This window comes from Tropicibacter sp. S64, assembly GCF_049803835.1.
Classification (GTDB): domain Bacteria; phylum Pseudomonadota; class Alphaproteobacteria; order Rhodobacterales; family Rhodobacteraceae; genus Pacificoceanicola.
Window position 1 is genome coordinate 1 of sequence record NZ_JBNAGK010000016.1, and the last position, 55402, is coordinate 55402.

The 55402-nt window shown below is 65.9% G+C and carries 56 protein-coding genes (1 of these 56 cut by a window edge); 28 read left to right on the forward strand and 28 right to left on the reverse strand.

Features of this window, described 5'->3' with window-relative positions; translation table 11 throughout:
• The first annotated feature begins 81 nt into the window (after positions 1–81).
• From ACP159_RS21485 to ACP159_RS21515, 7 genes are all read left to right on the forward strand, one after another.
• A protein-coding gene (locus tag ACP159_RS21485; RefSeq protein ID WP_425098180.1) for an IS3 family transposase occupies positions 82–1262 on the forward strand; the annotation gives its coding sequence in 2 pieces (ribosomal slippage) (positions 82–379 and positions 379–1262; 1182 coding nt in all).
• Positions 1263–1286: 24 nt separating this feature from the next.
• The gene (locus tag ACP159_RS21490; RefSeq protein ID WP_425101779.1) at positions 1287–1622 is read left to right on the forward strand and encodes a 2-oxoadipate dioxygenase/decarboxylase family protein; all 336 of its coding nucleotides are present in this window, start codon (positions 1287–1289) and stop codon (positions 1620–1622) included.
• Complete coding sequence (locus ACP159_RS21495; RefSeq protein WP_425101899.1) at positions 1541–1876, forward strand: 2-oxoadipate dioxygenase/decarboxylase family protein; 336 nt, start codon at positions 1541–1543, stop codon at positions 1874–1876. The genes ACP159_RS21490 and ACP159_RS21495 overlap by 82 nt, the downstream gene beginning before the upstream one ends.
• Positions 1877–1890: 14 nt before the next feature.
• The gene (locus tag ACP159_RS21500; RefSeq protein WP_425101780.1) at positions 1891–2664 is read left to right on the forward strand and encodes an FAD-binding oxidoreductase; all 774 of its coding nucleotides are present in this window, start codon (positions 1891–1893) and stop codon (positions 2662–2664) included.
• On the forward strand, positions 2661–3170 hold the full coding sequence (locus tag ACP159_RS21505) for an FAD-linked oxidase C-terminal domain-containing protein (protein ID WP_425101781.1): 510 nt from the start codon (positions 2661–2663) through the stop codon (positions 3168–3170). Before ACP159_RS21500 ends, ACP159_RS21505 begins: the two co-directional genes overlap by 4 nt.
• 497 nt (positions 3171–3667) lie before the next feature.
• Positions 3668–4789, forward strand: coding sequence for a copper-containing nitrite reductase (gene nirK / locus ACP159_RS21510; RefSeq protein ID WP_425101782.1), 1122 nt, complete (start codon positions 3668–3670; stop codon positions 4787–4789).
• A gap of 118 nt (positions 4790–4907) precedes the next feature.
• A complete protein-coding gene (locus tag ACP159_RS21515; RefSeq protein ID WP_425101783.1) occupies positions 4908–5651 on the forward strand; it encodes a formylglycine-generating enzyme family protein in 744 nt (247 codons plus the stop codon).
• A 16-nt stretch (positions 5652–5667) separates the two neighbouring features.
• Here the strand turns inward: ACP159_RS21515 and hemN are convergent, their stop codons facing one another.
• From hemN to ACP159_RS21555, 8 genes are all read right to left on the reverse strand, one after another.
• Positions 5668–7023: an oxygen-independent coproporphyrinogen III oxidase gene (gene hemN, locus ACP159_RS21520; protein ID WP_425101900.1), complete on the reverse strand. Its 1356-nt coding sequence runs from the start codon at positions 7021–7023 to the stop codon at positions 5668–5670.
• Positions 7024–7074: 51 nt separating this feature from the next.
• A complete protein-coding gene (locus tag ACP159_RS21525; protein ID WP_425101784.1) occupies positions 7075–7746 on the reverse strand; it encodes an NnrU family protein in 672 nt (223 codons plus the stop codon).
• Positions 7743–7961: an NnrT protein gene (locus ACP159_RS21530; protein ID WP_425101785.1), complete on the reverse strand. Its 219-nt coding sequence runs from the start codon at positions 7959–7961 to the stop codon at positions 7743–7745. The genes ACP159_RS21525 and ACP159_RS21530 overlap by 4 nt, the downstream gene beginning before the upstream one ends.
• The gene (locus ACP159_RS21535) at positions 7958–8128 is read right to left on the reverse strand and encodes a hypothetical protein (protein WP_425101786.1); all 171 of its coding nucleotides are present in this window, start codon (positions 8126–8128) and stop codon (positions 7958–7960) included. Before ACP159_RS21535 ends, ACP159_RS21530 begins: the two co-directional genes overlap by 4 nt.
• A gap of 1 nt (position 8129) precedes the next feature.
• Positions 8130–10007, reverse strand: a complete 1878-nt coding sequence (locus tag ACP159_RS21540; RefSeq protein ID WP_425101787.1) for a nitric oxide reductase activation protein NorD — start codon at positions 10005–10007, stop codon at positions 8130–8132.
• 4 nt (positions 10008–10011) lie between these two features.
• Positions 10012–10806 carry a CbbQ/NirQ/NorQ/GpvN family protein gene (locus ACP159_RS21545; RefSeq protein WP_425101788.1) on the reverse strand — a complete coding sequence of 265 codons (795 nt, stop codon included), beginning with the start codon at positions 10804–10806 and terminating at the stop codon, positions 10012–10014.
• Positions 10807–10809: 3 nt separating this feature from the next.
• Positions 10810–12153 carry a cbb3-type cytochrome c oxidase subunit I gene (locus ACP159_RS21550; protein WP_425101789.1) on the reverse strand — a complete coding sequence of 448 codons (1344 nt, stop codon included), beginning with the start codon at positions 12151–12153 and terminating at the stop codon, positions 10810–10812.
• Positions 12154–12221: 68 nt separating this feature from the next.
• Positions 12222–12674: a c-type cytochrome gene (locus tag ACP159_RS21555; protein WP_425101790.1), complete on the reverse strand. Its 453-nt coding sequence runs from the start codon at positions 12672–12674 to the stop codon at positions 12222–12224.
• Between the two features lie 125 nt (positions 12675–12799).
• On the opposite strand from ACP159_RS21555, the gene ACP159_RS21560 reads away from it, so the two are divergent.
• Positions 12800–13009: a DUF1858 domain-containing protein gene (locus ACP159_RS21560; RefSeq protein WP_425101791.1), complete on the forward strand. Its 210-nt coding sequence runs from the start codon at positions 12800–12802 to the stop codon at positions 13007–13009.
• Between the two features lie 3 nt (positions 13010–13012).
• Here ACP159_RS21560 and ACP159_RS21565 read toward each other — a convergent pair whose 3' ends face one another.
• Complete coding sequence (locus tag ACP159_RS21565) at positions 13013–13702, reverse strand: Crp/Fnr family transcriptional regulator (RefSeq protein ID WP_425101792.1); 690 nt, start codon at positions 13700–13702, stop codon at positions 13013–13015.
• Positions 13703–13803: 101 nt separating this feature from the next.
• Here ACP159_RS21565 and ACP159_RS21570 point away from each other — a divergent pair, with 101 nt between their 5' ends.
• The 3 genes from ACP159_RS21570 to ACP159_RS21580 all read left to right on the forward strand — a co-directional run bounded on the left by ACP159_RS21570 (position 13804) and on the right by ACP159_RS21580 (position 15748).
• Positions 13804–14232: a pseudoazurin gene (locus ACP159_RS21570; protein ID WP_425101793.1), complete on the forward strand. Its 429-nt coding sequence runs from the start codon at positions 13804–13806 to the stop codon at positions 14230–14232.
• Between the two features lie 77 nt (positions 14233–14309).
• Positions 14310–15503, forward strand: coding sequence for an NnrS family protein (locus tag ACP159_RS21575; RefSeq protein WP_425101794.1), 1194 nt, complete (start codon positions 14310–14312; stop codon positions 15501–15503).
• Positions 15503–15748 (forward strand): hypothetical protein, encoded by a 246-nt coding sequence (locus ACP159_RS21580; protein WP_425101795.1) that lies wholly within the window; start codon positions 15503–15505, stop codon positions 15746–15748. Before ACP159_RS21575 ends, ACP159_RS21580 begins: the two co-directional genes overlap by 1 nt.
• Before the next feature lie 503 nt (positions 15749–16251).
• Here the strand turns inward: ACP159_RS21580 and ACP159_RS21585 are convergent.
• The 10 genes from ACP159_RS21585 to ACP159_RS21630 form a co-directional block, all read right to left on the reverse strand.
• Positions 16252–16698, reverse strand: coding sequence for a MarR family winged helix-turn-helix transcriptional regulator (locus tag ACP159_RS21585; protein WP_425101796.1), 447 nt, complete (start codon positions 16696–16698; stop codon positions 16252–16254).
• A 6-nt stretch (positions 16699–16704) separates the two neighbouring features.
• Positions 16705–17406 (reverse strand): ABC transporter ATP-binding protein, encoded by a 702-nt coding sequence (locus tag ACP159_RS21590; RefSeq protein ID WP_425101797.1) that lies wholly within the window; start codon positions 17404–17406, stop codon positions 16705–16707.
• A complete protein-coding gene (locus tag ACP159_RS21595) occupies positions 17393–18169 on the reverse strand; it encodes an ABC transporter ATP-binding protein (RefSeq protein ID WP_425101798.1) in 777 nt (258 codons plus the stop codon). The genes ACP159_RS21590 and ACP159_RS21595 overlap by 14 nt, the downstream gene beginning before the upstream one ends.
• Complete coding sequence (locus ACP159_RS21600; RefSeq protein WP_425101799.1) at positions 18166–20031, reverse strand: ABC transporter permease; 1866 nt, start codon at positions 20029–20031, stop codon at positions 18166–18168. The genes ACP159_RS21595 and ACP159_RS21600 overlap by 4 nt, the downstream gene beginning before the upstream one ends.
• A gap of 120 nt (positions 20032–20151) precedes the next feature.
• A complete protein-coding gene (locus ACP159_RS21605) occupies positions 20152–21360 on the reverse strand; it encodes an ABC transporter substrate-binding protein (RefSeq protein ID WP_425101800.1) in 1209 nt (402 codons plus the stop codon).
• A 40-nt stretch (positions 21361–21400) separates the two neighbouring features.
• Entirely contained in the window at positions 21401–22474 is a 1074-nt protein-coding gene (locus ACP159_RS21610; protein ID WP_425101801.1) for a Rieske 2Fe-2S domain-containing protein, read from the reverse strand.
• A 15-nt stretch (positions 22475–22489) separates the two neighbouring features.
• The gene (locus ACP159_RS21615; RefSeq protein ID WP_425101802.1) at positions 22490–23068 is read right to left on the reverse strand and encodes an amino acid synthesis family protein; all 579 of its coding nucleotides are present in this window, start codon (positions 23066–23068) and stop codon (positions 22490–22492) included.
• Positions 23065–23649 (reverse strand): amino acid synthesis family protein, encoded by a 585-nt coding sequence (locus ACP159_RS21620; protein WP_425101804.1) that lies wholly within the window; start codon positions 23647–23649, stop codon positions 23065–23067. The genes ACP159_RS21615 and ACP159_RS21620 overlap by 4 nt, the downstream gene beginning before the upstream one ends.
• Positions 23642–24523, reverse strand: coding sequence for a UPF0280 family protein (locus tag ACP159_RS21625; protein ID WP_425101805.1), 882 nt, complete (start codon positions 24521–24523; stop codon positions 23642–23644). Before ACP159_RS21625 ends, ACP159_RS21620 begins: the two co-directional genes overlap by 8 nt.
• Entirely contained in the window at positions 24520–25968 is a 1449-nt protein-coding gene (locus ACP159_RS21630) for a 6-hydroxynicotinate reductase (RefSeq protein ID WP_425101901.1), read from the reverse strand. Before ACP159_RS21630 ends, ACP159_RS21625 begins: the two co-directional genes overlap by 4 nt.
• 427 nt (positions 25969–26395) lie before the next feature.
• Here ACP159_RS21630 and ACP159_RS21635 point away from each other — a divergent pair, with 427 nt between their 5' ends.
• From ACP159_RS21635 to ACP159_RS21655, 5 genes are all read left to right on the forward strand, one after another.
• Positions 26396–27229: an FAD binding domain-containing protein gene (locus ACP159_RS21635; RefSeq protein WP_425101806.1), complete on the forward strand. Its 834-nt coding sequence runs from the start codon at positions 26396–26398 to the stop codon at positions 27227–27229.
• Positions 27219–29939 (forward strand): molybdopterin-dependent oxidoreductase, encoded by a 2721-nt coding sequence (locus ACP159_RS21640; protein WP_425101807.1) that lies wholly within the window; start codon positions 27219–27221, stop codon positions 29937–29939. The genes ACP159_RS21635 and ACP159_RS21640 overlap by 11 nt, the downstream gene beginning before the upstream one ends.
• Positions 29936–31999, forward strand: coding sequence for a hydantoinase/oxoprolinase family protein (locus ACP159_RS21645; protein ID WP_425101808.1), 2064 nt, complete (start codon positions 29936–29938; stop codon positions 31997–31999). The genes ACP159_RS21640 and ACP159_RS21645 overlap by 4 nt, the downstream gene beginning before the upstream one ends.
• Complete coding sequence (locus tag ACP159_RS21650; RefSeq protein WP_425101809.1) at positions 31996–33681, forward strand: hydantoinase B/oxoprolinase family protein; 1686 nt, start codon at positions 31996–31998, stop codon at positions 33679–33681. Before ACP159_RS21645 ends, ACP159_RS21650 begins: the two co-directional genes overlap by 4 nt.
• Positions 33682–33777: 96 nt before the next feature.
• Positions 33778–34830 carry an NAD(P)-dependent alcohol dehydrogenase gene (locus ACP159_RS21655; RefSeq protein WP_425101810.1) on the forward strand — a complete coding sequence of 351 codons (1053 nt, stop codon included), beginning with the start codon at positions 33778–33780 and terminating at the stop codon, positions 34828–34830.
• Here the strand turns inward: ACP159_RS21655 and ACP159_RS21660 are convergent.
• Positions 34730–35167 carry an endonuclease domain-containing protein gene (locus ACP159_RS21660; RefSeq protein ID WP_425101811.1) on the reverse strand — a complete coding sequence of 146 codons (438 nt, stop codon included), beginning with the start codon at positions 35165–35167 and terminating at the stop codon, positions 34730–34732. The genes ACP159_RS21655 and ACP159_RS21660 overlap by 101 nt on opposite strands.
• 288 nt (positions 35168–35455) lie before the next feature.
• Here ACP159_RS21660 and ACP159_RS21665 point away from each other — a divergent pair, with 288 nt between their 5' ends.
• The gene (locus ACP159_RS21665; RefSeq protein ID WP_425101812.1) at positions 35456–36178 is read left to right on the forward strand and encodes a 4'-phosphopantetheinyl transferase family protein; all 723 of its coding nucleotides are present in this window, start codon (positions 35456–35458) and stop codon (positions 36176–36178) included.
• Positions 36179–36196: 18 nt separating this feature from the next.
• On the opposite strand, the gene ACP159_RS21670 is transcribed toward ACP159_RS21665, so the two are convergent.
• Entirely contained in the window at positions 36197–36877 is a 681-nt protein-coding gene (locus ACP159_RS21670) for a DnaA N-terminal domain-containing protein (RefSeq protein WP_425101813.1), read from the reverse strand.
• 468 nt (positions 36878–37345) lie between these two features.
• Here ACP159_RS21670 and ACP159_RS21675 point away from each other — a divergent pair, with 468 nt between their 5' ends.
• The 7 genes from ACP159_RS21675 (at position 37346) to cydX (ending at position 46193) form a co-directional block, all read left to right on the forward strand.
• Positions 37346–38653 carry an AAA family ATPase gene (locus ACP159_RS21675; RefSeq protein WP_425101814.1) on the forward strand — a complete coding sequence of 436 codons (1308 nt, stop codon included), beginning with the start codon at positions 37346–37348 and terminating at the stop codon, positions 38651–38653.
• Positions 38650–39750, forward strand: coding sequence for a ParB/RepB/Spo0J family partition protein (locus ACP159_RS21680; protein ID WP_425101815.1), 1101 nt, complete (start codon positions 38650–38652; stop codon positions 39748–39750). The genes ACP159_RS21675 and ACP159_RS21680 overlap by 4 nt, the downstream gene beginning before the upstream one ends.
• Positions 39751–39835: 85 nt before the next feature.
• On the forward strand, positions 39836–41446 hold the full coding sequence (locus tag ACP159_RS21685; RefSeq protein WP_425101816.1) for an ABC transporter ATP-binding protein/permease: 1611 nt from the start codon (positions 39836–39838) through the stop codon (positions 41444–41446).
• Positions 41443–43092, forward strand: a complete 1650-nt coding sequence (locus ACP159_RS21690) for an amino acid ABC transporter ATP-binding/permease protein (RefSeq protein WP_425101817.1) — start codon at positions 41443–41445, stop codon at positions 43090–43092. The genes ACP159_RS21685 and ACP159_RS21690 overlap by 4 nt, the downstream gene beginning before the upstream one ends.
• Before the next feature lie 168 nt (positions 43093–43260).
• Positions 43261–44871, forward strand: coding sequence for a cytochrome ubiquinol oxidase subunit I (locus ACP159_RS21695; RefSeq protein WP_425101818.1), 1611 nt, complete (start codon positions 43261–43263; stop codon positions 44869–44871).
• Between the two features lie 5 nt (positions 44872–44876).
• On the forward strand, positions 44877–46040 hold the full coding sequence (gene cydB / locus ACP159_RS21700) for a cytochrome d ubiquinol oxidase subunit II (RefSeq protein WP_425101819.1): 1164 nt from the start codon (positions 44877–44879) through the stop codon (positions 46038–46040).
• A gap of 15 nt (positions 46041–46055) precedes the next feature.
• The gene (cydX, locus tag ACP159_RS21705; RefSeq protein ID WP_425101820.1) at positions 46056–46193 is read left to right on the forward strand and encodes a cytochrome bd-I oxidase subunit CydX; all 138 of its coding nucleotides are present in this window, start codon (positions 46056–46058) and stop codon (positions 46191–46193) included.
• Between the two features lie 3 nt (positions 46194–46196).
• On the opposite strand, the gene ACP159_RS21710 is transcribed toward cydX, so the two are convergent.
• Both ACP159_RS21710 and ACP159_RS21715 read right to left on the reverse strand, forming a co-directional pair.
• Entirely contained in the window at positions 46197–46517 is a 321-nt protein-coding gene (locus ACP159_RS21710) for a type II toxin-antitoxin system RelE/ParE family toxin (protein ID WP_425101821.1), read from the reverse strand.
• Positions 46514–46813: a hypothetical protein gene (locus ACP159_RS21715; protein ID WP_425101822.1), complete on the reverse strand. Its 300-nt coding sequence runs from the start codon at positions 46811–46813 to the stop codon at positions 46514–46516. The genes ACP159_RS21710 and ACP159_RS21715 overlap by 4 nt, the downstream gene beginning before the upstream one ends.
• Before the next feature lie 69 nt (positions 46814–46882).
• On the opposite strand from ACP159_RS21715, the gene ACP159_RS21720 reads away from it, so the two are divergent.
• Positions 46883–47446, forward strand: coding sequence for a helix-turn-helix domain-containing protein (locus ACP159_RS21720; RefSeq protein WP_425101902.1), 564 nt, complete (start codon positions 46883–46885; stop codon positions 47444–47446).
• A gap of 31 nt (positions 47447–47477) precedes the next feature.
• On the opposite strand, the gene ACP159_RS21725 is transcribed toward ACP159_RS21720, so the two are convergent.
• Positions 47478–47945, reverse strand: a complete 468-nt coding sequence (locus tag ACP159_RS21725) for a double zinc ribbon domain-containing protein (protein WP_425101823.1) — start codon at positions 47943–47945, stop codon at positions 47478–47480.
• A 183-nt stretch (positions 47946–48128) separates the two neighbouring features.
• Here ACP159_RS21725 and ACP159_RS21730 point away from each other — a divergent pair, with 183 nt between their 5' ends.
• The 3 genes from ACP159_RS21730 to ACP159_RS21740 all read left to right on the forward strand — a co-directional run bounded on the left by ACP159_RS21730 (position 48129) and on the right by ACP159_RS21740 (position 51677).
• A complete protein-coding gene (locus ACP159_RS21730; protein ID WP_425101824.1) occupies positions 48129–49316 on the forward strand; it encodes a glycine C-acetyltransferase in 1188 nt (395 codons plus the stop codon).
• 14 nt (positions 49317–49330) lie between these two features.
• The gene (tdh, locus tag ACP159_RS21735) at positions 49331–50359 is read left to right on the forward strand and encodes an L-threonine 3-dehydrogenase (protein ID WP_425101903.1); all 1029 of its coding nucleotides are present in this window, start codon (positions 49331–49333) and stop codon (positions 50357–50359) included.
• 130 nt (positions 50360–50489) lie between these two features.
• The gene (locus ACP159_RS21740) at positions 50490–51677 is read left to right on the forward strand and encodes a M20 aminoacylase family protein (protein WP_425101825.1); all 1188 of its coding nucleotides are present in this window, start codon (positions 50490–50492) and stop codon (positions 51675–51677) included.
• Here the strand turns inward: ACP159_RS21740 and qhpE are convergent.
• The 4 genes in view from qhpE to qhpC are tightly spaced (each overlapping or abutting the next) and all read right to left on the reverse strand, a layout consistent with a single transcriptional unit that may run on beyond the window.
• The gene (gene qhpE / locus ACP159_RS21745; RefSeq protein ID WP_425101826.1) at positions 51668–52306 is read right to left on the reverse strand and encodes a subtilisin-like serine protease QhpE; all 639 of its coding nucleotides are present in this window, start codon (positions 52304–52306) and stop codon (positions 51668–51670) included. The genes ACP159_RS21740 and qhpE overlap by 10 nt on opposite strands.
• Positions 52303–54024 carry an ABC transporter ATP-binding protein gene (locus ACP159_RS21750; protein WP_425101827.1) on the reverse strand — a complete coding sequence of 574 codons (1722 nt, stop codon included), beginning with the start codon at positions 54022–54024 and terminating at the stop codon, positions 52303–52305. Before ACP159_RS21750 ends, qhpE begins: the two co-directional genes overlap by 4 nt.
• On the reverse strand, positions 54021–55097 hold the full coding sequence (peaD, locus tag ACP159_RS21755) for a quinohemoprotein amine dehydrogenase subunit beta (protein ID WP_425101828.1): 1077 nt from the start codon (positions 55095–55097) through the stop codon (positions 54021–54023). The genes ACP159_RS21750 and peaD overlap by 4 nt, the downstream gene beginning before the upstream one ends.
• Positions 55094–55402, reverse strand: the 3' portion of a protein-coding gene (gene qhpC, locus ACP159_RS21760) for a quinohemoprotein amine dehydrogenase subunit gamma (protein WP_425101829.1). The gene runs 15 nt beyond the window's last position; 309 of the gene's 324 nt are visible here — the last part of the coding sequence; its start codon lies beyond the right edge, outside the window; it ends in the stop codon at positions 55094–55096. Before qhpC ends, peaD begins: the two co-directional genes overlap by 4 nt.

Sequence of the window (55402 nt, forward strand, 5' to 3'; positions counted from 1 at the left end):
TGAGCTCCTCCCCGAAAATCGGACAGTGACGGAAGCTACTATCTGACGTCTGCTGGTCTCTAAGAACGAGGAGATCAGAACATGTCGAAACGCAGGAACCATGACGCGGGCTTCAAGGCTCGCGTGGCGCTGGAAGCCCTGAAGGGCGAGCGCACGGTGTCGGAGCTGGCCGCGGAATACGGCGTGCATCCGACCATGATCCATCAGTGGAGCGAGCCATTGTGCGCCATTGGTTCAAGAACAATGGCGAGCGCGCTGCTTGAAGGCGCATCTGACATTTTCGAGCGCGGCGGGAAGAAGAAGGCCGAGGTCGACGAGGAGACGGTGCGGTCGCTTCACGCCAAGATCGGGGAACTGGCCGTCGCCAACGATTTTTTGTCCAGAAAGCTCAAGCCTTGGACCGGCAAGTGAGGCGCGGGATGATCGAACGCTCTCACCCCACGCTGTCGGTCGGGGCGCAATGCCGCCTGCTGTCGATCTCGCGGTCGTCGTTCTACTACGCACCGCTGGGCGAGACCGCAGTGAACCTGGCGCTCATGCAACTGATCGACCGGCAGTTCCTCGAAACCCCGTTCTACGGCGTCCAACAAATGACCTGGCACCTGCAGAACGAGGGCCACGCTGTGAACGTGAAGCGTATCCGGCGGCTGATGCGGCTCATGCGTTTGATGCCGATTTATCAGAAGCCGAACACCAGCAAACCGGCCAAGGGGCACAAAACCTACCCCTACCTGTTGGGTGGCCTGCGGGTGGAACGGCCCAACCAGGTCTGGTGCGCCGACATCACGTACCTTCCGATGCGGCGGGGCTTCCTCTACCTGGTTGCCATCATGGACTGGTTCACCCGCAAGGTGCTGACTTGGCGCATCTCGAACACGCTCGAAGCCGACTTCTGCGTCGAGGCGCTGAACGAGGCGGTCCACCGCTTCGGCCCGCCCGAGATCATGAATACCGATCAGGGGTCGCAGTTCACGTCCTTCGCCTGGACCGACCGGCTGAAACGGATCGGCACCCGGATCTCGATGGACGGCAAGGGCCGGTGTCTCGACAACATCTTCATCGAACGCCTCTGGCGGTCCCTGAAGTATGAGTGCGTCTATCTGCACGCCTGGGAGACGGGCTCGCAGGCGAAGGCCGGGGTTGGCCAATGGATCACCTTCTACAACCACCAGCGGCCTCACGCCGCCCATGGCGGACAGCCGCCCGCCGTGGTCTACTTCAACCAGATCGAAACCGACCAGCAGGGGCAGAGAGTAGCTTAAACCACCCCGGAAACTGGCCAAAAGATGGGGAGTAGCTCAGGCGGGCTGGACGAGGCCGACGCCAAACGCTTCGTTGCCGAGGTGCTGGAAACCTTCCGCTGGCACGCCGGCGCTTGTGTCGATGCCACGACCTTTGGTGCGCTGATCGACGCACATAGGCTGATCGCCGATGTGGTGTCGTTCAAGGGGCCGCACATCAACCACCTGACGCCGAAGGGCCGGGCGCTCTATGAACAATTGCTGGCCGAGGTGCGTGCCGCGACCTGCACGATCAGGGGCTGGCCTATTTCAAATACGGCCCGGGCAAGGACACGGCACAGGGCACGGACGTGTCGGCGCTGCTGGATGCCGACGCTCTGACGCTGAGCCCGATCATCTACGAGGATTTCCTGCCGGTCAGCGCGGCGGGCATCTTTCAATCCAATCTCGGGGACGAGGCCCGGAGCGAGACGCAGGCCGCCTCCAACCGAGCCAGTTTCGAGGCCGCGCTTGGCAAGTCGGTCGCCGACGAATTCGCGCTGTACGAGGCGATGCAATCGGACTCGCTGGCCGCGGCCCTGGACCAGCTGAAGGTCAGCGCCGCAGGATATGGCCCGCCGGGATCAGGACGCTGACCAAACCGCAGGACATGGCCGCCTATCTTCAGGGCGTGCGCGGCGAGGTTGGCCGCAGCCCCGTGGTGTTCCTGCCGGAAACGACAGGCCAGGTGGCGGACTGCGTGCGCCACTGTGGTCAGGCGGGCATGCCGTTTGTCGCCCAATCCGCCAATACCGGGCTGGTCGGCGCCTCTGTGCCCGATGATGTCGGAGATAGAGCGGTGCTCAGCCTGTCGCGCCTGCGCGAAACGTTCGAGCTGGACCTTGCCAATCGGTCGCTTCGGGTCAGCGCGGGGTTCCGGCTGTCCGAGGTCAATGACCGGCTGGCGGAACATGGGCTGTTCTTTCCCATCGACCTTGGCTCGGACCCGATGATCGGCGGAATAGTGGCAACCAACACCGGAGGTGGCCGTTTCCTGCGCTACGGGGATGTGCGGCGCAACACGCTGGGCCTGACAGTGGTACTGGACGATGGCGCGGTGCTTCGGCTGGGGTCGCCGGTGCGCAAGGACAATACCGGCCCGGACTGGAAACACCTGCATATCGGCTGCTCCGGCCGGTTCGGCACGATCACAGAGGCGATCCTCAACCTCGAACCGGTCGTGGCGGAACAGGCGACCGCACTTGTCATTCCAGGCAGCGATGAGGCGAGGCTCACCCTCTTGCGGCACCTGGAAGCCCGCACGGGGCCGCTTTTGTCCGCGTTCGAGTTCATGTCGCGGGCTGCAATGGGCTATGCGTTTCGCCGCGCCGTCTCGATGAAGAACCCGCTCCCGCGGGGCAGATTCCAGAAACGGCGGTGTTGATCGAACTGTCGCGCCCGACGCGCGCACCCTGGGATACGCCGCTACAGGACGTTCTCGAAGCCGTGCTGGCCAAGGCCTCGGACCGTGAGGATTCGCCGGTCGGGGATGCCTTTTTCGGGCGTCCGCAGGAAATCTGGGCCTTGCGCCACGCCTTGTCCGAGGGGGTCAAGTCTGCGGGTCCGTTGATTGCCTTCGACCTTGGGTTCACACGCGACAAGGTCATCGCCTTTCGGGCCGCCATGACAGGGCTGCTTGGGCAGAGCTTTCCGACGGTCGAAATCTGCGATTTTGGCCATTTGGGCGACGGGGGCTTGCACTTCAACCTCGTCAAGAGGGACGGCCCCCTTGACGCGGAGTTCGAACGCAGCTTGCGCGATTGCGTCATGGATCAGGCGGTGCGCGCTTTCGGCGGCTCGATCAGCGCGGAGCGCGGCATAGGCCCCAAGAACGACAGATATTTCCGGATATTCGGACAGCGATCCGGCATTGGTGCACAAATCGCCTGAGGGATGGGGCGCTTGACGGGCAAGGCTGGCCGGTGCGCTTGCCTTCAAGGCGCAATTTGACTTTATCGGACCGTGCCGTCGCGACGTCGGACGCTGCCGGGACGTTGATCTCGGCGCCTCTTGGAGTTGGCCACATCTTCGCTCCGAATGGCGGTGCCGTGCTCCGGTCCGGTCCGATCAGTGCATTGCACGACAGTGCTGCCGTGGCGGATGCCGTGTCGACGGCCGCTGTTGTCCTGCCCGATGATCGGCTTCACTTGCTCGGCAAAGTCGGGGTCGACCTCGTGCACACCTGAAAGAACCTCAAGTCCTCAGATTTCGCCCCGCGCAACCCGTGGGGGCATTGCTTTTTGTATGGAACCGAGCCGGCAGACATCTGCTTGAGCCGGTCAAACGCGCGACAAATTGGGTGGAGTTTGCATTTCCGCAACGTACCGCGCACACGCGATTGTTACCCTGTCTTCAACGCGCCGACATACCGAAGAAGGAATGAGAACATGCTTACCAGAAGAGCCGCACTGATGGGCGCAGCCGGAGTTGCGTCGCTTCCGATCCTTGCCAAGGCCGTCCATGCCGAGACGGTGGCGGCCCCCCTTGCGGCCCCTGCGGACCTGTCGAGTCTCACCCGCATCAAGCGCGAACTGGTCGCGCCGCCTTTCGTGCACGACCACGAACAGGTCGCGCCGGGCGCGCCGCGCATCGTCGAATTCGAGATGACCATCGTCGAAAAGGAGATCGAGGTCGATGACGGGGCCTACCTGCAAGGCATGACCTTTGACGGGTCGATCCCCGGGCCGATGATGGTGGTGCATGAGGGCGACTACGTCGAGCTGACGCTGATCAACCCCGAAGACAACATGCTGCAGCACAACATCGACTTCCACGCCGCGACAGGGGCGTTGGGCGGTGGCGCTCTGACCCATGTGAACCCGGGCGAAAAGACGATCCTGCGGTTCAAGGCGACCCGTCCGGGCACCTTCGTCTACCACTGCGCACCAGGTGGCCCCATGATCCCGTGGCACGTGGCTTCGGGCATGGCGGGTACGATCATGGTGCTGCCGCGCGAGGGGCTGAAGGACCACGAAGGCAACCAAGTCGCATATGACCGCGTCTACTATATCGGCGAGAACGAATTCTACATTCCGAAGGATGAAAGCGGTAACTACAAGCGTTACGCCGATGCGGGCGAAAGCTATCCCGACACACTCGACGTCATGAACGGGCTGATCCCGTCGCACGTGGTGTTCAATGGCAAGGTCGGTGCGCTGACCGGCGACAACGCCATGACGGCACATGTCGGCGAACGGGTTCTGTTCGTCCACAGTCAGGCCAACCGTGACACGCGTCCACACCTGATCGGCGGGCATGGCGACCTGGTGTGGGAGCACGGCAAGTTCAACAACGTGCCCGACCGCGACATGGAGACATGGTTCATCCGCGGCGGCTCGGCCGGGGCGGCGCTGTATACCTTCCTGCAACCGGGGGTCTACGCCTACGTGAACCACAACCTGATCGAAGCGGTGAACCTTGGGGCAACCGCGCATGTCAAGGTCGAGGGCGATTGGAACAACGACCTCATGGAACAGGTCCTTGCGCCGACCGATCTGGCCGCCTTCTGACAGAAACACAAAGAGGAAAGGGCAGGGGCGGTCGCAATGTGCGGGCGCCCTTTGCGCTTTCAAGGAGCGTGCAGTGAAATCCATATTGCTCTTGCCTGTGCTTGCGGTGGCGGGCGTGATGACCCTGTCGGAACCGCGCCTCGCAGCACCGCCTTTCGACCCGCCCGACATGGTGCATATCGCCAGCGGAGAGATCGCGTTTCGACCGTTCGGGAGTTTTTCGCAGAACGGCAAGACGCGCAATCCAAGGCCGGTGGCGATGGCTGTGCCGGGCTTTGACATCATGAAGTATCAGGTGACGGGCGCTCAATATGCCGCCTGTGTTGCCGATGGAGGATGCGAGCCCGCCCGAGCGGTGTCGCCGGACGCACCGCAGACTGGGGTCAACTGGATTGACGCCAGTGCCTTTGCCGCGTGGTATGCAGGGCGCACAGGGGAGGCGTGGCGTCTGCCAACCGAGGCCGAGTGGCAATTGGCCGCCGCAGAACGGTATGGCGACAGCGGCGCTGATTACGGAGCTTCAGATCCCGGTGCGCAGATGCTGGCCAGCTATGCCAACGGCGTCTCCTTGCGGAACAGGAGCGATCCGACGCTCTATCTTGCGGGTGCGTTCGGATTGAACTCCAACGGACTGGCGGATGTGTCGGGTAATGTCTGGGAGTGGACCGACGGCTGTATGCAGAACGGCCAGCTTGCGGCGGACGGCACAGTTGTCGAAACCGCTCCCTATTGCGGGGTGCGTATCGCGGGGGGCGTGCATCGTGCCGCCGTGATCGACTTCGTCCGCGATGCCAGTGTCGGCGGCTGTGCCGTGGGACTGCCGCCGGATCACCTTGGGTTCCGGTTGGTGCGGGGGAGTTGACCCCCGCATAACCCGGCTACGAGGCCTGACTGTATCGGATGCCTTCGGGCACATGCGCGTCAAACGCGCTGGCGATGATCCGCGTCAGCGCGCGACCCTCGGGCGCGATGGTCAGTGCCTCATCCGTCACGGCGACAAGATCGCCGAACCGCTCGCCCACCAGCGCAATCTGCGCATCCAACGTTGCGGCCAGCGCGCCAAAGGCCGCGCGCAGCGCGTTGCGGTCCAGTCGGAAATCACACATCAGCATCTCGATCGCGCGGGCGCGCAACAGGTCGTCGCCGGTCATCACATGGCCTCGGGCGCCGGCCAGCTGTCCGGCTTCGATCCGCTGGATATAGGCGGCGGTGGCGGGCGCGTTCTGCACGTATCCATCGGGCAGGCGCGAGATCGACGAAGCCCCCAGCCCGATCAGCGTTGGGCAGGTGTCATCGACATAGCCCTGAAAGTTGCGCCGCAGGTGGCCGCTGGCGGCGGCACGGGCCAACCCGTCGTCGGGCCTTGCAAAGTGGTCGATGCCGATGGCGGTCAATCCCGCATCGGTGAACCGTGCGGCAGCGAGATTCGCCAGCGCATGCCGGGCCTGTTCGGCGGGCAGGGCGTCCTCGGGGATCAGCTTTTGGCGTTTCGACACCCAGGGCACATGCGCATAACCGAACAGCGCAACGCGGTCGGGGGACAGCTCCAGCACCCTGGACACGGTATCGTCCAGTCGCGCGGCGGTCTGGTGCGGCAAGCCATAGACGAGGTCTGCGTTCAGCGACCGGATGCCCGCCGCGCGAAGGTCGTCGACACAGGCCCGCGTGATATCGAAGGGTTGTTCACGACCGATGGAGGCCTGCACCAGCGGGTCGAAGTCCTGAATGCCGATGCTGGCGCGGTTCATGCCCTCGGCGGCCAGCGCCGCGATCTTGGCGCGGTCGACCATGGTCGGGTCGATCTCGACCGAAAACTCGCAGTCCTCGGTGGGCGGGATGACGTCGCGGACGGCCTGTGCCAGACGGTGGATCATCTCGGGCGGCAGGATCGTCGGCGTGCCGCCACCCCAATGCATCCGCCCCATGCGCAGACCCTTGGGCAGGATACCCTTCAGCAGCGCCAGTTCCTGTTCCAGCGTGCCGAGATAGCTTTCCACCGGCGAGAGCGTCTTTGTCCCCTGCGTACGGCAGGCGCAGAACCAGCACAGGCGTTCACAGAACGGGATATGCAGGTAGACCGAGACCGGCTGAGCCGGATCCAGCGCGGCCAGCGCGCGGGTCTGCTCGGTCGCGCCGACCTCCGGCGAAAAGACCGGCGCGGTGGGGTACGAGGTATAGCGGGGCACCCGGCTGTCGAACAGGCCAAGGGATCTGAGGCGGTCGATGTGTTTCATGCGCCCGATATGCGCCTTTTCGCGGGGCGCGACTTTGCGCAGGATCAACCTTCAGACCGGAAAGGGCGATACGCCGATGACCAGTGCATGCAGATGCAGCGTGCCCATCCACAGGATCAGGCCGATGGCGGCGCGGATCAGCAGGCGGCGCAGGTTGGCGCGGCGCCAGTGCGGGTTGGCGAGCGGCCGCAGCGAGACCAGCGCGGTATGGTCCAGCACATCGGACGTGCGCCGGGCCCTGGCATCGAAGGCGGGGATGGCGGCCACCGCCATGGCGGTGAAGCTGCCGAACAGGATGACATGGGCCAGATCGCCATTCGGGACCAGATGCGCCCCGGCCCAAAGCGCCAGTGCCAGGAACAGCGGATGGCGGGATATGGCGGCAAAACCGGGCTGCGCGGGGTCAAAGCTCTTGCGCCCGCCAAGGGTGTAGGGTTGCGCCATCCCGATCCCGCAGGCGACCAGCACCAGCGCCACGGGCATTGCCACGTTCGGCACCCAGCGCGTCCAAGGCCACTGCGACCACAACTCGACATAAGGCGCGCGCCCGGCGGCAGCAATCACCCAAACCAGCAGCGCCAGCGAGATCAGCCCATAGACCGAGAAATAGACCCGCCGTCCAAGTGCGCCGATCAGCCGCTCACGCAGACCCCACAGGCGGGGGACGAAATGGCTGGCGGCGAACAGCGTCAGCGCAAGGGTATATTCGGCCCAGCCGGTCATGCCCCGTCCGCCTCCTTCATCAGTCGCTTGATGTGACAGGCAAAGGCATAGGTGGCCGGGACGCCGATCACCAGCCCCCCGGCGGCAGACTGCCACGGGGTCAACACCGGCCAGTCCAGCCACGACCCGATCAGCGAGGCAAAGAACAGGTTCACCCCCATCGCGCCCGCGCCAAAGGGATAGAGCCCGGTCAGCAGTTTCCACGACGGTCTCATCGGCGGCTGACCAGCATCTGCACGGCGACCAGTGCCGCGATCAGGGCGACGGAGGCGACAAAGAACCAGAATTCGGCGGTTTGGGTTTGCGGCTGTGGGATGGGGCGGTCGAAGCCTGCGAGAGCAGGGGCGGGGATCAGGGCGGCAAGGACGAAAAGGCGTTTCATGTCAGCTCTCCATGGTCAGGGTCTGGTAAATGTCGGGCAGGGCGCGGGGCAGGCGTTGCGGATCGGGCAGCAGGGTAAAACCGGCGCGGCCAAAGATGCGGGCGAACCAGTCCTGCCCGTCCTGATCGACGATCACGCCATGCACCGCCTGCCCCAGCGCGCGGGCTTCGCGAACAGCCATGCGGCTGTCCTCAATACCGTGCGGGCCTTCGTAGTGGTCGAGGTCATTGGGCTTACCATCGGTCAGCACCAGCAAAAGGCGGCGGGTCGCGCCCTCGTCGGCCAGCTGCGCCGAGACATGCCGGATCGCGGCGCCCAGCCGGGTGTAATGGCAGGGACGAAAACCGCCGATGCGGGTGGTGACGGCATGGGTCATGGGTTCGGCAAAGGTCTTGGCCCGGTGCAGGAACACGCGGTCCCGTTTCAACGACGAGAACCCCCAGATGCCAAGCCTGTCGTCCGCCGTATCGATGCCGCAGGCCAGCGCGGCCAGCGCCTCGCGCGCGGTTTCGATCACCGAGGTCTGCCCAAGCGCGGCCTCGGTCGAGCGTGAGCAATCCATCAGGATCGCGACGGACAGGTCCCGCGCCATAGGGCGGCCGGATTGCCAGACCCGGTCGCTGCCCTGCTGCCCGCAGGCCATGTCGGTCTGCGAGGTCACGACGGCGTCAAGGTCCAGATCATCGCCGTCCAACTGCCGCGGCAGGATCACGCGACGGGGATGCAGGGGCGCGAACTGGCGGCGGACGCGGGCCACAAGGCGCGGATCGGGGGCATAGTCGGCGCGGGGCACGGCCTCTGCCTCCAGCACGCGGGTATGATCCGGCATGTAGGCGCCGGTGCGGCGGTTCCATTCGGGATAGGTGAACTTACCGGCAAGACGTTCGTGGTCGGCATCCTGCGGCGACAGGTCCAACGACAAACGCAAGCGGGTCGCCGCGCGTTTCACGGTCTGTGACAGGGTCAGGTGGTCCTGGTCCTCGGCAGCCTTGGCGGCGTTGTCCTGATCGTCATCATCGACCATGCGGTTGATGTTCAGGCTTTCGGCCCAGGACATGATCGATTCAAACCGGTGGACGATGAAGCTGTCATTGCGGTTGGCCTGATCGCGGTCTTCGCGGCGGGCCTCCTTGCGGGTGGGCAGGGCCATCGCGGGGGCGGGGGCCTCGTCGCAGGCGGCGGCGGGCTGATCGGTTCGCGCACGTGTGCGCAGGCGTGGCCAGATCGGCAGGGGTGCAAAGGTCCGGTAGCCGCGCGGCGCAGGGCAGTCCAGGCATTCACGCTGGGGCGCGTGGCCACAGAGTTGATCCAGCAGCATCCGCTCGATCCCGGCCTCGCAGCGCGGCAAGCCGGTGCGATGGCGGTTCAGGGTGATGTGGGTGCAGAAATGGGCATGCGGCACCCGGAGGCCCGGACAGGCGACATAGGCCCGGTCAGACGCCTTCGCCAGCGCGTCGATCTCGGCTCGATCGGCGGCCAACGGATCGGCCTGCGCATCGGGCAGGTCGACACAGGCGGCCAGCGCCGTCAGCCACAGGTAGCACGCTCGGTTCAGATCGCGGGTGGGAAAGGTGTCGATCACCGGCGGCAAGCGCAGGCGGTCGCCGTCGAAATCCGCCACGTGCAGCTTTTCACGCGGGGTGCCGACGCGGCGCAGCCGGTCGGGGCGGTGGTCCGATGTGGTCAGCGGGGCAAGGGTGATCTCGACCCCCGCCGCGCCGCCAAGCGCCCGGAACAGCGCCAGCACCGAGGGGCGCATCGCCTCGAAGGTCACCGCGCTGGCTTCGTCCCCCGCGACGCCCCCCCAGCGCGACGCGACGTCGTGCCAGAGGTTGCCAACGGTCTCTTCCGGCTCAATCAGGTCGAGGAGTTGGATCATGGCGTCACCCGTAGATCACGGCGGCCAGATCGCGCAGCGCCTGTTGCACGTCCGGCTCATCGGAAAGCGGTTCGATGATGGCGGCCTCGATGGCGCGATCAACGGCCATGCCGCGCGCAATCATCGTCGCGGCGTAGATCAGCAGGCGGGTGGACACGCCTTCCTCCAGATCCATGCCGGACAGAGCGCGGATCTTGCCCGCCAGCCTCACCAAGGCGCTGGCGCGCGCCTCATCCAGCCCGCTTTCACGGCAAACCACCGGGGTTTCCACCTCGGGTGTCGGGAAATCGAAGCCGATGGAGACAAACCGCTGGCGCGTGGACGGCTTCAGCTTTTTCAGCACGTTCTGATAGCCAGGGTTGTAGCTGGCCACCAGCATGAAGGGTTTTGGCGCCTGTAATTCCTCGCCCGTGCGGTCGATGACCAGACGCCGCCGGTCATCGGTCAGCGGATGCAGGACGACGGTCACGTCCTTGCGGGCCTCGACCACCTCGTCGAGATAGCAGATGCCACCCTCGCGCACGGCGCGGGTCAGGGGGCCATCGGCCCAGACGGTTTCGCCACCCTTCAACAGGTAACGCCCGATCAGGTCCGCTGCACTCAGGTCGTCATGGCAGGCGACGGTGTACAACGGCAGGCCCAATCTTGCGGCCATGTGTTCGACAAAGCGGGTCTTGCCGCAGCCTGTCGGCCCCTTCAGAAGAAGGGGCAGGCAGTTTTCATAGGCCGTCTGGAACACCGCACATTCGTCGGATTGCGCGTGGTAGAACGGCAGGTCGGGGGTGCTCAGGTCTTTCATGGCTTACTCTCCCGGAACGGCCACGGGGCCGGGTTTCACAACCTCGCGGCGCACCACGAGCATCGAGTAGATGAACAGCAGCGCACCAAGCACCACGACGATGCCGGAGCCGAAGCGCATCAGGTAGAACAGCCCAAGCTGGTCCTGCACGTCCATGTAGTAGTCGCCCATGACACGCTGCAGGTGGGTCTGGATGGTGCCGGCGAAGGTCAGCGTGAAGGTCATGAAGGCCATGCCGCCGGTCAGCAACCAGAAGGACGCCATGTTCAGCACCTGGTTGTAAGGATCGCGCCCGCGCAGGTTGGGCATCGCGTAGGTGAACATCGCCAGGTTCAGGGCCACATAGGCACCGTAGAAGGCAAGGTGCCCATGCGCGGCGGTGATCTGCGTGCCGTGGGTATAGTAGTTCACCCCGTGCAGCGTGTGCAGGAAGCCCCAGACACCCGCGCCAAAGAAGGCGACGGTGGAGGATCCCAGCGACCACAGCAACGCGGCCTTGTTCGGGTGGTTCTTGCGGCCCTTCCAGACCATGACGAAGGCAAAGGACATCATCGCAAAGAACGGGACCACCTCGAAGGTCGAGAAGATCGAGCCGATCCACTGCCAGTAACCCGGCGTGCCGATCCAGTAGAAGTGGTGCCCGGTGCCGAGGATGCCGGAAAACAGCGCGGTGGCGACGATGATGTAGAGCCATTTCTCGATCACCTCGCGGTCGACGCCCGTCAGCTTCAGCATCAGGAAGCCAAGGATCGCGGCCATGACCAGCTCCCAGGTCGCCTCGACCCAGAGGTGGACGACCATCCACCAGTACATCTTGTCGAGGCTCAGGTTGTCAGGGTTGATGAAGGCAAAGACCCACAGCAGGCACAGCAGCCAAAGGCCCATCATCAGGATGTTGGTGATCGCCGTTTTGCGCCCGGCCAGGAAGGTCAGCGACACGTTCACGAGGAAGATCACCGCCGCGACGAGGATCCCGAACTTGACCCACAAGGGTTGTTCAAGGAACTCGCGCCCGCCATGGATGCCGACGAGGTAGGACCCCACCGCCCCCAGCGTTCCGACCACAAGGATCGCCAACTGGATATAGGCGAGCTTGACCGAGAAGATCTCGCGCTCCGACTCTTCGGGGACGAGGTAATAGGCCGCGCCAAAGAACCCCAGCAGCAGCCAGACGATCAACGCGTTGGTGTGGATCATGCGCACGATGTTGAAGGGCAGAGCCTCGGACAGGGTGTTGGGCGAGACATAGATCCAGCCCAGCAGCAGCCCGCCCAGCACCTGGATGCCGAACAGCGCCATGGCCGCGAGGAAATAGGCGTAAGCCACTTTTTGCGATTGGTATTTCATGTGTTTTCTCCTTGCGCGCAATTTGGTCCGAAAACCGGTTCCCACTTTTCGGATTGCGCTTGTCTCCCTCAGCCCGCGTCGTTCGGCGGCCAGTTCTGGGTGTCGGTCTGATCGGCCCAGCGGAGAAATTCGGCGAGGCCGCGCATCTCCTCTTCGGTGATCTCGAAATGCGGCATCTGGCGGCGGCCCTCGATCCCCGAGGGCTGTGCGGCCATCCAGCCGTCGAGCATCTCGTAGGCCATCTCGGGGTCGTCCTGCGCCCCCCAGCGGGTCATCACATTGCCCAGTTCGGGGGCGAAATAGGCGCCTTCGCCATGCAGGGTGTGGCAATTGATGCATGAGTTGCGTTCCCACACATGTTTGCCCAGCCGCACGGCTTCGGTGATCGGGGCCCCAGCGGTCGATGTCTGGACGATGTAGCGATGGCTTTGTGCCGTAAGGGCCACGAACACGACGACGAAGAATATGGATCCCCCGTAGAACACGTTCCTTGCCCGCGATTTGGTTAGGAATTCAGACATGTCGCGGTCCTGTCGAATTGTTTCGGATAACCGCTGTCTACCGGGGCATGACGGACCGCTTGTTGTGCAAACGCAAAGAAGTGGACGAAAGGTGCGGGCAACATGTGGCTATGAAAGGACCGCCCATGTCACAGCCTGATTTCGACGACCCGGACCTGCCCCTGGCCAATTTGTTCGCCGCCTGGCCAGACATGGCGCAGGTGTTCATGGACAAGCGCATGTTGTGCCCCGGCTGCCTGATCGCGCCGTTTCACGCCATTTCGGATGCCTGTCTGGAATATAATCTGGACGAAGATGCGTTTCGCGAAGACTTGCAGGCCCGTATAAAGCCGTAGGCGTCACGCCTCGCTCAGCACCACCAATGCATGCGGGTCGGTGACCACGATATGCTTGCGGGTCGATTCGACGATGCCGTCCTTTTGCCAGGCCGACAGCAGCCGGCTGACCGTGTGCAACGTCGTGCCCGTCATGTCCGAGATATTCTGTCGCGTGACGGGAAAGGCGATCTCGATCCCTGTGGCCGTCTTGCGCCCGCTTTGGTGAACCATCCGCAACAGGGCACAGGCGACCCGCTTTTCGACGGCCTGCGTCGCCATTTCCGTCAGGGTTTCCTGGATTTGACCCAGGCGCTGGCCAAGGGTCTTGTAGCTTTCGGTGGCAAAGCCGGGATAACGGGTTGTGAAGTCCTCCCACAGGCGCACCGGCCATGACAGGGCGATGGATTCCGCCGCCGCGATGGCAGTGGCCGGGTAGGTGTCGCGCTGCAACGCCGGGGCGATGCCGAACAGCTGGCCCGGGGAAATGTGCAGCACGATGATCTGATCGCCCCCCGGGGTCGAGCGGACAACGCGCAAATAGCCATCCAGCAACAGGTAGAACCGGTCTGCGTCATGCCCTTCGCGGAAGATCGCCGTACCCTCGTCATAGCGGCGCGACACCGCCTGATCGAGGATCTCGCGAATCTGTGCCCGGTCCAGCAGGGAAAACGGCGGCAGGCCGGTCAGCAGGCTTTCGTCGAGTTTCGGCACGGTTTCGTATCCGGAGTTTGTGCAAGGGCAACGTTCGGGTCGACCTTGTACGGCAAATCAGGGGCAGACGAAACAGACGGAAACGCAGAAAGGATGCACCGATGTTCAAATCCATGATGATGACCGCCGCCTTTGCCATGATTGCAACCGTGGCCGGCGCCGAGACCTTTGAGATCCACATGAAGAACAAGGGCGAGGCGGGTGTCATGGTCTTCGAACCCGCCTTCGTAAAGGCCGCGCCAGGCGACGTGATCCATTTCGTGCCTGTCGACAAGGGGCACAATGTCGAAAGCATCGACGGAATGCTTCCCGAAGGCGTCGACAGCTTCAAGACCAAGTTCAACGACGCGTTCGAGCTGACCGTGGATGCCGAAGGCGTCTATGGCGTCAAATGTACGCCGCATTACTCGATGGGCATGGTCGCCGTGATCCAGGTTGGTGATGCGGTGAACCTCGATGCCGCAGCAAAGGTCAAGCAGAAGGGCAAGGCCAAAGCGCGAATGGCGGACCTTCTGGCTCAGGTCGAGTGACGCATCGTCCCGCGTCAAGCGACTGACACGGGCGGCGCCGGTCGGTGCCGCCCATTTCGATCAGAAGGATACATCCCATGAAACCGCGCGCGTCCTATCGTGGGCCTGACCTGTTTTCCTACGGTTTCCGGCCCTTCTTCCTGTCTGCCACCTTATTCGCGTTGGTCGTAGTTCCACTGTGGTGGCTGGTGTGGCGCGGGAGGGTGGCGTTGGAAAGCCCGTTCGTCCCGACCGACTGGCATGTGCACGAGATGATTTTCGGCTACGGCGCGGCAGTGGTGGCGGGTTTCCTGTTCACCGCCGTGCCGAACTGGACGGGCCGCCTGCCGACGCGGGGCTGGCCGCTGGCCGCATTGCTCGCCGTCTGGGTCGCCGGGCGTCTGGTGGTGGCCGGACTGGCCGGTTTGCCTCCCCTGGCGGTGTTGGCCATCGATCAGGCATTTTTGCTTGCCGTGGCCACGATGATCACGCGCGAGATCGTCGCCGGCAAGAACTGGCGCAATCTCAAGGTGCTCGTCCCCGTCAGCCTCCTGTGGCTGTCGAACATACTTTTTCACCTCGAGTCCATGTCCCAGGGCTACGCCGCACACGGTCAGAGACTGGGCATCTCACTTCTGATCTTTCTTGTCCTGATGATTGGCGGCCGGATCATTCCGAGTTTTACGCGCAACTGGCTGGCTAAGCAGACGGCTGCAAAACTGCCGGTCCCGTTTGGACGCTTCGACGGGCTCGCGGTGGGTTTCGCGGCGGCAGCGCTGCTCGTCTGGGTCCTGGCGCCCACAAGTTGGACAACCATAGCTTTGGCGGCCGGCGCGGGACTTCTTCATGCGGTCCGCCTGTCGCGGTGGTGCGGGCTGTCGTGCCGGCGTTCACCTCTGTTGCTGATGCTGCACGCCGCCTATGCTTTTGTCCCGCTGGGATTTGCCTGTGTGGCTGCGGATGGACTGGGTTGGCTCGCGCCCGCGGTGGGCGTGCATGTCCTGGGCATTGGTGCCATCGGAGGTATGACGGTCGCGGTGATGATGCGCGCAACCATGGGACACACCGGGCGCGATCTGATTGCGGGTCGTGGATTGACCGTGGCCTTTGCCTTGTTGGTCGGGGCGGTTGGCTTACGCGTGGCAGGGGCTTCTCTGACACTGGCCGGTCAGAACGGCATCGATCTGGCGGCCGTGCTGTGGACCCTCGGTTTTGCGATCATCGCCCTGCGCATTGGACCGTGGTTGTTGCGCCCCCGCGTTGCGGCCAAGATGCCGTCGCAGGCGGTATAATGATCGGCAAAGGCGGCCTAAACGTCGTCGATCCAGGTCTTCCCGGCGACGGCACGCGTAAAGCCGAGCGGACCGATGCGCAGGAGCGCCACTTGTCGCAGCGCACTCCCCTCGATCCCCTCCGCTGCGGCGCGACGCGCGCGAGAATGAACGGCGCCTTCGGAACCGGCGCCAATGGCAAGCGCCGGTTTTCCCGGTCGGTCAAAGGGCCGACGTCGGCACAGGGCTCGCCCAGGCCGGCATAGACCTTCCACCCGTCGTGGATCAAGTGACCCAGGAAAACGCGATGATGGCGACCGAGATTCAGTGGACCGTTGCAACCATGTCGGAAGAGGCCGAAACACTTGAGCAGATGACCGGCCGGTTCCGGATTGCGGACTTTGCGGAAAGGATCTCACCCTTGTCCGTGGTGCGCACTGCCGCGCGATCTCGACCTTGGACTGGTAGACCACGACCCGGTTCAGCCCCGGCAAGCGTCTGGCGGCACTTCTATCGGGCGGGCCGCACTTGAATGTATATACGCTTGGACGCGGCTGTAATTGCAGACCTTTATAAACATAATCAGGATTATAAGGAAAAATCCCCGTAGCCGGGCTTTTTCAAACCTACGTTGCGACAAGTCCACATCGCGATGAATTTACGTCCAACACGCGCAATCAAAGGTGCGCTGAACGCGAGTCTGAAGGCGGCCCGACACGACACGGGACAATACATTTGCTCGGCGCAGTCAGTCGCATGACATCGCCGGTCAGGCGATCCTGGTCAGCAACCGCAGCAAGGTCTCACGCTCCTTTTCGCGCAGGGGCGCGAGAGTCTCTGCCGTGACCTGCTTTGCCGCCTCGACGGCCTCGTTGATCAGCGCCACACCCTCCGGCGAGAGCGACACAAGGTGTCGCCGTCGGTCGTCCGGGTCGCGCCGGGTGGTCAGCAGTCCTCTGGCGGTCAGACGGTCGACCACGCCCTTTGTCGTGGCCCCGTCCATCGCCACGGACCGCCCCAGCCGGTTCTGCGACATCGGCCCTTCCTCCGCCAGCCGGTGCATCACCGAAAACTGCGTCGGCGTCAGGTTCCCAGGCACCGTGGACAGGAAGATCGTGGAATTGCGCTGATACGCCCGCCGCAGCAGGAACCCGATCTGGTCGTCGAGCAGATAGCCATGGTCGGCGCTGGTGCGGGGTTTCGGATCGTCGCTCACCGCCGGTCACACCGAGAGATAGGCATCGCGGATCTCCGGCTGAGCCTCAAGCTCGGCAAAACTGCCGTCGAACTTCTTTTCCCCGCTTTCGATGATGATGGCGCGGTCCGCCACGGCCCGGGCAAAATGCAGGTTCTGCTCGGAGATCATCACCGTCAGCCCCTCCGCCTTCAGCCGCAGGATGGTGTGCGCCATCTGTTCGATGATGACAGGGGCGATGCCCTCGGAGGGCTCGTCCAGCAGCAGCAGCATCGGATTTCCCATGAGGGTCCGGGCGATGGTCAGCATCTGCTGTTCCCCGCCGGACATGTGTTTGCCCCGATTGGTGCGGCGCTCCCGCAGGTTGGGGAAGAGGTCGAAGAGTTGCTCCACGGTCCACTCGGGGGCGCCGGACCGCCGGGGTTGGCGGCCGACCTCAAGGTTCTCCAGAACGGTGAGATCGGAGAAGATGCGGCGATCCTCGGGCACATAGCCGATCCCGCATTTCGCCACGCGATAAGCCGGTTCGCCCACAAGCTCCCGGCCCTCGAAGGTCACGCGTCCGGCGCGGGGACGGACCAGTTGCATGACGGATTTCATCGTGGTGGATTTGCCCGCGCCATTGCGGCCGAGAAGCGCCACCACCTCGCCGCGCTTCACCTCGAAGCTGAGGCCGCCGAGGATATGCGCCTTGCCGTAGTAGCTGTGGATGCCCTCAACGCTCAGCATGCGCCGCCTCCTTGAACAGGGTTCCGCCGCCGAGGTAGACCTCCTGCACCTGCGGATTGGCCCGCACCGCCTCCGCATCGCCATCGGCGATCAATTCGCCCCGGTTCAGCACCATGATGTGATGGGCATGGGCAAAGACCACGTCCATGTCATGTTCGGTGAACAGCACCGAAACGCCCTGGCCCCGTACGATGTCCGCCACAAGCTGCATGAGTTCGATCCGTGCCGAGGGGGCCATGCCCGCGGTCGGCTCGTCCATCAGGAGCAGCGTCGGGCGGTGGGTCAGCGCGATGGCCAGTTCCAGCCGCTTGAGGTCGCCATAGGCGAGGATCGAACAGGGGCGGTCCGCCTGATCGGCCATGGACACCGTGCGCAGGAATTCGAACGCCTCGTCGCGGTAGAGCTTCCACGCCCGAGGCGCGAGGGCGTAAAGCCGATGATGGTGGCTCATCAGCGCCATCTGGACGTTTTCGATCACCGTCATGGACTGATACGTTCCGGTGATCTGGAACGTCCGCCCCACCCCCTTGCGCCAGATCTCGCGGGGACGTTTCCCGGTGATGCGTTCGCCGTTCAGGAAGACGTCTCCGGCGGTCGGCTTCAGCTGGCCCATGAGCATGTTGAAACAGGTGGACTTGCCCGCGCCATTCGGGCCGATCAGGGCTTTCAACTCACCTTTCTGGACGGAAAAAGACACGCCATTGACGGCCAGAAACCCGTCATAACTCTTCTTGAGGTTTTCGACGCGGAGGATCTCGGTCATCGGGCCACCTCCTCGTCGTCGCCACGATGGCGCAGCCGCTGCCAGGCGGAGCGGATCGAGCCGACGATGCCTTCGGGGGCGATGATGACCACGGCGATGATCACGAGGCCGAGCAGCAACCGCCAGTATTCCAGCCGCGTGAGCCAATGCTCCACCCCGGTCAGGAACCCGGCCCCGACCACACCGCCCGCCAGCGTCTTCACCCCGCCGAGGAAGACCACGATCAACGCGTCGAAGGAGGCGGAAATCTCCAACTCGGTGGGGAAGACGGAGCCTTTGGAGAAGACGAAAAGACCCCCCGCCAGTCCGGCCAGCACCCCGGCAAGGGCAAAGGCAGCGAACTGGATGCGCTTGACGTTGATGCCCATGGCTTCGGCCTGCCGCGGGCTGTCGCGCCCCGCCCGCAGCGCGTAGCCGAAGGGCGCGTGGATGACGTGGCGCAGGAAAAGGATGCCGCCGATGCCGAGGATCAGGGTGAAGTAGTAATATGGCACTGTCCCGCTCAGCCAGGGCGACGGCCAGATGTTCACCAACCCGTCATCCCCCCGGGTCACGTCCCGCCATTGGAAGGCGAGCGACCAGACCAGTTGCGAGAAGGCCAGCGTCAGCATGGCGAAATAGACCCCGGTGAGGCGGATGCAGAACCAGCCGATGCCAAGCGCCAGAAGGCCGGCGGCCAGCGGCGCGAAAAGGAAGGCGATCTCCATCGGCGTGCCCGCGTGGAAAACCAGCAGGGCCGCCGCATAGGCCCCGCCACCGAAGAAGGCCGCATGGCCGAAGCTGACCAGCCCGCCGGAGCCCAGGATGAAATGCAGCGAGGCGGCGAAAAGGGCAAAGACCACCACGTCGATGAGCAGGATCAGCATGAACTGATCGACGAAGGCGGGCAGCACCGCGAGCAGCAGCAGAAGCGCGGCTATGACCATCTGCCCGGTGCGGCCATAGGGACGGATCGGTGTCTCCGGCGCCCCGACCTGTCCGTGCTCGCCCGCCACCTCCTCGCGGCCAAGGAGGCCGTAGGGGCGGATGATCAGGACAATCGCCATGACCACGAACATCAGCACCAGCGTGGATTGCGGGATGTAGGTCACGCCGACCACGTTGAGCACCGAGATCAGGACAGCGGCGATAAACGCTCCGGGCAGGCTGCCCATACCGCCGATCACCACAACGACAAACACCGCGCCGATGATGTTGAAATCCATCAGCAGGTCCGCGCCACCCTTGGGCAGTTGCAGCGCCCCGCCCCATCCGGCGAGCGCACAGCCGAGGGCAAAGACCCCGGTGAACAGCCAGGCCTGATTGACGCCCAGAGCGCCAACCATCTCCCTGTCCTGCGTCGCGGCCCGAACGAGGACACCGACACGGGTGCGGGCGATCAGATACCAGAGCGCAAAGAGGATGAACGGCGTGATGGCGATGATCACGATGTCATATTTCGGCACCGGCTCGCCAAAGATGCGCCAGACGCCGCGCAGGCCGGGCGCCCTTGGCCCGAGCCGGTCCTCCGCGCCCCAGATCATCAGCGCGAGGTCCTGAATGACGAGGATCACGCCGAAGGTGGCGACCAGCTGGAACAGCTCCGGCGCACGGTAGATCGGGCGCAGGACGACGATTTCGACAATCGCCCCGATCACCCCGACCGCAAGCCCGGTCAGCACGATCGCTCCCCAGAAGCCGACCGCCCCGGGCAACACCTCCATCAGCGTCACGCCGATGAACGCCCCGAGCATGTAGAAGGAGCCATGCGCGAAGTTCACGATGCGCGTCACGCCGAAGATCAGCGACAGGCCTGACGCGACGAGGAACAGCGAGGAGGCATTGGCGAGTCCCGTCAGGAACTGGGCGAAGAGGAAAGCCATGGGTCTTGGAATGTCCGCTCTGGTCGTGAGAGGGGGAGGCCCCGGACCGGGTCCGGAGGCAGGCAGGCGCACCGCCCGCCCCGGGCCGGACCCGGGGCCTCATCGCATGTCAGCGCCGGATCACTCCGCCGGGCGCATCGCCTTGATTTCCTCGTCGGAGGGCAGGTAGCCGTCCGGCCCCTTGTAGGACCAGTCGACCATCACGCCCTTGCCGTCCTGCACCGCCAGCGTACCGACATAGGCGCCCATGGTGGACTGGTTGTCGACCTCGCGGAACATCAGGGCGCCGATCGGCGTATCCGGAACCTCCAGCCCCTCGAAGCCCGCGATGATCGAAGCGGTATCCGTCGCGCCGCCCTTTTCGATGGCCGCGGCGATGGATTTCGCGGTCAGGTAACCGACCAGCGAGCCGATCTTCGGCGTCTCACCCGTCGCGGCCTCGTAGGCATCGACAAAGGCCTTCTCCGGTGTGCCGTCTTCGAAGGCGTACCAAGGATAGCCGGTCACGAACCAGCCTTCCGGCGCCTCGTCTCCCAGCGGCTCAAGATACTCCGGCTCGCCAGTCAAGAGGCCATAGACCTGCCGCCCGTCGAACAGACCCCGGTCGCCGCCCTCGCGCACCAGCTTGGCAAGGTCGGTGCCGAAGGTGACGTTGTAGATGGCATCGGGCTTCGCCCGCTCCAGCGCCTGCACCTCGGCCCCGGCGTCGATCTTGAACAGCGCCGGCCATTGTTCGGCGACGAATTCCACCTCGGGCTTGAGCCGCGTCAGGTTGGCCTTGAACGCCGCAACGGCGTCCTGACCATAGGCGTAGTTCGGCGCGATGGTGGCGTATTTCACCGCGTCGGTCTTCGCTGCCTCCTCGGCCAGCATTGCCGCCTGAATCCAGGTCGAGGCGCGCAGGCGGAAGGTGTTCGGGTTACCCGAGGACCAGACGAGGCTGTCCGCCAGCGGTTCGGCCGCGAGGTAGACATAGTCCTTCTCGGCGGCAAAGGACGAGAGCGCGAGGCCGACGTTCGACAGGATCGAGCCGGTCAACATCACCGCGCCGTCACGAGTCATCAGCTCCTCGGCGATCTTCACCGCCTCCGCCGGGTCGCCCTGATCGTCGCGGAAGATGAACTCCAGCGGTTTTCCCAGCACGCCGCCCGCCGCGTTGATCTCCGCAAGGCCCAGCTCGATGCCCTTCTTGTAGGGCTCGGCAAATGCGGCCATGCGCTTGTAGTGGTTGATCTCGCCGATCTTGATGGTGTCCTGCGCCATCGCGCCCACCGGCGTGAGGGTCAGCGCCGCCGCCGCGGCCAGCATCGTCCGTCTCGTCAAAGTCATATCTGTCTCTCCTGTTGGGGGTTGTCCGGTCTGGCGCCGGTTAATCGTGGTACACAAAGGCGGGCGAGGGATCGCTTGCCAGGTCTTCCGTCCTCTCAAGTTCGATAAGGTCGTTGATCCGCTTGCGATACACAAGCGGTCCCTTGTCGATGGCAATCCGGATCGGACGCCGCTTTTGCGGGCGGTTTTCTTCCTCCTGCACCGCTTCGAGGATGTCCTGATCCTCGGCGAAGGCCGCCCGGAAGGCCGCATCCATCCGCGCTTCAATTTCCGGATCGTCTAGCGCGGTGTTGCGGATATGCGCCCAGCGGTCGATGGTGTAGGTCTCCGTCACCGGTGTCATGAAGTGCAGCGCAAAAATGCGCACGCCCTGGTCGCGGTCCTCCTCGGCGCACTGTTTCTCCACCTCGATGGAGCCGAAGTCGATCACCGCCGTGCAGGGGGTGTAGAGGTAGTAATAATGCCAGCGGTCGACATTGCCGGTGAAGCAATCGAGCGCCTTGAAAAACCCCACAGGTTCCGCGTTCCGGATCCAGCGCCAGGCGACGATGGCCTCGCCCTCGGTCTTCACATGCACCGGCACGTTCTCGGATGCGGCGCTGCCGAGGGTCGTGGGATGCACGAAACTGATGTGCGCCGGATCGACGAGGTTTTCGGCCACGTTCAGGTAATTGGACTTCAGGTGCAGCGCGTCGCCCAGATGCACGGCCCATTTGGGATCGGTGAATTCCGGCATGTCGAAGATCTTGGCCGGGTCGGCCTTCGCCGGATCGCCCATCCAGATCCAGACGATGCCGTGGCGCTCCTCGGTCCGGTAGCTCTCGACATAGGCCGATTTCGGCAGGTTGGTCTGTCCCGGAACCCGGGTGCACTGGCCGGTGGTGCCGTCGAAGGTCAGCCCGTGATAGCCGCATTGCACGGTGTCGCCGATGCGTTTGCCCTTGGACAGCGGCAATAGCCGATGTGGGCAGCGGTCTTCCAGCGCGGCGATGCCACCGTCCGACTTGCGGAACATCACGATGTTCTCGTTCAGGATGGTGAAGCGCCGGAGTGTATCGTCGATCTCCCGCGACCACGCTGCAACGTACCAGGCGTTTCTCACGAAAATCGTCATCAAACGTGCTCCTTTTCAGCGCAACCCGTCCGCGCCGGTGATGTCCTTGTGCAGAAGGCCGCCAACCCTCGGGTTCGGCCGTCCATCCAGTTGCAGCGCCACCGCCACGACGATTTCGTTCGCGCGAGGCGCATCGGGAATGCGCAGGCGCATGCCGTCGAAATGGCTGCGCACATAGGCGGCGGCCTTGTGGCCGAGCGGCACGTCGATCACGTCGCCGGGTGCGCCCATCGCCTTGGACGAGGGCACCAGCGCCTTGCCGCCGCCCAGAACGTCCCGCAGGGGGGCGCCCAGTTTCGGATGCAGCAGCGCCGCCCCGTGTTCCAGTTCCCCCGCCTCACCGACCAGTGCGGCTTTGCCATAGCCTTGCACGTCCGGAGCCGCGCAGCCAAGCACCCTCAAGGCTTCCCCGCCGAGTATCTGCCCCAGTGCGGCCCCGATTTCGATCAGCTCCGACAGGTCCGCCACGTACCGCCCCGCAAAGGGGTTTTCGATCACCGCCGCAGCCAGCGCCCGCCGCGAGGGCGGCGCAATCTCCTGCCCCATCTCGCTTCGGACCTCTTCGGTCAGGGTGATGATCTTGCGCAGCTTCACCGCAGGCCGTCCTCACCCTTGACGTCCTTCGCCGCCAGCCCGCCAACCCGGGCATGCACGCGCGGACCCGTGGTCATCGCCAGCACCAGCACGATCTCATCCGCCTTCGGCGCATCGGACAGGCCGACCTCAATCGCGTCGAAATGCGAGCGCACGTAGGAGGCGTTGGTATGGGTGATCGGAACATCGAGCCGCGTCCCCGGGCCTCCGACCTTTTTCGTCGATGGCACGATGGCCATGGACTCCGCGATCTTGTCGCGCATGGCATAGCCGCCCGGCACATGCCAGAGCGCCCCGTGCTCCAGCTCGCCATTGGCACCGACGATCGCGCCCTTTCCGTAGCCTTCGATCACACCGGCATCCCCGCCCAAAGCGTCGATCAGCTCCTGTGCCATCTGCTTGCCCAGCGGATCAAGGTCGTCCATGAACCCGGCGATATCCTCCACATAACGTCCGGCGAAAGGGTTGGCGATCACCGCCATGATGGCCCCCCGGCGCTGCGGGGTCTGCGCCACCGGCCCGCCCTCGTGCCAGATGGTTTCGGTGAGGATCGCGGTCTTGCGGATCTTCGGTTCAGGCATGGTTCAACTCCCTCTGCGTCCCGGCGGACCCCTCATCCGCCACGGACTGTCCGCCCACCATCCGGCGCGCGCCCTGACAGCTCAGGTACGCGGCCCGGATCAGGCCTTTCTCGACGTAGTCTTGCGCCACGACCTGCCCCCGGGACAAGGCCTCTGCGACCTTCGCCGGCGGCAGCCGCGCTACATTGGTCGTCACGAGCCGGGTGCCGAGGTCGCTGTCGGGCGACAGGTGATGCGCCGGAACGCGGGTCACACCGGGATGTCCCGGCAGGTCCACCGCGTTGGCGATCAGCGTCGCGGCAGCATCGGCCAGCGCCGCTGTCTCCGCCAGCACCGTCACCGCGTCGGCAATCCCGAGCGAGTGCGAGCGCCCGCGCCAGCCGGAGGTGGCCACGCCGCCGATGCTATCGCCCGGACCAATCGCGGCCCTTGCGCCGAGGGTGCCGGTCACCGGATCGTCACAGACTGCCACCCGCAGCACCGGCCCCGAGGTCCAGAGCGCGATGTCGCCGCCATTGTTCACATGCAGGCTGGTCAAGCCATGCCCCGGCACCAGAATGGCGCGCAGCACATGATCTGCCACCGCCCCCGCCACCGCCGCCATCGGCGTGACAAAGACCGGGCCAAAGCGGCCGACAACCGCCACCATCTGCCGGGCAATCAGGCCGTCCGGCTCCGGCCCCTCCGCGCTGCGCAGGCGGGGCAATTCGGCGGCCAATGTGCTCAACACCGGGCCAAACGCCGTCTCGGCCCGCCGATAGGCCGCTTCGATCCTGTCGCCCTCTGCGCTGACGATCAGGTCGATCGGCCCGTGGGTGAGGCGCAAGCGGCCATCCGGCATCACATGCGCGACGGGGCGCTCGACCCGGCTCATTCCGTCGGCTCCCGCCGGCCTTTCGCGCCCGGCCAGGGCAATCCGGCCTTCGGACGCTCGGCGCGTTGCCCGGACAGGCGGTGATCGTTTTGCCGTCCCTTCGCGCCTTTCAACGCCTCTTCGAGAGGCATCACATAGTCCATATGTCCGCCAAGTGCCGCATAATCCGCCGCCGGCATCGTGAACTCGATGGGGGCCACCAGGGCCGGTGTCGGCACATAGCCGAAAGCATTGCGCGGCATCTGCGTGACATCGGCCATGAAGGTGATCCCGCCCCCCGGCCACATGAACACCGGCGCACCGCCGCAGGTCACCCGGGTCAGGCGCGACTGGACCGAGCGCGTCAGGGACACAGGGTTTTCCGTCACCCCGGACCGGAGCGACCCCCCTGCCCCGGCCATGAACAGCACGGAGGCCAGCGACGGCTCGCAGTTCTCCTCGATGCGCATCACCGAGGGCAGGAGCCGCTCCGGCATCTCCTTCTGCACCGGCACCAGATCTTCGTTCAATTCGTAATAGGCGGCATGTTCCCCGGTGGTCGAAACCATCAACAGCGACAACCCGGGCCGCGCCCCCTTCTTCTCTTGCCACGTGTCGAGGATGGTCAGAGGATCGGTGAGGTCGGTGCCGCCCCAGCCGGTCCCAGGTTCTGCCACCTGAAAATACCGCCCCGGCGTGGAGCGGCGGCCCTTGATCCGGATGCCGGAGGGCGCCCAGCCGATGACCTTGCCCGCCTGATGCTCGGACATCACGCCGGTGATGTGATCGTCGACCACCACCACCTCGTCCACCAATCCCATCCATTGCGCCGCGAACATACCGACCGTAGCCGAGCCGCAGCCCACGCGCATCCGCTCCTCACGCGAGCCGTTCACCACCGGCGCCTGCCCGGCGGTGATCTCCAGTGCCGCGCCGCCGTCGATCTCCATCGCCACCTGTTCACCGTTGCAGAGCGCCAGCAGCGCCTCGCAGGTGACGCGGCCCTCCTTCTTGGAGCCGCCGGTCAGGTGATGCACGCCCCCGAGCGAGAGCATCTGCGAGCCGTATTCGGAGGTCGTTACATGGCCGATCACCTCGCCTTCCACCCGCACCGGCGCGCACTCGTGGCCAAGATGCCGGTCCGTGTCGATCTTCACCTTGGCCCCGCAATAGGAGAAGATGCCCTCCGTCACGACGGTAATCATGTCCGCCCCCGCAGCACTGGAGGCGACGATGAAAGGCGCGGGCTTGTAGTCCGGATAGGTGGTGCCGGAGCCGATGGCGGTGATGAAGGTATCCTCGCCCGAGACGATCTCGCCGTCCCATTCGCGATCCAGAAACGGCACCAGAGGCGCGTCACCGTCGCGATTCTGAAGGATCGTATGCGGGTCGAGCCGCACCAGTTCACCGCCCTCGTTGGCGTAGCGGTCGCAAGCCCCGGCGCGGCCTTCGGCGATGTAGCACATCACCGGGCAGGCATCGCAGCGGATCTTCTCCGGCAGGTCGGCCTTGTCACGCTTTGTGATGATATCGCTCACGATGCGGGCTCCGGTGTCAGGGCTGCGGGCGGGATATTCGTTTGTATACGAACGCACGGGCAGCGTTTCTGTGTCAACAGTTTTGAGTCCCGTTTTCGGCCTGTGCCGGTGTTCGGCCCATCTGTCGATGCGGAATTCATCAGGACTCCCTCCCTATCCGCGTCTGCATCTTTTGCAGGCAGATGCACCCTGCGATTTTGTTCGTATACAAACGACTTTCGATTATCCCGCTCCGGACCCTCGAAAGTCTCACGAGGCGATTGACAAGTTTTCCCGCAAGTTCCTACCGTGGGAGTCATATCGTTTGCACACGAATGAAGTCCCGCCGCCTGCGGCACACCCATGAGGCCCCGGAATGACGCTGCATCGCCCTGAAACGCTGACCGACGCGCTGGCGCTGCTGTCCGCAGGGGGCGTGGTGCTGGCGGGCGGAACGGACGTCTATCCGGCGCTGCGCGACGGCCCGCCCCCGGCCCGGATGATTGACGTCAGCGGCGTCGCCGGGCTGCGCGGAATCACCCGCGACGCGGATGGCTGGCGCATCGGTGCCGCGACCACATGGACCGACATTCTCCGCGCCGAGCTGCCACCGCTGTTCGACGGGCTGAAACAAGCGGCGCGGGAAGTCGGCTCGGTGCAGATCCAGAACGCTGGCACGATCGCAGGCAACATCTGCAATGCCTCGCCCGCTGCAGACGGGGTGCCAGCGCTGCTGACCCTCGACGCCGAGGTTGCCGTCGCCGGTCCGGGCGGCCCGCGCCGTCTGCCGCTCGCCGTCTTCCTCAAGGGACCGCGCCAGACAGACCTCGGGCCGGGCGACCTGGTCACCGCCCTGCATATCCCCGAGGCCGCCGGTCAGGGGGCGTTCCTCAAGCTGGGCGCGCGCAAATACCTCGTCATTTCCATCGCCATGGTCGCCGCCGTGGTCGAGATGCAAGGCGGCACCCTGTCCCGCGCAGCCATCTCCGTCGGGGCCTGCTCGCCCGTCGCCCGCCGCCTGCCGGGACTGGAGGCCGCGCTGTTCGGAAGACGACCGCAGGACATTGCTGCCCTCGTCGAGGCGGCCCCGCTCCCCGGCCTTGCTCCGATTACCGACGTGCGGGCCACTTCGGACTACCGCATGGACGCCGTCCGCACCCTCATCACCCGCACGCTGCTTCAGGCCACGGAGACCGCCCATGTCGCTTGACGCTCCCACCTCCCGCATCGCCTTCACCCTGAACGGCGCGCCGGTCGACCTCGCCGCCGACCCCGCGACGCGCCTGTCGGACGTGCTGCGCGACGCGGCGGGCCAAACCGACGTCAAGGTCGGCTGCAATGCCGGGGATTGCGGCGCCTGCACGGTGCTGCTCGACGGGCTGCCGGTCTGCGCCTGCCTGACCGCCGCCGGACAGGCGGAGAGTCGGCAGGTCGAGACACAGGCCGGGCTGGTGGCCCGCGACCCGGACGCGCTGCGCCTCGCCAGGGCCTTCCAGCGCCATCAGGCGGCGCAATGCGGCATCTGCACGCCGGGCATGATGGTCTCCGCCATTGCCCTGCTGCGCTCCGGGGAACCGCTGGACGAGGCCCGCGTCGCCGACGCGCTTGGCGGGGTGCTCTGCCGCTGTACGGGGTATCGCAAGATCATTGCGGCGGTGCTCGACGCCGCCTCCGACGCCGAGCCTCTGACCGAGGGCGGCGTCGGTGCCTCCATCGCCCGGCTCGACGCCTGGCCCAAGGTCTCGGGCAGCGAACGCTTCGGCGACGATGTGGCCCCAGCGGATGCCCTGACGGTCCGCGCGATCCGGTCGCCGTTTCACCGCGCCCGCTTCATCTTGGGGGATCTGGAGGCGTACCGGGAGCAGACTGGCCTCGACCTGATCCTCACCGCAAAGGACATCCCCGGCAGCAACCTCTTCGGCGTCATTCCCGGCTTCATCGACCAGCCGGTCTTGGCAACCGATGAGACCCGGTTCAAGGGCGAGGCGGTCGCTGCCGTTGTCGGCCCTGCCGCCCTGCTCGACACCCTGCCCGCCTTCCCCGTCGAATGGCACGAACTGCCCGCCAATCTGACGCCGGAACACGCCGAAGCCGCGTCCCTCGTGCACGAGGATCGCACAGCCAACGTCATGTGCCGGGGTTATGTCGCCCGGGGTGATGTCGCGTCAGGCATGGCGAGCGCCACGCATACAGTTGCTGGTTCCTTCTCTACCGGCTTCATCGAACACGCCTACATCGAACCGGAGGCTGCCTGGGCGCGGCGTGTCGGCGACCGGATCGAAGTACAATGCTGCACGCAGGCGCCCTACATGAACCGCGACGCCATCGCGGGCGTTCTCGGGCTTGACCCCCAGGCCGTGCGAATCCTGCCCACCGCCGTCGGTGGTGGTTTCGGCTCCAAGCTGGACCTGACGACCCAGCCTTTCGTGGCGCTGGCGGCTTGGCTGCTGAACCGCCCGGTGCGCATGGCCTACACCCGGACCGAAAGCATCGCGACCTCCACCAAGCGCCACCCCTCCGAGATCACCATGGAGATCGGCGCGGATGCAGACGGCCGCCTGACCGCCACCCGCTTCGACGGCACCTTCAACACCGGCGCCTATGCCAGCTGGGGGCCGACCGTGGCGAACCGGGTGCCGATCCACGCTTCCGGGCCTTATTTCACCCCTAACTACGAAGCAAAGAGTGTCGGCATCCACACCAATACCGCGCCCTCCGGCGCCTTCCGGGGCTTCGGCGTGCCGCAATCCGCAGTGGCGCAGGAACAGCTCTTCGACATGCTGGCGGAGAAGATCGGCATGGACCGGCTGGCGTTCCGCCGCCTCAACTGCCTGCGCAATGGCGATCCCACGGTGACGGGGCAGGTCTTCGACACCGGCATGGGCATTGCCGACTGTTTCGACGCGCTGAAACCACATTGGGACCGGGCGCTGGCGGAGGCCGAGGCATTCAACGCCGACAACACCACCCGCAAGCGCGGTGTCGGGATCGCGGGCGGCTGGTACGGCTGCGGCAATACCTCCATGTCCAACCCCTCCACGATCCGCGCCGGGGTGACCCCCGCCGGGGCAATCGTGCTGCATCAGGGCGCGGTGGACATCGGCCAGGGCTCGAACACCGTCATCCCGCAGATTTTCGCCACCGCCCTTGGGGTCGAGGTCACGCAGATCAACCTCGTCAATGCCGACACAGACCTGACCCCCGACGCGGGAAAGACCTCCGCCAGCCGCCAGACCTTCATCACTGGCAACGCCGCCCGTCTGGCCGGGGAGGCGCTGCGGGCGCAGCTGCTGAGGCTCGGAAATGTCGGCGAGGATGCGCGGATCACTCTTGCGGAGGACGGCATCCACCTGACGGACAATGGCATCACCCGCCGCCTGACCCTGCCGCAGACCGAAGGCTACGCGCTCGAAGTCGAGGAAAGCTACGATCCCCCTACCCTGCCGCTCGACAAGAACGGTCAAGGCTCGCCCTACGCCGTCTTCGGCACCACCGCGCAGATGGTGGAACTGGAGGTGGACATGGCGCTCGGCACCGTCAAACTCCTGCACTTCACCGCCGCCCATGACGTCGGCAAGGCGATCAACCCCCTCTCCGTCGAAGGACAGGTCGAGGGCGGCATCGCGCAGGGACTGGGCCTTGCCCTCATGGAGGAGTTCCTGCCCGGCCGCACGGAGAACCTGCATGACTACCTGATCCCGACGATCGGCGACGTGCCCCCGATCGACACCATCATCATCGAGACAGGCGACGAACATGGTCCCTACGGCGCCAAGGGGCTGGGCGAGCACTGCCTGATCCCCACCGCCCCCGCGATCCTCAACGCCATCGCCCACGCCAGCGGCGCCCGTGTCCACCACCTGCCCGCGACTCCGGACAAGGTCCGCGCCGCGATCCTCGCCAAGGGAGCCGCACGATGACCAACCGCACCGACCTGACCGGCAGCTTCGCCGGGATCGACGTGGGCGGCACCTTCACCGACCTCGTGCATTACGACAGCCGCGCGGGCCGGGTGAAGCTGGCAAAGGTGCCGACAACGCTGGACAATCAGGCGGACGGGGTGCTCGCCGCGCTGGACGCGGCTCAGGTGGACGCGGCGGCGCTCGACCTGATCGTGCATGGCACGACGACAACCACCAATGCCGTTCTGGAGCGACGGCTCTGCAAGACCGGCCTCATCACCACGCAGGGTTTTCGCGACGTGCTGGAGCTTGGCCGCCGCACCCGCCCGCAAGCCTATGGCATGAAAGGCCAGTTCCGCCCCCTGATCCCCCGCGATCTGCGTCTGGAAGTCCCGGAGCGGATGCTGGCGGATGGCGGTGTGTATCTGCCATTGGACGAAGACGCCCTGCGCAGCGCCCTGCGCGCCCTGATCGCCATGGACTGCGAGGCCCTCGTCATCCACTTCCTGCACGCCTACGCCAACCCCGCCCACGAGCTGCGCGCCGGGGAGATCGCCCGCGAGGAATGGCCCAACGGCAATATCACCCTCGGCCACGCGCTGCTGTCCGAAAGCCGCGAGTACGAGCGCGGTGTCACCGCCGCCGTCAACGCCTCCGTCCAGCCGTTGCTGCGCCGCTATGTCGAACGTCTGGCCGACCGCCTGTCCGGGCGCGGCTACGGGCGCGACCTTCTGGTGATGAACGGCAACGGCGGCATGGTCTCCGCCCGCATCGTCGCCGAAGAGGCGGCCAAGACCGTGATGTCCGGCCCCGCCTCCGGCGTCATGGCCGCCGCCTATACCGGACGCCGCGCCGGTATCCCGGACCTTCTGACCTACGACATGGGCGGCACCTCCACCGATGTGGCGATGATCCGGGGCGCGGACCCTGCCGTCAGCCATGAAATCGAGATCGAATACGCCATGCCGATCCATGTCCCCATGGTCGATGTGCGCACCGTCGGCGCGGGAGGCGGCTCCATCGCCCGGGTCAACGCCGCGGGGCTGTTGCAGGTCGGCCCGGACAGCGCCGGTTCGACCCCCGGTCCGATCTGCTATGGCAAGGGCGGCACGGAGCCGACGATTTCGGACGCCAACATGCTTCTGGGACGGATGAACCCGGGCAAGCTGAACACGATCTCCGGCGATGTCTCCATCGACACCATCCGCGACGCCTTCGCCGCGAAGATCGGCAAGCCGCTTGGTCTCGACGCGGTGGAAGCCGCCTCCGCCGTCCTGCGCATCGCCACGGCAAAGATGGCCGACGCGGTGCGCATGGTCTCCATCTCGCTCGGCGAAGACCCCCGCGATTTTGCGCTCTTCGCCTTCGGCGGCGCCGGTCCCCTGCACGCCTGCGCCATTGCCCGGGAATTGGGCGTGCCCCGCGTGCTGGTCCCGGCCCGTCCCGGAATCACCAACGCCCTGGGCTGTATCGTCGCCGACCTGCGGCACGACTTCGTCCAGACGGTGAACCGCCCCCTGCACGCCTGCGACATGGGCGAGGTACACGCCGCCTTCGCCCGCCAGACGGAGGACGGCAAGGCCGCCATCGGGCGCGAACGGGTGGAGATTGCCGAATTGCGCGTGATCCACTCCGTCGACATGCAGTTCATCGGGCAAACGCATCTGTTGCGCGTGCCGCTGCCCGATGGCACGCCCTCCGCCGAGGACCTGCAAACGCTCTTCGAAGAGGCCTATTTTCGCCGTTTCCAGGTCACCCTGCCGGAAATCCGCCCTGCGCTGGTCAACGTCAACACCTCCGTCATCGGCCGCCGCCCGGAGGTGGACCTCTCGCTGCTGATCGACGCCGCCGCCCGCAAGGCGACGCTGGACGAGGCCCAGACCGGCACCCGCCCGGTCTGGTTCGACGGCTGGACCGACACGCCGGTCTACTGGCGCGATTTCCTGCCGTTGGGTGCCCGCCTGCAAGGCCCTGCCATCGTCGAGCAGATGGACTGTACGCTGGTCATGGAACCCGGAGACAGCGCCGTGCAGGACCATGACGGCAACCTCATCGTCACCGTCAGGAGCGCGGCATGAGCATCGACCCGATCACCCTGACCGTCATCCAGTCCGGCCTGCAACAGGTCTGCGACGAGATGGACCTCAGCTTCTCCCGCGCCGCCTTCTCGCCCGTCATCGCCGAGGCCAACGACCGCTCCGACGGTATCTATTCCGCGCAAGACGGCAGCCTGATCGCGCAGGGCTCCCAGGGGTTGCCAGTGTTTGTCGGTACCATGCAATTCTCCACCCGGACGCTGATCGAGATGATCGCCGAGGGCAAAGCGGCGGCGCCAAAACCCGGCGACATCTATATCGTCAATGACCCATATTTGGGCGGCACGCACCTGATGGACGTGCGCTTTGCCATGCCGGTGTATCGGGACGGTGAGATTTTCTGCTGGCTCTCCAACACCGGCCACTGGCCCGACACCGGCGGCGCGGTGCCCGGCGGCTTCTCCGCGTCTGCAACAGCCGTCGAACAGGAGGGCCTGCGCTTGCCGCCTGTGCGCCTGTTCAAGGAAGGCACGCTCGATGCGGAAATCTATGCCATCATCTGCTCCAACATCCGCGTCGCCGACCAGCGCATCGGCGATGTGAAGGCGCAGGCGGCGGCGCTCTACGTCGGCCAGTCCCGGCTGTTCCGCCTGCTCGACCGCTACGGCGACGAGACCGTCCGGAAGGCCATCGCGGAACTGCGCAGCCGCGCCGCGCAGCAGATGCGTGCGCATATCAAGGCAATCCCGCCGGGCACCTACACCGCCTCCGCCTTCGTCGATTCGGACGGCGTGGTGAACGAGCCGCTGGAAATCCGTCTGACCGTCACTGCGGACTGCGACGGCCTGACCTTCGATTTCACCGGATCATCCGCGCCCTGCCGGGGGCCGATGAATTCGGTGTGGGCGACGACGCAATCCTCGGTCTACCTCGCCATGCGCCACATCTTCCCGGATGTGCCGATCAGCGCCGGGGCTTTCGAGCCGCTCACCATCCTCCGCCCCGAAGGCACCTTCCTCGACGCCCGCTACCCCCGTCCGGTCTCCGGCTGCGCGGCAGAGGTCAGCCAGAGGATCGCCGAAGCGGTCTTTGCCGCGCTCGTCGCCCCCCTGCCCCGGATCGTCACCGCCGCTCCCGCGGGCTCCTCCGGCAACTTCGCCCTCGGCGGCGAGGTCCCCGAGGAGGGCCGCAGCTATGTCATGTACCAGATTTCCGGCGGCGGCTACGGCGGCTATGCCGGTGGCGACGGCATTTCCAACGGCTGCTCGACCATCGGCATCTCGAAATCGCCGCCGGTGGAGATCATGGAACAGCAGTTCCCGGTGCTTTACCACCGCTACGCCCTGCACGAGGGCTCCGGCGGCGCGGGGGAACATCGCGGCGGCTTTGGTCTCGATTACGAGGTGGAAATCCGCAAGGGCACGGCGCGGGCCAGCTTCGTCATGGACCACGGGCGCTTCGGCCCGCAGGGCGTGCTGGGCGGCAAGGACGGCGGGGTGAACCGGGTCACGGTCAGCCAAAACGGCCACAGCTTTGTCCCCGAACACCTGTCGAAGGCGCAGGACATCGCCCTGTCCGCCGGCGACCGGGTTCGCGTGCGCACCCCCGGTGGCGGCGGCTACGGTAACCCGGAGCACCGGGACCCGGCGCTGGTGGCCGAGGACGTCCGGCTCGGCCGGTACACCGCCGAGCAGGCGCGGGAGTTGTTCGGCTGGACGGGCTGACCTGCGCAACAAACCGCCGTTAGCGCCAACATCCCCTGTTTACGCGGCACGTCGCCCGTGGCTATCTGGACGCAAGCCGCAGCGGAGGAAGCCAGCATGAAATCCCTTGTTCTCGAAAAGCAGCACGCGCTGAGCCTGCGCGACTTTCCCGAGATCGCCCGCGCCGAAGAGACCCTCGGCCCGCGCGACGTGCGGATCAAGCTGCACACCGTCGGCATCTGCGGCTCCGACTTGCATTATTATACCCACGGCCGCATCGGACCGTTTGTCGTCACCGAGCCGATGATCCTGGGGCACGAGGCGTCGGGCACGGTGATCGAGACCGGCGCCGAGGTCACCACGCTGAAGATCGGTGACCGCGTCTGCATGGAGCCGGGCATTCCCGACCCGACGTCGAAGGCTACACGCCTGGGCCTCTACAATGTCGATCCGGCGGTGCGGTTCTGGGCCACGCCGCCCGTGCACGGCATCCTGCGCCCGACCTGCGTGCACCCGGAGGCGTTTACCTTTCGGCTGCCGGATACGGTCAGCTTCGCGGAGGCCGCCATGGTCGAACCGCTCGCCGTCGGGGTCCATGCCGCAACGAAGGCGCGGGTGAAGCCCGGTGATGTCGGCGTGGTGCTGGGCGCCGGCCCCATCGGCCTCGTCACGGCCCTGTCGGCGCTGGCCGCGGGGTGTGCACGGGTCTACGTGGCGGACCTTGCCGAGAAGAAACTGGAGATCGCCGCCGCCCTCAGCCCGGCCATCGTGCCGGTCAATGTCACGGCAAACCCGGTGGCGGAGCAGGTGCTCAGGGACACCGACGGCTGGGGCGCGGATGTGGTCTTCGAGGCCACCGGCTCGCCCCATGCCGCGAAGGGCGTTTTCGAGCCGCTCGCCCCGGGCGGCTGCGTGGTGATGATCGGCGGCCAGCCTGACCCGATCCAGTACGACGCGGGCGCGGCCATGGTGCGCGAGGCGCGGGTCGAGAACATCTTCCGCTACGCCCACGTCTTCCCGCGCTGCGTGGGCATGCTGGCGTCCGGCGCCATCGACGTGAAGCCGCTGATCACGCGGACGTTTGCGTTCGAGGACAGCGTGCATGCGTTCGAGATCGCCGCCTCGGCCCCGCCGCAGGATGTGAAGATGCAAATCGCACTGCCGCAATAGCCCTCACCTCCCGCGCCAGCCGCTCCAGCACCGGAGCCAGGTCCGTCTGGATCGCGGCCTCGGAGAACCGCATGACGGTGAAGCCTCTCCCGCGCAGCTCCGCATCGCGCAGCGCATCGTCGAAGGGATCGGCGCTGCCGCCGGTCTGGATAATGAGACTGTGCCGGACGATCAGGAAATCGACAACCTGCAGGCCGACCGGCGCAAGCCGGCGCACGTGCAGGTTCAGGAACCTGTGCCCGCGCAGCTGCTCCCAGAGCAGGGTCTGCACCGCCGTCATCGACTGGCGGAGACTGCGGGCATGCATGCGCTGTGCGTCACTGCGATACGTCGGCATCGGCCGTCCTTCCCGGTTTGCCCGCCCCCACCCAACCCTCCCCACAGGGGAGGGCAGGCCCACCGCAACCGTTGCACGCAAAGGTAAAGCAAGACTTGACCATCCTGCGGAACGGGCCCCCTCCCCCGGGGGGAGGGATGGGGTGGGGGAGCGGCGCGCCGGACAGGGCCGCGCTGGAAACAGGTGACAAAGGCGGCGCGACCGCCTACGTCAAACAGGCACCCGACCGCCGCGCAGCCGGTGCCGCGCGGTTCCACCAGTTCCGGACCAACCGCAAGACCCGACGCCGTGACGCCTCTGACCCCCTCCGACCTGCCCGAGCTCACCGGCGGTTTCCTCGCCGCGCCGGACCTGACCCCCTGTCTCGGCGGGATCCTGGTCCGGGGGCGGTTCGACCGCGCGCATTTCGACCCGGCGCTCTTCGACCGCCTCGCCCTGCCCCGCCCTGAGCGCCTGTCCCGGGCTGTGGACAAGCGCCTCGCGGAATTCCTCGCAGGCCGGGCTCTGGCCCGGCTGGCGCAGGAGACCCTCGGCCATGTCGCGCAGCCCGTCGGCATCGCCGAGAGCCGGGCGCCGGTCTGGCCTGCGGGTCTCTCCGGGTCGATCAGCCACGCCCGCGGGCATTGCGCCTGCCTCCTGCTGCCCGCCGCGGCAGGCCAACCCGGCATCGACGTCGAGGCCATCGCCTCGGGCCGCGCCCTCGTCTCCATCGAGCAGATCGCCCTGTCTGCCCGTGACACGGCCCAGCTGCACGCCAGCCGCCTGCCCTTCGACGTGGCCGCGACGCTCTGCTTTTCCGCCAAGGAAACCCTTTACAAGGCGCTGTTCCCTACCGTCCGGCGGTTCTTCGGCTTCGAGGCCGCCGAAGTGGCCAGCCCGCCGGATGCGCGGCAGATCCGCCTGCGCCTGACCGAGGACCTGCACGGCAGCCTGCCCCGCGGCGCCGTCTTCGACCTGACCTGCGAAATCACAGGGGACAGCGTCCTCACCTGGATGTGTCACCCTGGCTAGCGACGCCGGGGTCGCAGGCTACCGCGCTTCGACCCGCAGGCTGCGCAGGCCCGGATCGAACCGCCCGTAGGCGGCCAGCAGCGGCCCGCTCAGATGCGTGGCGACGTAATCCGCCATGAACGGCGTCGGCGCGGAGAGCACCACCTGTCCGCCCCCGCATCGTGTCTCGCGCAGATGCTGGAACCAGGTGGCGTACAGCGCCGGGTCGCGGTCGTGCAATACCGCGCTCACCTGTCCCCACAGCCCCGGACCGTCCTCCGGCACGGGCCGCTTGAACGGCACCACCGTACTCTCTTCCGGCGCGCGCGGCTCCTCCGTCTCCAGCCGTTCGGCGAAGTCCGGTCCCAGCAGGTCCCGCGCCATGCGGGTATCCTTCAGCATCTGCACGAAGTCGAGGGCGTAGACCGCCACCCTGCCCCGCGCCGCCGGACGTTTCACGGTAATCCACCCGGCCTCGCGAAACTGCGCCATCTCGCGTTTGACCGTCCGCTCGTCCACCGACCACAGCCGCGCGATCTCCGCCCGGCCAATCGACAGCGCGTTGGTCTGCCAGTTGTACCGCGCCGTGATCAGCGCGATCAACCGCAGCGCCCGCCGCTGGGCATGTTTGTCCTGCGACAAGGCGCATACACTCAGCGCCGCAAGGATGTCATACTTGCGCGACGCAGCCGTGCGCCGGGCAGGGTTTGCACTCAGCATGGGGTATCCATCCGCTCTTCCGCCTCGTGCCCTCATCGGGGCTGGTCCGGTTCTACCCTCGGGTTGCCCCAACGCTTTTCCGAACTCTCCCTTGATTTGCGTCCAACCGTCCGATTCTGTCAAGTCCGCTCTTCCCGGACCTCTTCTTCGACCCCCAAAAATAAAAAGAATCCGGTGAATTACGGTGATGGGGGACATCCTGATTGTCCCCCTATCCGGCCTGCGGTGTCCCCCCAAGAGCGGTAGGCCTCCAATCCTGTCCCCCTAAATCTGGTCTCGGTCCCGGACGTTTGCCCGGGAAGGGTCCGAATCGCCGAACCCCGTGGAGACAAGGCTTTTCTTACCCGTGGGTAAGGTTTTGGGAAACGTGCAAAGACACAGTATTAGCTTTTGCCAAAAACGCAAATTCGGCGTAAATACGGATCGAACGGTAAAGAACGTCCTTCAAGAGACGAAAGAGAGGCGGATATGATCACCCATCAGGACCTTGCGGCCATGCAGGCGCAGTCCCTCAAGCTGCAAGGCTGGATCCGGCAGCAGACCTTTTCCCCCGACATGGAGAAGCGCCTGCGGCGGTTTTCCAGCTGGGAGGTGGCAGAGCTGATCTTCGGCATCAACCAGAGCACCTTTCGCGGCAAGCTCGCCGCCGATCCCTCCCTGCCCGGCGGGCAGGTGGAGCCGGACGGGCGGCAGCGCTGGTTCAGCCTCGACGAGATCAACGAGTTGCGTCGCCGTCTGAAGGTCAACCGCAAGAGCTTCATGCCCCCCCGCCCCGCCGGCAAACGGGCGCTGCGCGCGGCCATCGCCAACTTCAAGGGCGGTGCGGGCAAGTCCACCGTGGCCCTGCACTTCGCCCATGCCGCAGCATTGGACGGCTACCGTGTCCTTGTCGTGGACTTCGACCCGCAGGCGACCCTCAGCCATTCCATGGGCCTGACGGACGTCAGCGAGGATCACACAGTCTGGGGCATCATGGCGCGCGATCTGATCCGCGAGACCACCCGCATGAACAATGCCCCGCGCGGCGCCGCTTCCGGTGCGTCGATCCCGGAGCGGTCCCTGCCCGCCTCCATCACCGATCTTGGCCTCGGCGAGTTGCGCGTTGCCGATTTCATCAAGCGCTCCAGCTGGTCCACCATCGACGTCATCCCCTCCTGCGCCAATGCCGCCTTCGTCGAGTTCGCCTCGGCGCAGTACCGGCACCTGAACCCGGACTGGAGCTTCTTCGCCGCGGTCTCGCGCTATCTCGACCAGATCCCGGATGATGCCTATGACCTCATCCTATTCGACTGCCCGCCGGCCATCGGCTACCAGTCGATGAACGCGGTCTTCGCCGCCGACATGCTCTATATCCCCTCCGGCCCGGGCTACTGGGAGTATGACAGCACGACGAGCTTCATCGGCCAGCTCGCCGAGGCGCTCGAAGACCTCTCCTACGGCTTCGACGGAACCTTACCCACGGGTAAGATCGGCCTGCCCAAGGTTTTCCACGAAGTGCGCTTCCTGATCACCCGATACGAGCCGGCGAACGACCTGCACCGTGCGATGCAGGAAGCTTTCAGAAAGGTTTTCGGCGATCATGTGACGCAGAACCCGATCGAGATGACCCGCGCCGTGGAGCAGTCCGGACGCTTCCTCAACTCGGTCTACGAAATGGACTACCGCGAGATGACCCGCGAGACCTGGCGCCGGGCGCGCCAGACTTTCGACGAGGCCTATTTGGAGTTCCGGGGGGCGATGCTGTCCTCCTGGGAAAAGCTGGAGGATGAGGCATGAGCCGCAAGCGCCGGATGTTCGAGATCGACATGCCCGAGGACACGGGCGGAAGACTTGAGCCGCGGATCTCCGATCCCACGCAGCGGCGCGGCCCGATGGCCTCGGCCATTGCCGAGAACGCCGAAGCCCTGCGTGAGCGACGGGCAGCGGAGGAAAGTATCCGCGAGGAGAACGACCGCCTCGCCCATGAATATGTCGACCTGAAGCGGCAGGGTTTCGTTGTCGAACGCCTGCCGCTCCATTCCATCGACACCCGGCTTCTCGTCCGGGACCGCAGCCCGATTGCGCAGGACGACGAGGAGATGGAGGAGCTGAAAGCCTCGATCCGCGATGTTGGCCTCTCCAACCCGATCCGGGTCATCGCCCTGCCCCACGGCCGCTACGAACTGGTTCAGGGCATGCGCCGGCTGACCGCCTATGCGCTGCTGCTGACTGAAACGGAGGACGAGCGCTTCAACCGAATCCCGGCCATCGTCGGTGCGCAGGATGACTCGCTGGAAGACACCTATCGCCGCATGGTGGACGAGAACCTCGTGCGCAAGGACATCAGCTTTGCCGAGATGGCCAGCCTCGCCCGGATGTACGCCTCCGAGCCGGAGAACGGCTGTCCCGACGTCGACACCGCCGTGAAGGTGCTCTTCAAGTCCGCCACCTACACCAAGCGCAGCTACATCCGGGCCTTCGCCACGCTGCTGATGAAACTCGACAAGGTGCTGGCGCATCCCCTTGCCATTCCCCGCAATCTCGGGGTCGAGGTGAAGCGCAAGCTGGACGAGGCACCGGAGACCATCGGCAAGCTCACCACCGCGTTGCAGATGAAACCGCGCCGGACGGAGGCGGAGGAACTCGCCATCCTGCGCGCCTTTATCGGGGAGGAGACCTTACCCACGGGTAAGGTTTCCGAGGCGGGCAAGCGCCCCTCGCGCAAGCCGAAGTCCACGTTCGAGGTCTCCCACCGCGGCACGCTGACCAAATGCACCGCCTCTTCCGGACGGCTGGAGCTGCGCTGTGACATGGACTTCTCAACCGTCGACCGGCGGGATCTGGAAGCCGCCGTGCAGGCGCTGCTCGACAGCCTGGCCGAAGACGCGGAGTGACCGCGCGGCATCGGTCAATTTGACACAACTGACTTGCATCTTTGACGGACTATCCTTGGCGGGACCGCATTTCTGAGGCTCCGCCATGACAGACCCGCTCCAGCCTGACGCCCCCAGCGCCCGCGCGTTGCGTCAGGCGGCGGGTCTCTTCATTGGCGCGGACCTGATGTGGCCGGTGCAGGCGTTTGCCGCCGCCTCCGCGCTGGCAGGATGGCTGGACGGACAGGCCGGCCTCGGCTGGATCGCGCTCTTCGGTCTCGCGGGACTCTTCCGCGCCACGCTCCGCAGCATGGGTTCGGGACTGGCCTTTGCCGTCGGGCAAGTCGTGGTTTCCGGGGTGCGCCGGACGGTCCTGCAGCGGCAGGCCCGTCACCTGAACGGCCCGCTGTCGTCGGCTGAAATCGCGGCGTTGGTGGCGGACAAGGTCCCGCTGCTCGGCCCCTATCTAAGCCGATACCGCATCGCCCTGACGCGGGTGCGGGTGGTGCCCCTGGTGTTCCTCGCGCTGGCGGTCTCGCAAAGCTGGGCAGCGGGCGTGGTGCTGATGGTCGCCGGGCCGCTGATCCCGGTCTTCATGGTGCTGGTCGGCCTGGCCGCGAAGGAGGCAAGCGAGCGGCACATGGTGGAGATCGGCGCGGTGAACCGTGTGCTGGTCGACCGCATCGCCGCCTTGCCGGATATTCTCCTGCTCGACGGGTACGCCCGGGCCCGCGCACAGTTCGAGACGCGCATCGAGGCGCTGCGGGTGCGGACCATGGCGGTGCTCCGGGTGGCGTTCCTGTCCTCCACGGTGCTGGAACTCTTCGCCGCTTTGGGCGTGGCCATGATCGCCGTTTACGTCGGGTTTTCGCTGCTGGGCGTGTTGAGTTTCGGCACATGGGGGGCGCCGCTGAGTGTCACGCAGGGGGTTTTCCTGCTGCTCCTCGCGCCCGAGTTCTTCCAGCCGCTGCGCGACCTCGCCGCCAGCTGGCATGACAAGGCGGCGGCGGAGGCGGTGGCGGGGGAATTGCGGGCGCTGGAGGCGTCACCCGGCGCGGCGGTGCTGGGGCAGGGTGCACGCGAGACCTTACCCACGGGTAAGGTTTTGCGGTTGGAAAACGCCGTGGCACAGGGCGTGTCGTTGCCGGATATGGAGATCGGCGCGGGCCAGAGCATTGCCCTGACCGGGCCAAGCGGATCGGGCAAGTCGACGACGCTATCGGCGATTGCGGGGTTGCTCCGGCTGGAGGCGGGGCAGATCACGCTCGACGGTTTGCCGCTCGATGATACCAACGCAGACGGATGGCGAGCGCGGCTGGCGCTGGTTTCGCAGAACCCGCATTTCGCGGATATGGCTCTGCGCGACTGGCTCGATCCGGACGGGCTCGGCGGCGCACAGGCAGCGCTGCGCGAAGCGGGGGCAGAGCGCATCGTGGCGGACCTGCCGAAGGGGCTCGATACGCGATTGGGTGAGAGCGGCGCCGGAGTCTCCGGCGGCGAGGCGCGGCGGCTGATGCTGGCGCGGGCGCTGCTCCGTCAGGCGGATGTGATCCTCGCGGACGAGCCGACAGCGGACCTGGACGAAGGCACCGCACGGCAGGTCATTCAGGCTCTGATCCGTGCGAAAACGCATGGCGCCGTGGTGATCGTCGCGACACATGACCCTGTTCTGGCAGCGGCCATGGACCGGCAGATCCCCTTGGGAGGCGGCGCATGAGCCGGCTTCTGTCTCTCGCACGGCTGCTTTGGAGCGCCGACCCATGGGCCATGATGCGCGGCACGCTGGCCGGGCTGGCGGTGATGCTCATGGGCGCGGCGCTGCTCGGGCTGTCGGGCTGGTTCATCCTGGCCACCGGCATGGCCGGGATTGCGGGGATCGGCATCGCCTTCGACGTGTTCCGGCCAAGTGCCGGGGTCCGCTTTCTTGCCCTCGGCAGGGCCGGGGCACGCTATGCGGAGCGGCTGTTGACCCATGATGCCACGCTGAAGGCTCTTATGCGGCTGCGGCTGGTCCTGCTGGATCGGCTTTCCAGACTGCCGATTCAGTCTCTAACTCGCCTCAGAAGCGGCCCGGCGCTGACTCGTTTGACGGCCGATGTGGAAGCGCTGGATGGTCTGTTGCTGCGGCTGGTGTTGCCGGTTCTATCCGGGGCGCTGACGCTCGGGCTGGTCGTGCTGGCGCTGGTCTGGCTGACGTCCACGGCAATCGCCCTCTCGGTGCTCTTCGGCTGCGGTCTGGCCATGGCGCTGGTCCTGTGGCGGACGGCCTGCGCGACGCTTGCGCCGACAAGGGCGCGGGAGGGCGCGATTCAGTCTCTACGCCACCGCATTATCGGTCTTTTCCGGGGTCAGAGGGATGCGCTGGTGGCCGGTCAGGTGCCCGGCGCTCTGGCGGCGATCCTCGCTGATGATGCCGCGGCGCAAAGGGAGGAGGCGCGACTTGACCGCATCGACAGGCGGGCCGGAGTGGTTGCCGGGGCGGTGGTTACGCTGACCGCTTCTGCCGTGCTGTTCCTGGCCGGGCAGGGGGTCCTGCAAGGCAGCCTGTCACCCGCAACCGGGGCCATCGGGTTCCTCGTTGTGCTGGCTCTCGCGGATGTCGTGCTGCCCCTTGTGCGGGGCGTGGCGGAGCTGGGGCGTATCCTCGTCTCGGCGGAGCGGGTTGGCATCGGGGAGGGAGAAACCCCCGGTCAGGCTCTCGGCGCGATGGAATCCTTACCCGTGGGTAAGGTTCTGTCGCTGGAAGCCGTGACCGTCGCGGCACCGGGACGGTCGAAAGCGTTGTTTGCGGCGGTGTCGTTCGAGGTTGCGCGCGGCGAAACCCTGGCACTCGCCGCGCCGAGTGGTGGCGGCAAGAGCAGCCTGCTGTCGGCCATTGCCGGGATCGCCGAGCCGCTGACGGGGCGCGTATCTGTCGCGGGGCAGAATGTCCGTTTTCAGGCGAAACAGAGACTGTTTTCTCATCTGACGCTGGTGCCCCAGCGCGCGCAGTTGATCGGAGGAAGCGTGCGCGAGAACCTCGCGCTGGCCTGTGACGATCTGGACGATGCGCGGGCCTGGGACGCGCTGCGGGCGGTGGATCTGGCGGAGCGGATCGAGGCCGGTGGAGGGCTGTGGATGAGGCTCGGCGAAGGTGGGGCAGGGCTTTCGGGCGGGGAGGCCCGGCGTCTGGTGCTGGCCCGCGCCCTGCTCAGGCAGCCAGAGGTGCTGCTGCTCGACGAGCCGACCGTCGGCCTCGACGAAGCGCAGGCCGAAGCGGTGCTGCGCGGCATCCGGGCGGCGTTGCCCGAGGCGGCCATCGTAATGGCCTCGCATCGACCTGCGGAGCTGTCCTTTGCCGACCGGGTCCTGCGCCTTGAATAACATATATGAGAGATTGAATATTTATTGATCCAGATCAAGACACCGGGAGCGGGGAGGCCGTAAAGACGACACAAAGCTAAATCTGTGACATAGGTTTGAGAATACCCGAAAGATCACCCTGCGCCGGGACCTGTCCCGCCAGTCGTAACCGCAAAGGAGACGCACACCATGGAACTGGATGTCGTCGAGCTGTCCCGTCTGCAATTCGCGATGACGGCCATGTATCACTTTCTGTTCGTGCCGTTGACGTTGGGTCTGTCGATCCTCGTGGCGATCATGGAGACGGTCTATGTCATGACCGGCCGTCCGATCTGGCGGCAGATGACGAAGTTCTGGGGGATGCTCTTCGGGATCAACTTCGTCCTCGGCGTTGCCACCGGGATCACCATGGAATTCCAGTTCGGCATGAACTGGTCGTACTATTCGCATTACGTCGGTGACGTCTTCGGGGCGCCGCTGGCCATCGAGGGGTTGATGGCGTTCTTCCTCGAGGCGACCTTCGTGGGGCTGTTCTTCTTCGGCTGGGACAAGCTGAGCAAGGTGCAGCACATGGTGGTGGCCTGGCTGGTGGCCATCGGGTCCAACTTCTCGGCGCTGTGGATCCTGATCGCGAATGGCTGGATGGCGAATCCGGTGGGGGCGGAGTTCAACCCGGACACCATGCGCATGGAGATGACCGACTTCTTCGCGGTGATCTTCAACGAGGTGGCGCAGGCGAAGTTCGTGCACACGGTGTCGGCGGGCTATGTCACCGCCTCGGTCTTCGTACTGGGGGTTTCGGCGCTCTACCTGATCCAGCGACGGCATGAGGACCTTGCAAAGCGGTCGATCGCCGTGGCGGCGTCCTTCGGCCTCGCCTCGGCTCTGTCGGTGGTCGTGCTGGGGGACGAGTCGGGCTATTCGGCGAGCCACACGCAGAAGATGAAACTGGCCTCCATCGAAGCCATGTGGGAGACGCACCCGGCCCCCGCGCCCTTCACCCTGATCGGTTTCCCGGACAAGGAAGCCCGCGAGACGCATTACGCCGTGGAAATCCCCTGGGTGATGGGGCTGATCGGCACGCGGTCCCTGACACAGGTGATCCCCGGCATCAACGAACTGGTGGCCGAAGCCGAAGGGCGTGTGCGGCGCGGGCTGGTGGCGTACGAGGCGCTGATGGAGATCCGCGAACAGCGGGACGAGGCCAGCTCGGAGGCGCGGTTCCGGTTCGAGCAGAACTCGGAAGATCTCGGGTTTGCCCTGCTGCTGAAGCGATATGTTGACGATCCGCTGGAGGCCACGGAAGAGCAGATCCGCATGGCGGCCAACGACACCATTCCCGGCGTTGCTCCGCTGTTCTGGGCGTTCCGGGTGATGGTGGGGCTCGGGTTCCTGTTCATCGCGGTGATGCTGTATTTCTTTTGGCGGACCAGCTTCAAGGGCATGACCTATCCACGCTGGTCGCTTTATGCCGCCGTGGCGATCATCCCGGCGCCGTGGATCGCGGCGGAGCTGGGCTGGTTCGTGGCGGAATACGGCCGCCAGCCCTGGACGGTGGACGGGATGTTGCCGACGGCGCTGTCGGCCAGCCACCTGAGCGTGATGGACCTGCTCATCACGCTGGCGGGTTTCCTGTTGTTCTACTCGGTGCTCTTCGTGATCGAGGTCAGCCTGATGGTGAAATACATCCGCAAGGGCCCGTTCCAGGATGTGGACGCGACCGATCAATGGCGGGCGCGCCATGAGCACCGTCTGCGGACCACGGACGGGCAGGGGCCCTTTGCAGAGCCTGCGGAGTAAGAGACATGATCCTGAACGAACTGATTGATTTCGACGTCTTGCGGGTGATCTGGTGGGCGCTGCTGGGCGTGCTGCTGATCGGCTTTGCATTGACGGACGGGTTCGACATGGGGGTCGGTGCATTGCTGCCCTTCGTGGCGAAGACTGATCTGGAGCGGCGGCAGGTCATCAACACCGTCGGCCCGGTCTGGGAGGGCAACCAGGTGTGGTTCATCCTCGGCGGCGGCGCGATCTTTGCTGCCTGGCCGCCGCTCTACGCGGTGAGTTTCTCGGGGTTCTACCTCGCCATGTTCCTGATCCTCGCGGCGCTGATCGTGCGGCCTGTGGCGTTCAAGTACCGCTCCAAGCGGGAGGGCGCGGCCTGGCGTGCGCGTTGGGACTGGGCCCTGTTCGCGGGCGGCGCGGTGCCGGCGACGCTGTTTGGCGTGGCGGTGGGCAACGTGCTTCTGGGTGTGCCCTTCCACCTGACGCAGGACCTGATGCCGATGTACGACGGCTCGGCCCTGGGCAAGCTCTGTGGCTTGCTGCGGCCCTTCGCGCTGCTGGCCGGGGTGGTGTCGATGGCGATGTTGTTGATGCACGGCGCGGCGTGGTTGTCCCTGAAGGCGGACGGACCCGTCGTCGCGCGTGCCCGGCGCATTGGTACCATCGCGGGCCTGGTGGCCGCAGGGGCCTATGCGCTGGCCGGGTTGTGGCTGGCGGTTGGCGTTGACGGCTTCGCCTTTGCCGGGGAGGTGGCGAAGGACGGCCCGTCCAACCCGCTGTTCAATCCGGTGGAGCGGGGCGGTTCGTGGCTGACCGCCTATGCGGAGCGCCCGTGGATCATCGTGGCGCCGGTCATGGGGTTTGCCGGGATCGCGCTGGCGGTGATGGGCCTCCGGGCCGGACGGGAGGTCACGACGCTGCTGTTCTCGAAAATGGCCATCGTCGGGATCATCTCCAGCGTCGGGCTGACCATGTTCCCCTTCATCCTGCCCTCGACGGTGGACCCGGATTCCTCGCTGACGGTCTGGGACGCGTCAAGCTCGCACCTGACGCTGTTCATCATGCTGGTCTGCGCGGCGATCTTCCTGCCGATCATCCTGATGTACACCGCCTGGGTCTACAAGGTGCTCTGGGGCAAGGTCACGCAGGACGATGTGCGCGAGAGCGGCGAGACGCCGTATTGAGAAAGGACTGAGATCATGTGGTATTTTGCCTGGATGCTGGGATTGCCCCTGGCCGCGGCCTTCGCGGTCCTGAACGCCATGTGGCTGGAGCTGCGCGAGGATGCGCGGCTGGCCGAGGAAGGCGAGGCGATGGAGCGGAAGAAGCGTGGGTAAGGGTCAACCCGCCTGCCGCCCGCCGACCCGCCCGGTCCAGTTCGCGCCGCCATAGGCGATGATGTGCACGAAGACTTCCCGGGTGTCGTCATCGACGGTAAAGGCGATCACGCCGCGCCGGGCGGCCGGAATGGCCCGCAGGCCCGGCAGGATGTCGTTGCGCAGCGAGCCACGGTGCGGCGTTTGGGACAGGCTGCGGGCGGCGTTGCGGAGTTGCGTGAGGATACGGGCCGTGGTCTCCGGTCCGGCATGGGGCATCATGCTTTGCGCGATGCCGCGCAGATCACGGGACACCGCCGGGTGAAACCTTACGGTATAGATCATTCCGGTCGAGGCAGGCCGAGGTCCGCAAAGGCCGCGCCGAAGGTTTCATCCTCGCTGAGGTAACTGCCCCGGGGGTCGGCGGCGCGGGTCCGGATTTCGTCGGCGAGGGCGGAGAGCATGACCTGCCGGGTTTCCTCGTCCTGCATCATCTGTTCGATGGCTGCGGCGACGCTGGCGCTGGTGGTGGCGTAGACGCCCTTTTCCACCTGTTCGGTCAGGAACCTGTGGTGCCGGTCGGTGAAACTGAGGGTGGTCTTGACGGTCATGAGTCTGCGCTCCCGGTATGACTTGGTCATATACCGCTTCGGGGTGTGGTTTTCAAGGACAGGCTTGGCTTCGTCCTGTTTGACGGTATAGCGTCCGGTATCATGGAAAATGCCGATGCCGTTCTCTCCCGCCTTCCCGCCCGCCTGAAGGCCGCCCGTCAGGCGCAGGGCTTGTCTCTAGACGCCGTGGCCAAGCTGTCGGGGGTGTCCCGCAGCATGGTCAGCCAGATCGAGCGCGGGGAAAGCTCGCCTACGGTGGCGACCCTCTGGAACCTGACCCGCGCCTTGCAGGTGGATTTCGCGGGATTGCTGGAGGATGCGCCGAAGGGGCCGCAGATCGAGGTGCTGCGGGCCGAGGCGGTGCCAATGATCGAGAACCGGGGCAGCGGGTGCAAGATCCGCATCCTGTCGCCGCCCGAGGATGCCGGGGTGCACGAGGTCTACGAGTTGCGCTTTGCCGAGGGCGGGGTGCTGGACAGCGACCCGCACGCGCGGGGCACACAGGAGCATCTGACGGTGTTCGAAGGGGCCGTGACGGTGGTCAGTGGCGGCGCCTCTGAGCGGATCGGGACCGGTGAGACGGCCCGTTATCCGGCGGACGTGGCGCATTGCATCCGCGCCGAGAGCGCGGCGCGGGCGTTTCTGGTGGTGAAGGCGGGGTAGGGGGCAGGCCTGCCGCCCCCGGCGGAGTCACTCAGACCATTTCACAGGTTTCGATGCATATTCGCCGGCACCCCAAGCCGGGGAAACAGACGTAGAAGCATTCGCTGGTCTTCATGCAGGGGTCCGGAGGCGACAGCACGATGTCGCCCGGACGCGGCGCTCCGGGGGATTTTTCGATGAAGGATGGTGCACGGGCGGCCATGGTCGAGAGTGGCGTGCCGGACAGGAACGCGGCGTTGGATGCCGGGTCATGGCCTGCGCCGCCACAGCCGCAGCCGCAGCCGCAGCCGCAGTCGGCATCGGTCGTCAACATCGACTGGCAGTGTTTGCACTTGGTCGCGCCGGGCTTGATGTCTTCGCGGCAAAACGGGCAGGTTCCGCCGTGGTCCGGGGACGCGGCGGTAATCCGGGACCTGCAATGTTTGCAAACGACCGCCCCTTCGCGGATTTCTTCGCGGCAGAAGGGGCATTCACAATGGGTTTTGCTGGTGTCAGCCATGATTTGAAATCTCCAGAATGAATAAAAGTGACGTAAGGGTAACATGTGGGTGCGCTTGAAACAACTTTTGCGAGTATTGCGTTTTTCCTGTAAAAGGGAATTTGCTCCTATATGACGGATTCCTGTATTGCGGAAAGTTATCCGTAATGGTAGAATGCAGAAGACACAAAGGAGACTTGCCCCATGTCCAGCGCATTCCTCACCCACCTGACCGACACGCTTGCGCAGATCGACGCCGAGGGTCTGATGAAGCGCGAGCGGATGATCACCTCGCCGCAAGGGACGTCGATCCATGTCGGGGACCGGGATGTCATCAACCTGTGCGCCAACAACTACCTTGGTCTCGCCGATCATCCTGCGCTGATCCGGGCGGCCGGCGATGCGATGCAGGACAAGGGATACGGCATGGCCTCCGTGCGGTTCATCTGCGGCACGCAGGACTTGCACCGGCAGTTGGAACAGGCTCTGGCGGCGTTTCTGCGGAAGGACGACGCGATCCTCTTTGCCGCCTGTTTCGACGCCAACGGCGGGCTGTTCGAGCCGCTGCTCGGGCCGGAGGATGCGATTGTCTCGGACAGTCTCAACCACGCCTCGATCATCGACGGCATCCGGCTGTGCAAGGCGCAGCGCTACCGGTACGCCAACAACGACATGGGTGATCTGGAGGCGAAGCTGAAAGAGGCGCGGGACGCCGGGGCGCGGCACATCATGGTGGCCACCGATGGGGTGTTTTCCATGGACGGATACCTCGCCAACCTGCCGGAGATCACCCGGCTGGCGCAGGCCTTTGACGCGGTGGTGATGGTGGACGACTGCCACGCGACCGGCTTCATGGGGCCGCGCGGGGCAGGGACGCCCGATCATTTCGGTGTCGATGTGGATATTCTGACCGGCACCCTGGGCAAGGCTCTGGGCGGCGCCCTGGGCGGCTATATCGCGGGTCCGCAGCCGGTGATCGACCTGTTGCGGCAGCGGGCGCGGCCCTACTTGTTTTCCAATGCCTTGCCGCCGTCGATTGTCGCGGCTGGTCTGGAGGCCCTGCGGTTGGTCGAAGACGGGCAGGGGCTGCGGGCGCAGCTGTTCGAGAATGCGGCGTACTGGCGGAAAGGGCTGACGGACCTTGGCTTTGACCTGCTGCCGGGGGAGCATCCGATCATCCCGGTGATGCTCGGAGAGGCGCCCCTGGCCCAGAAGATGGCGGCGGGGCTGTTCGAAGAAGGTGTGTACGTCTCCGGTTTCTTTTACCCGGTGGTGCCGCATGGCAAGGCGCGGATCAGGACGCAGATGAACGCAGCGTTGACGACAGAGCAGCTGGACCGGGCCTTGGCCGCTTTCGGCAAGGTCGGGCGAGACCTGGGGGTGATCCAATGACTTTGCCGAACACCATGAGGGCCTTGGAGAAGTCGAAGCCGGAGGAAGGGCTGTGGTCCGTGCAGGCCCCGGTGCCGGAGATCGGCCCGGACGATGTGCTGATCCGCATCAACGCCACGGGCATTTGCGGGACCGATATTCACATCTGGAACTGGGACGACTGGGCGCAGGCCACGGTGCCCGTGCCGATGATCACCGGGCATGAGTTTGCCGGGGAGATCGTGGAATTGGGCCGCGACGTGAAGGGGCTGGAAATCGGCCAGCGCTGCAGCGGCGAGGGCCATGTTGTGGGAACGGAAAGCCGCCAGAGCCGGTCCGGAAAATTCCACCTCGATCCCGGTACGCGAGGGATTGGTGTCAACGTGCAGGGCGCCTTTGCCGAGTACCTGCGCCTGCCCGCGTTCAACGTGGTGCCTTTGCCCGATGACATTCCCGACGAGATCGGCGCGATTCTGGATCCGCTCGGCAATGCGGTGCACACGGCCCTGAGCTTCGATCTGCTGGGGGAGGATGTGCTCATCACCGGCGCGGGTCCGATCGGCATCATGGCGGCGGCGGTGGCGCGGCACGCGGGCGCGCGGCATGTCGTCATCACGGATATCAACGCGGACCGGCTGAAACTTGCGGCGCATGTGGTCAGGAACATCCGCACGGTCGATGTGAGCCGCGAGGACCTGCACGACGTGATCCACGAGCTGAAGATGAAGCAGGGGTTCGACGTCGGGCTGGAAATGTCCGGCTCGCAGCAGGCGCTGGACCAGATGGTGGAGACACTGACCATGGGCGGCAAGATCGCGCTGCTTGGCATTCCGCCCGGAAAATCGCCTGTGGACTGGTCGCGCATCGTGTTCAAGGCGATCACCATCAAGGGCGTCTATGGCCGCGAGATGTTCGAGACCTGGTACAAGATGATCGCCATGTTGCAGAACGGGCTGGACGTGAGCCGGGTGATCACCCACCGCTTCGACGTCCAGGATTTCGCCGAAGGCTTCCGGGCGATGAAATCGGGGCAGTCCGGCAAGGTGGTCCTCACCTGGCGATAGGGCAGGGGGGTCGCGCGTCCCGTGCCTGGTCCGTCCCGAACCGGTTGAACCTGCCTGCGAAACGCGGGAACGTGCAACGGATACCGCGGGCGCCGGGGGCGCCGACCGGGTTGAGCGAAAGGGACAGACCATGGCCGTGCTGCCGATCATCGAAGAAAGCACACCCGAACTCGAGGCGATCTTCCGCGACCTGCATGCGCATCCGGAGATCGGCTTTACCGAGGTGCGCACCGCGGGCATCGTCGCCGAAACCCTGCGCCGCTACGGCGTGGACGAGGTGCACACCGGGATCGGCAAGACCGGCGTTGTCGGCCTGATCAGGGGCACGGGCGGCGGCAACCGGCGCATCGGGCTGCGCGCCGACATGGATGCCCTGCCGATCCACGAAGAGACCGGACTCGCCTATGCCTCGCAAACTCCCGGTGTGATGCATGCCTGTGGCCATGACAGCCATACGACCATGCTGCTCGGCGCGGCGAAGCACCTTGCGCAGACCCGGGATTTCGACGGCACCGTGGTGCTGATCTTCCAGCCCGCGGAGGAGGGGCTGGGCGGGGCGCGGGGGATGCTGGCGGACGGGCTTCTGCGGGACTTCCCTTGCGACGAGCTCTACGGGATGCACAACGCGCCGAACGGCGAACTCGGCAAGGTCGGCATCTGCAAGGGCACGGCGATGGCCGGGGCGTCGTTCTTCGACATCCGCTTCCGGGGCAAGGGCAGCCACGCCGCCATGCCGCATCAGTCGCGTGACCCGCTGATGATCGGCGCGGCGCTGGTCGGGCAGATCCAGACCATCGTGTCGCGCAACGTCGCGCCGCTGGAGACCTGCGTGGTATCGGTGACGCAATTCCACGCAGGCTCGGCCTACAACATCGTGCCGGATACGGCGGAACTCTGCGGGACCATCCGCTACTTCGAGGATTCGGTCTGCAGCCTCGCGGAGACCCGGATGCGCGCGCTCTGCGACGGTTTCGCCACGGCCCACGAGGTGGAGGTCGAACTGGACCTGCGCAACGTCTTCTCCCCGCTGGTCAACGACGAGGCCCTGTCGGACGCCTACATGGCGGCGGCGGCGGATATCGTCGGGGCGGAGAACATCTCGGACACGATCCGGCCGGCGACCGGCTCGGAGGATTTCGCGGACATGCTGCGGGAGGTACCGGGGGCGTACTGCCGGGTCAGCCATACCGGGCCGAAGGGGCTGCACAACCCGGGGTTCGTGCTCGATCCGGCGGTCTTGCCCATCGGGGCGTCGATCCTTGCGCGGATCGCGGAGCGGCGCATGCCACGGTTCGGCGCGGCGATGGCTCAGGGCTGATCGGCGGTCCGGCGCTCGCGTCCGTACCAGGCGGCGGCGCTGCGCAGCCAGTGGCGGGCCTCGGTTTCCGTGGTCAACGCCTGCCCGGCGAGAAGGCCGGTGAGACGCGCGGCGGCGAGGCTGGCCCCGGCGATGCCGTGCGTTGGGTCCGGGTGCGGACAGGCACCGTAGTCGGCGGTCGGCAGGTCCAGCACGGACCATTGCCCCGGTCCACAGCGCGCGTCACCCTGCACCGAGAGGACGGCGGGCAGGGCGGCAGGCCAGACCGGATCGCCCCGCGCCGGGGCGGAGGCGACGATGATGCGGCCCTGCAACGCGGCGATGGCGGCGGCGACGTCCGGATCGTTGCGGCCGAGGCCGAGGGAGCAATGCGTGATTTCCGCGCCGATGTCCGCAGCGATGCGTAGCGCGGTCACAAGATCGCTGACCCGTGCGGACAATCCGCCCTTGAACACCGGAATCGAGAGGATTTCCGCATCGGGGGCGGCGCTGTGGATCGCGGCGGCGAGGGCAGAGGCGTGGTGGCCTGCCGAGCTGTCCACAACGGCGGTGTTTTCGGGGTCCAGCAGGGTGGTGCAGCCGAATTGGCCGGGCGGCAATGGGCCGTCGATCAGGGCGATCCGTGTCATGGTGCCCAGTCCGCAAGGGTGGCCACGCGGTCGAAGGGGCCGTAGGCGGCCTCGTTGCCGTGTGTGACGAAAAGGCGGGTCTTGTCGCTGTGCCGGGCGTCGATGTCTGCGACGATGCGGGTGACGGTGGCCGGGTCGACCTCGGACAGGGCCTCGTCGACGATCAGCACGCGAAAGGGCCGCAGGAGGGCGCGGGCGAGGCAGAGCCGTTGACGCTCGCCCCCGGAGAGGGTGAGGCCATCCTCGCCGATCTTCGTGTCGAGGCCCTGTGCGGCGAAGCGGTCCGAGAGGCCAGTGAGGGCGAGCATGGCGTGCATGTCGGCCTCGGGGATGTCCGGCGTGGAGAGCGAGAGGTTTTCCGCGACCGTGCCGGACAGGACAAAGGGGCGCTGCGGGACGTAAGCGACGGCGCCGCGCAGCGTGTCGCGCGAGAGGTCGCGCAGGTCGACGCCGTCGAGCAGGATGCGCCCGGCGGCGGGGTCGGCGTGGCGTTGCAGGAGGGCGAGGAGCGTGGACTTGCCGGAGCCGCTGGGGCCGGTGAGGCGCAGCTTGGTTCCGCCGGGGATGTCGAGCGAGACGGCGCGGGCGAGGGGGCGGTTTGCGTGGGTCAGGTCGATGCCTTCGAGGCGCAGATGGCCGGGGCCATCGGGCAGGGGGACTGAGTGCGCCGGCCAGGTCAGCGGGTCGGCCTCCGTCATGACCTCCGACAGCCGATCGAGCGCGGCGCGGGTGCGGGCCTGCGCGTGCCAGAGGCCAAGGAGCGACTGCATCGGGCCGACGAGGAAGCCGAGATATGCGGTGAAGGCGATGAGCGAGCCGAGCGGCCATGTTCCGTTGATGACCATCAGCCCGCCAACGAGGAAAATGGCGGAGCGGACGAGGGCGGTGAGGCCGGATGGGATGAACCGGGTGACTTCACCCCAGACCTGCGCCCGCAGGAGGGCAGCGTTGAGGCTCTTCTGGCGACGGGACAGCGCCCGGCGCACGGGCATCTCGGCGCGGGCGGCCTGAATCGGGCCAAGGCCTGCGATCATCTCGGCAATCTGCCCGGCAAATTCCCCCCGCTCGGCGCGGGTTTCGCGGGCGAGCCGTTCGGTGCGGGGCCGGGCCCATGCAAAGAAAGCGAGTTCGAAAGGGGCAAGGGCGACGGCCAGCAGCGCCAGTTGCCAGTTGAGGACAAAAAGCATGACCGCGCCGCCGACGAGACGCAGCACGCCGGAGGCGCCGGTCAAGAGGGCGTTGAAGGCGAATTGCTGCACCTCGCCCGCGTCGCCGTCGATCCGGGCGAGGACCTCCCCGGTGCGCCGCTCTGCCCGCCATGCGGGGGAGCGGCTCAGGACCGCTTCGGTCAGCACGGCACGCAAGTCTGCGAGCATGTCGACGGAGGCCCGCATGTGCAGGATCGCATTGAGCGAGCCGAGGGCGAGGCTGGCGAAACCGACGACCAGCAAGGCAAGGGACCATGTGATCAGCGCCCGGGGATCGGCGGCCATCAGGCCCTGATCAATCACCAGTTTCGTCAGGTACGGCGGGATCAGCGCGGCGAGCGCCGCAACGAGGCCAAGTGCCAGCAGCAGGCCCAGAACCCGGATTCGCGGGCGCAGGATCGGCAGGAGCCAATCCACCGAGCGCGCATCAAAGAGCCACGCCCCGGCCCGAAAGCCGAGGCGTGTCCCAAGGGACGCCCCTTGCGCAGGGATGTCCGTTTCAGACGTCATTCCGCCTGCACGATCTGCATCGTCGCGGTGCCCATGTCGCCGCCCGAAGGCACCAGCATTTCGCCAATGCGCTCCAGCGTTTCCGCGTCATAGACCCCGATATCGTCGTTGGTGCCGCCGACATAGATCTCCTTGCCATCGGAGGAGATGTTGATGACGTAATAGGTGTGCGGCAGGTCCACGCGTTTGATCAGCTCCTTCGTCTCCACGTCATGTTTCGACAGCTGCGTGTAGACGCCATAGAGCAGGTTTTCGGCGTTGGGGTCGCGCACGGCGGAGAACATCAGCACCTCGAAGGAGGTGAAATCCTGCACCGCCGTCTCGCCGGTTTCCAGGTCCACCGCCGAATACCCCCAGACGAAATCCGCCATCTCGGACTGCGTCGCGTCAGTGAAGACGGCGGCGGTGTACATCAGCAGGAGCTCGTCGTTCTGGCTGCCGATGGGCCAGAAGGCGAGCACGTCCGGCGGGCTGTAGGTCGGGCGGTCCCAGCTGGCGTTGGCGATCTTGACATCGAGAGCCCCGGAGGACGGGTCGAAGCCGTAGATCTCATGGCCGCCGATATAGACCGTATTGTCCGCGCCCGTCGCCATCACCGTGGAGCGGCGCGGGGCGGGGTAGGTGCGGATCGGCTCCGCCTTGGTGCCCGCGTCGGCGGCATAGACCGCGAACTCGGGTTCCATGACCTCGTAACGATCAGCGAGGTGTCTGACCGGGTTGCGTACGGTGTAGACCTCGGAGCCATCCGCCGAGACCGCCAGCGAGGCGATGGAGCGGCGGCTGATGTCCGCCGTCGATTGCGCGGCGTAGAACACGGTTTCACAGGTCTCGATGTTGACGCCGATGACGTCCTCCCAGCGGTTGACCAGCGCATAGGCCACCTTGCCATCGGGGGACATCTGGATCACCGCCGGGCTCATCTCGACATTCAGCGGACAGTCCTTCACCAACGCCCGCTCCGCCACGTCGAAGACATAGAGGTTGCCGGGTTTGGCGATGGTCACGAGCAGGTCCTTTGCGGCGGCTGGGGTCGCGGCGGCAAGGGACAGGGCGATCAGTGCGGCGTGTCTCATGTGTTGGAGTCCTTCGGGAAGACGGAGCCAAGCGCCCGCCAGTCGTCGGCGGCGTTCGGCGCCTCGGCGTTCCAGTCGGGGTAGGTCACCATGGTGTCGGGGACCTGCGCGGGCCACCAGCAGGGATCGGAGCAGCCGTAGAGGTCGGCCTCCATCGGCTGGCAGAGCGCCGCAACGCCGCCGAAGGGATCGACCTCCCAGCCGGGGTCGAAGGTGGTGGCACAGCCTGCGGTGACGGTCTGCATGGCGCGGACCTCGTCCATCTTGTCCTCCGCCGCGGCCTGAAGCGTCCGCGCGGCTTTCTG

Excerpts from the sequence above, each read along its gene's own strand:
- ACP159_RS21490 (WP_425101779.1), top strand. The coding sequence starts at position 1,287 with ATGGGGAGTAGCTCAGGCGGGCTGGACGAGGCCGACGCCAAACGCTTC.
- ACP159_RS21500 (WP_425101780.1), top strand. The coding sequence starts at position 1,891 with ATGGCCGCCTATCTTCAGGGCGTGCGCGGCGAGGTTGGCCGCAGCCCC.
- nirK (WP_425101782.1), top strand. The coding sequence starts at position 3,668 with ATGCTTACCAGAAGAGCCGCACTGATGGGCGCAGCCGGAGTTGCGTCG.
- ACP159_RS21515 (WP_425101783.1), top strand. The coding sequence starts at position 4,908 with ATGACCCTGTCGGAACCGCGCCTCGCAGCACCGCCTTTCGACCCGCCC.
- hemN (WP_425101900.1), bottom strand. The coding sequence starts at position 7,023 with ATGAAACACATCGACCGCCTCAGATCCCTTGGCCTGTTCGACAGCCGG.
- ACP159_RS21525 (WP_425101784.1), bottom strand. The coding sequence starts at position 7,746 with ATGACCGGCTGGGCCGAATATACCCTTGCGCTGACGCTGTTCGCCGCC.
- ACP159_RS21530 (WP_425101785.1), bottom strand. The coding sequence starts at position 7,961 with ATGAGACCGTCGTGGAAACTGCTGACCGGGCTCTATCCCTTTGGCGCG.
- ACP159_RS21535 (WP_425101786.1), bottom strand. The coding sequence starts at position 8,128 with ATGAAACGCCTTTTCGTCCTTGCCGCCCTGATCCCCGCCCCTGCTCTC.
- ACP159_RS21540 (WP_425101787.1), bottom strand. The coding sequence starts at position 10,007 with ATGATCCAACTCCTCGACCTGATTGAGCCGGAAGAGACCGTTGGCAAC.
- ACP159_RS21545 (WP_425101788.1), bottom strand. The coding sequence starts at position 10,806 with ATGAAAGACCTGAGCACCCCCGACCTGCCGTTCTACCACGCGCAATCC.
- ACP159_RS21550 (WP_425101789.1), bottom strand. The coding sequence starts at position 12,153 with ATGAAATACCAATCGCAAAAAGTGGCTTACGCCTATTTCCTCGCGGCC.
- ACP159_RS21555 (WP_425101790.1), bottom strand. The coding sequence starts at position 12,674 with ATGTCTGAATTCCTAACCAAATCGCGGGCAAGGAACGTGTTCTACGGG.
- ACP159_RS21560 (WP_425101791.1), top strand. The coding sequence starts at position 12,800 with ATGTCACAGCCTGATTTCGACGACCCGGACCTGCCCCTGGCCAATTTG.
- ACP159_RS21570 (WP_425101793.1), top strand. The coding sequence starts at position 13,804 with ATGTTCAAATCCATGATGATGACCGCCGCCTTTGCCATGATTGCAACC.
- ACP159_RS21575 (WP_425101794.1), top strand. The coding sequence starts at position 14,310 with ATGAAACCGCGCGCGTCCTATCGTGGGCCTGACCTGTTTTCCTACGGT.
- ACP159_RS21580 (WP_425101795.1), top strand. The coding sequence starts at position 15,503 with ATGATCGGCAAAGGCGGCCTAAACGTCGTCGATCCAGGTCTTCCCGGC.
- ACP159_RS21590 (WP_425101797.1), bottom strand. The coding sequence starts at position 17,406 with ATGCTGAGCGTTGAGGGCATCCACAGCTACTACGGCAAGGCGCATATC.
- ACP159_RS21595 (WP_425101798.1), bottom strand. The coding sequence starts at position 18,169 with ATGACCGAGATCCTCCGCGTCGAAAACCTCAAGAAGAGTTATGACGGG.
- ACP159_RS21600 (WP_425101799.1), bottom strand. The coding sequence starts at position 20,031 with ATGGCTTTCCTCTTCGCCCAGTTCCTGACGGGACTCGCCAATGCCTCC.
- ACP159_RS21605 (WP_425101800.1), bottom strand. The coding sequence starts at position 21,360 with ATGACTTTGACGAGACGGACGATGCTGGCCGCGGCGGCGGCGCTGACC.
- ACP159_RS21610 (WP_425101801.1), bottom strand. The coding sequence starts at position 22,474 with ATGACGATTTTCGTGAGAAACGCCTGGTACGTTGCAGCGTGGTCGCGG.
- ACP159_RS21620 (WP_425101804.1), bottom strand. The coding sequence starts at position 23,649 with ATGCCTGAACCGAAGATCCGCAAGACCGCGATCCTCACCGAAACCATC.
- ACP159_RS21625 (WP_425101805.1), bottom strand. The coding sequence starts at position 24,523 with ATGAGCCGGGTCGAGCGCCCCGTCGCGCATGTGATGCCGGATGGCCGC.
- ACP159_RS21630 (WP_425101901.1), bottom strand. The coding sequence starts at position 25,968 with ATGTGCTACATCGCCGAAGGCCGCGCCGGGGCTTGCGACCGCTACGCC.
- ACP159_RS21635 (WP_425101806.1), top strand. The coding sequence starts at position 26,396 with ATGACGCTGCATCGCCCTGAAACGCTGACCGACGCGCTGGCGCTGCTG.
- ACP159_RS21640 (WP_425101807.1), top strand. The coding sequence starts at position 27,219 with ATGTCGCTTGACGCTCCCACCTCCCGCATCGCCTTCACCCTGAACGGC.
- ACP159_RS21645 (WP_425101808.1), top strand. The coding sequence starts at position 29,936 with ATGACCAACCGCACCGACCTGACCGGCAGCTTCGCCGGGATCGACGTG.
- ACP159_RS21650 (WP_425101809.1), top strand. The coding sequence starts at position 31,996 with ATGAGCATCGACCCGATCACCCTGACCGTCATCCAGTCCGGCCTGCAA.
- ACP159_RS21655 (WP_425101810.1), top strand. The coding sequence starts at position 33,778 with ATGAAATCCCTTGTTCTCGAAAAGCAGCACGCGCTGAGCCTGCGCGAC.
- ACP159_RS21660 (WP_425101811.1), bottom strand. The coding sequence starts at position 35,167 with ATGCCGACGTATCGCAGTGACGCACAGCGCATGCATGCCCGCAGTCTC.
- ACP159_RS21670 (WP_425101813.1), bottom strand. The coding sequence starts at position 36,877 with ATGCTGAGTGCAAACCCTGCCCGGCGCACGGCTGCGTCGCGCAAGTAT.
- ACP159_RS21675 (WP_425101814.1), top strand. The coding sequence starts at position 37,346 with ATGATCACCCATCAGGACCTTGCGGCCATGCAGGCGCAGTCCCTCAAG.
- ACP159_RS21680 (WP_425101815.1), top strand. The coding sequence starts at position 38,650 with ATGAGCCGCAAGCGCCGGATGTTCGAGATCGACATGCCCGAGGACACG.
- ACP159_RS21685 (WP_425101816.1), top strand. The coding sequence starts at position 39,836 with ATGACAGACCCGCTCCAGCCTGACGCCCCCAGCGCCCGCGCGTTGCGT.
- ACP159_RS21690 (WP_425101817.1), top strand. The coding sequence starts at position 41,443 with ATGAGCCGGCTTCTGTCTCTCGCACGGCTGCTTTGGAGCGCCGACCCA.
- ACP159_RS21695 (WP_425101818.1), top strand. The coding sequence starts at position 43,261 with ATGGAACTGGATGTCGTCGAGCTGTCCCGTCTGCAATTCGCGATGACG.
- cydB (WP_425101819.1), top strand. The coding sequence starts at position 44,877 with ATGATCCTGAACGAACTGATTGATTTCGACGTCTTGCGGGTGATCTGG.
- cydX (WP_425101820.1), top strand. The coding sequence starts at position 46,056 with ATGTGGTATTTTGCCTGGATGCTGGGATTGCCCCTGGCCGCGGCCTTC.
- ACP159_RS21710 (WP_425101821.1), bottom strand. The coding sequence starts at position 46,517 with ATGATCTATACCGTAAGGTTTCACCCGGCGGTGTCCCGTGATCTGCGC.
- ACP159_RS21715 (WP_425101822.1), bottom strand. The coding sequence starts at position 46,813 with ATGACCAAGTCATACCGGGAGCGCAGACTCATGACCGTCAAGACCACC.
- ACP159_RS21725 (WP_425101823.1), bottom strand. The coding sequence starts at position 47,945 with ATGGCTGACACCAGCAAAACCCATTGTGAATGCCCCTTCTGCCGCGAA.
- ACP159_RS21730 (WP_425101824.1), top strand. The coding sequence starts at position 48,129 with ATGTCCAGCGCATTCCTCACCCACCTGACCGACACGCTTGCGCAGATC.
- tdh (WP_425101903.1), top strand. The coding sequence starts at position 49,331 with ATGAGGGCCTTGGAGAAGTCGAAGCCGGAGGAAGGGCTGTGGTCCGTG.
- ACP159_RS21740 (WP_425101825.1), top strand. The coding sequence starts at position 50,490 with ATGGCCGTGCTGCCGATCATCGAAGAAAGCACACCCGAACTCGAGGCG.
- qhpE (WP_425101826.1), bottom strand. The coding sequence starts at position 52,306 with ATGACACGGATCGCCCTGATCGACGGCCCATTGCCGCCCGGCCAATTC.
- ACP159_RS21750 (WP_425101827.1), bottom strand. The coding sequence starts at position 54,024 with ATGACGTCTGAAACGGACATCCCTGCGCAAGGGGCGTCCCTTGGGACA.
- peaD (WP_425101828.1), bottom strand. The coding sequence starts at position 55,097 with ATGAGACACGCCGCACTGATCGCCCTGTCCCTTGCCGCCGCGACCCCA.